The sequence below is a fragment of the Citrobacter sp. Cf136 genome (genome assembly GCF_030333815.1).
In the GTDB taxonomy this organism is placed as follows: Bacteria; Pseudomonadota; Gammaproteobacteria; order Enterobacterales; family Enterobacteriaceae; genus Citrobacter; species Citrobacter freundii.
The window spans coordinates 113,082-170,752 of the sequence record NZ_JAOWFE010000032.1 but is presented as its reverse complement, the minus strand read 5'-3'; the positions used below and the strand labels follow the sequence as shown (position 1 = coordinate 170,752).

Annotated in this window: 55 protein-coding genes (2 of these 55 cut by a window edge); 14 read left to right on the top strand and 41 right to left on the bottom strand. The window is 53.0% G+C overall.

All coding sequences use genetic code 11. The features are described 5' to 3' along the window. On the top strand, positions 1-678 hold the 3' portion of the coding sequence (rbn, locus tag OGV98_RS05130; protein WP_202581140.1) for a ribonuclease BN. 240 nt of this gene lie to the left of the window's left edge; 678 of the gene's 918 nt are visible here — the last part of the coding sequence; the start codon falls outside the window, past its left edge; it ends in the stop codon at positions 676-678. Between the two features lie 64 nt (positions 679-742). Continuing rightward, entirely contained in the window at positions 743-1,747 is a 1,005-nt protein-coding gene (locus OGV98_RS05125; protein WP_202581139.1) for a chemotaxis protein, read from the top strand. A gap of 59 nt (positions 1,748-1,806) precedes the next feature. On the opposite strand, the gene nuoN is transcribed toward OGV98_RS05125, so the two are convergent. From nuoN to lrhA, 14 genes are all read right to left on the bottom strand, one after another. After that, positions 1,807-3,264 carry an NADH-quinone oxidoreductase subunit NuoN gene (gene nuoN, locus OGV98_RS05120; RefSeq protein WP_003027689.1) on the bottom strand — a complete coding sequence of 486 codons (1,458 nt, stop codon included), beginning with the start codon at positions 3,262-3,264 and terminating at the stop codon, positions 1,807-1,809. A 6-nt stretch (positions 3,265-3,270) separates the two neighbouring features. Then, on the bottom strand, positions 3,271-4,800 hold the full coding sequence (gene nuoM, locus OGV98_RS05115) for an NADH-quinone oxidoreductase subunit M (RefSeq protein WP_003027692.1): 1,530 nt from the start codon (positions 4,798-4,800) through the stop codon (positions 3,271-3,273). Between the two features lie 183 nt (positions 4,801-4,983). After that, positions 4,984-6,825, bottom strand: a complete 1,842-nt coding sequence (gene nuoL / locus OGV98_RS05110) for an NADH-quinone oxidoreductase subunit L (protein WP_003027695.1) — start codon at positions 6,823-6,825, stop codon at positions 4,984-4,986. Continuing rightward, entirely contained in the window at positions 6,822-7,124 is a 303-nt protein-coding gene (gene nuoK / locus OGV98_RS05105; protein WP_000612644.1) for an NADH-quinone oxidoreductase subunit NuoK, read from the bottom strand. The genes nuoL and nuoK overlap by 4 nt, the downstream gene beginning before the upstream one ends. Beyond that, positions 7,121-7,675 carry an NADH-quinone oxidoreductase subunit J gene (gene nuoJ, locus OGV98_RS05100; protein WP_003028059.1) on the bottom strand — a complete coding sequence of 185 codons (555 nt, stop codon included), beginning with the start codon at positions 7,673-7,675 and terminating at the stop codon, positions 7,121-7,123. The genes nuoK and nuoJ overlap by 4 nt, the downstream gene beginning before the upstream one ends. 11 nt (positions 7,676-7,686) lie before the next feature. Continuing rightward, the gene (nuoI, locus tag OGV98_RS05095) at positions 7,687-8,229 is read right to left on the bottom strand and encodes an NADH-quinone oxidoreductase subunit NuoI (protein WP_003028062.1); all 543 of its coding nucleotides are present in this window, start codon (positions 8,227-8,229) and stop codon (positions 7,687-7,689) included. 14 nt (positions 8,230-8,243) lie between these two features. Then, the gene (gene nuoH / locus OGV98_RS05090) at positions 8,244-9,221 is read right to left on the bottom strand and encodes an NADH-quinone oxidoreductase subunit NuoH (RefSeq protein ID WP_003028063.1); all 978 of its coding nucleotides are present in this window, start codon (positions 9,219-9,221) and stop codon (positions 8,244-8,246) included. Next, positions 9,218-11,944 carry an NADH-quinone oxidoreductase subunit NuoG gene (gene nuoG / locus OGV98_RS05085; protein WP_057101417.1) on the bottom strand — a complete coding sequence of 909 codons (2,727 nt, stop codon included), beginning with the start codon at positions 11,942-11,944 and terminating at the stop codon, positions 9,218-9,220. The genes nuoH and nuoG overlap by 4 nt, the downstream gene beginning before the upstream one ends. An 80-nt stretch (positions 11,945-12,024) precedes the next feature. Then, a complete protein-coding gene (gene nuoF, locus OGV98_RS05080; RefSeq protein WP_003839356.1) occupies positions 12,025-13,362 on the bottom strand; it encodes an NADH-quinone oxidoreductase subunit NuoF in 1,338 nt (445 codons plus the stop codon). Further along, positions 13,359-13,859 (bottom strand): NADH-quinone oxidoreductase subunit NuoE, encoded by a 501-nt coding sequence (gene nuoE / locus OGV98_RS05075; protein WP_003028069.1) that lies wholly within the window; start codon positions 13,857-13,859, stop codon positions 13,359-13,361. The genes nuoF and nuoE overlap by 4 nt, the downstream gene beginning before the upstream one ends. 2 nt (positions 13,860-13,861) lie before the next feature. Further along, positions 13,862-15,664, bottom strand: coding sequence for an NADH-quinone oxidoreductase subunit C/D (gene nuoC, locus OGV98_RS05070; protein ID WP_003028072.1), 1,803 nt, complete (start codon positions 15,662-15,664; stop codon positions 13,862-13,864). Positions 15,665-15,749: 85 nt separating this feature from the next. Beyond that, positions 15,750-16,412: an NADH-quinone oxidoreductase subunit NuoB gene (gene nuoB / locus OGV98_RS05065; RefSeq protein WP_003028075.1), complete on the bottom strand. Its 663-nt coding sequence runs from the start codon at positions 16,410-16,412 to the stop codon at positions 15,750-15,752. A 15-nt stretch (positions 16,413-16,427) separates the two neighbouring features. Then, the gene (gene nuoA, locus OGV98_RS05060) at positions 16,428-16,871 is read right to left on the bottom strand and encodes an NADH-quinone oxidoreductase subunit NuoA (RefSeq protein WP_003028077.1); all 444 of its coding nucleotides are present in this window, start codon (positions 16,869-16,871) and stop codon (positions 16,428-16,430) included. Positions 16,872-17,498: 627 nt separating this feature from the next. Further along, positions 17,499-18,437 (bottom strand): transcriptional regulator LrhA, encoded by a 939-nt coding sequence (gene lrhA / locus OGV98_RS05055; RefSeq protein WP_044701192.1) that lies wholly within the window; start codon positions 18,435-18,437, stop codon positions 17,499-17,501. A 927-nt stretch (positions 18,438-19,364) separates the two neighbouring features. On the opposite strand from lrhA, the gene alaA reads away from it, so the two are divergent. Both alaA and yfbR read left to right on the top strand, forming a co-directional pair. After that, complete coding sequence (alaA, locus tag OGV98_RS05050) at positions 19,365-20,582, top strand: alanine transaminase AlaA (RefSeq protein ID WP_286551065.1); 1,218 nt, start codon at positions 19,365-19,367, stop codon at positions 20,580-20,582. A gap of 83 nt (positions 20,583-20,665) precedes the next feature. Further along, a complete protein-coding gene (gene yfbR, locus OGV98_RS05045) occupies positions 20,666-21,265 on the top strand; it encodes a 5'-deoxynucleotidase (protein WP_003028083.1) in 600 nt (199 codons plus the stop codon). A 101-nt stretch (positions 21,266-21,366) separates the two neighbouring features. On the opposite strand, the gene OGV98_RS05040 is transcribed toward yfbR, so the two are convergent. From OGV98_RS05040 to yfbV, 4 genes are all read right to left on the bottom strand, one after another. Continuing rightward, positions 21,367-23,199, bottom strand: coding sequence for an SLC13 family permease (locus OGV98_RS05040; protein ID WP_003845084.1), 1,833 nt, complete (start codon positions 23,197-23,199; stop codon positions 21,367-21,369). Between the two features lie 77 nt (positions 23,200-23,276). Next, the gene (locus tag OGV98_RS05035) at positions 23,277-23,954 is read right to left on the bottom strand and encodes a sugar phosphatase (protein ID WP_085951580.1); all 678 of its coding nucleotides are present in this window, start codon (positions 23,952-23,954) and stop codon (positions 23,277-23,279) included. Beyond that, positions 23,947-24,441 (bottom strand): YfbU family protein, encoded by a 495-nt coding sequence (locus OGV98_RS05030; protein ID WP_003028086.1) that lies wholly within the window; start codon positions 24,439-24,441, stop codon positions 23,947-23,949. The genes OGV98_RS05035 and OGV98_RS05030 overlap by 8 nt, the downstream gene beginning before the upstream one ends. Positions 24,442-24,524: 83 nt before the next feature. After that, a complete protein-coding gene (gene yfbV / locus OGV98_RS05025; protein ID WP_003028087.1) occupies positions 24,525-24,980 on the bottom strand; it encodes a terminus macrodomain insulation protein YfbV in 456 nt (151 codons plus the stop codon). Positions 24,981-25,319: 339 nt separating this feature from the next. Between yfbV and ackA the strand changes: the two genes are divergently transcribed. The 4 genes from ackA to OGV98_RS05005 all read left to right on the top strand — a co-directional run bounded on the left by ackA (position 25,320) and on the right by OGV98_RS05005 (position 31,785). Continuing rightward, the gene (ackA, locus tag OGV98_RS05020; RefSeq protein ID WP_003839347.1) at positions 25,320-26,522 is read left to right on the top strand and encodes an acetate kinase; all 1,203 of its coding nucleotides are present in this window, start codon (positions 25,320-25,322) and stop codon (positions 26,520-26,522) included. A gap of 76 nt (positions 26,523-26,598) precedes the next feature. Beyond that, entirely contained in the window at positions 26,599-28,743 is a 2,145-nt protein-coding gene (pta, locus tag OGV98_RS05015) for a phosphate acetyltransferase (protein WP_003028094.1), read from the top strand. 199 nt (positions 28,744-28,942) lie between these two features. Continuing rightward, a complete protein-coding gene (yfcC, locus tag OGV98_RS05010; protein ID WP_102190553.1) occupies positions 28,943-30,463 on the top strand; it encodes a putative basic amino acid antiporter YfcC in 1,521 nt (506 codons plus the stop codon). 209 nt (positions 30,464-30,672) lie between these two features. Further along, positions 30,673-31,785: a fimbrial protein gene (locus OGV98_RS05005; RefSeq protein WP_080953308.1), complete on the top strand. Its 1,113-nt coding sequence runs from the start codon at positions 30,673-30,675 to the stop codon at positions 31,783-31,785. 55 nt (positions 31,786-31,840) lie between these two features. On the opposite strand, the gene yfcD is transcribed toward OGV98_RS05005, so the two are convergent. Genes yfcD through yfcF form a run of 3 tightly spaced genes read right to left on the bottom strand, consistent with a single transcriptional unit; the run spans position 31,841 to position 33,694 of the window. Continuing rightward, entirely contained in the window at positions 31,841-32,386 is a 546-nt protein-coding gene (gene yfcD / locus OGV98_RS05000) for an NUDIX hydrolase YfcD (RefSeq protein WP_044714048.1), read from the bottom strand. Between the two features lie 56 nt (positions 32,387-32,442). Continuing rightward, positions 32,443-32,994, bottom strand: coding sequence for a phosphodiesterase (yfcE, locus tag OGV98_RS04995; RefSeq protein WP_202581137.1), 552 nt, complete (start codon positions 32,992-32,994; stop codon positions 32,443-32,445). A gap of 55 nt (positions 32,995-33,049) precedes the next feature. Then, on the bottom strand, positions 33,050-33,694 hold the full coding sequence (gene yfcF / locus OGV98_RS04990) for a glutathione transferase (protein ID WP_003839339.1): 645 nt from the start codon (positions 33,692-33,694) through the stop codon (positions 33,050-33,052). Between the two features lie 134 nt (positions 33,695-33,828). Here yfcF and yfcG point away from each other — a divergent pair, with 134 nt between their 5' ends. The 4 genes from yfcG (at position 33,829) to OGV98_RS04970 (ending at position 36,382) form a co-directional block, all read left to right on the top strand. After that, positions 33,829-34,464 (top strand): GSH-dependent disulfide bond oxidoreductase, encoded by a 636-nt coding sequence (yfcG, locus tag OGV98_RS04985; protein ID WP_003845076.1) that lies wholly within the window; start codon positions 33,829-33,831, stop codon positions 34,462-34,464. Positions 34,465-34,518: 54 nt separating this feature from the next. Further along, the gene (gene folX, locus OGV98_RS04980) at positions 34,519-34,881 is read left to right on the top strand and encodes a dihydroneopterin triphosphate 2'-epimerase (protein WP_003028107.1); all 363 of its coding nucleotides are present in this window, start codon (positions 34,519-34,521) and stop codon (positions 34,879-34,881) included. Between the two features lie 20 nt (positions 34,882-34,901). Continuing rightward, positions 34,902-35,795, top strand: coding sequence for a TIGR01777 family oxidoreductase (locus tag OGV98_RS04975; protein WP_016150707.1), 894 nt, complete (start codon positions 34,902-34,904; stop codon positions 35,793-35,795). A 71-nt stretch (positions 35,796-35,866) separates the two neighbouring features. Beyond that, the gene (locus OGV98_RS04970; protein WP_071524309.1) at positions 35,867-36,382 is read left to right on the top strand and encodes a GNAT family N-acetyltransferase; all 516 of its coding nucleotides are present in this window, start codon (positions 35,867-35,869) and stop codon (positions 36,380-36,382) included. A gap of 33 nt (positions 36,383-36,415) precedes the next feature. Here the strand turns inward: OGV98_RS04970 and hisP are convergent, their stop codons facing one another. From hisP to pdxB, 15 genes are all read right to left on the bottom strand, one after another. After that, positions 36,416-37,189, bottom strand: coding sequence for a histidine ABC transporter ATP-binding protein HisP (hisP, locus tag OGV98_RS04965; protein WP_003839331.1), 774 nt, complete (start codon positions 37,187-37,189; stop codon positions 36,416-36,418). Between the two features lie 13 nt (positions 37,190-37,202). Beyond that, on the bottom strand, positions 37,203-37,910 hold the full coding sequence (hisM, locus tag OGV98_RS04960) for a histidine ABC transporter permease HisM (protein WP_003839329.1): 708 nt from the start codon (positions 37,908-37,910) through the stop codon (positions 37,203-37,205). Continuing rightward, a complete protein-coding gene (locus OGV98_RS04955) occupies positions 37,907-38,593 on the bottom strand; it encodes a histidine ABC transporter permease HisQ (protein WP_003028118.1) in 687 nt (228 codons plus the stop codon). The genes hisM and OGV98_RS04955 overlap by 4 nt, the downstream gene beginning before the upstream one ends. 186 nt (positions 38,594-38,779) lie before the next feature. Further along, positions 38,780-39,562, bottom strand: coding sequence for a histidine ABC transporter substrate-binding protein HisJ (gene hisJ / locus OGV98_RS04950; protein ID WP_003028120.1), 783 nt, complete (start codon positions 39,560-39,562; stop codon positions 38,780-38,782). Between the two features lie 247 nt (positions 39,563-39,809). Further along, positions 39,810-40,592, bottom strand: coding sequence for a lysine/arginine/ornithine ABC transporter substrate-binding protein ArgT (gene argT, locus OGV98_RS04945; RefSeq protein ID WP_003839327.1), 783 nt, complete (start codon positions 40,590-40,592; stop codon positions 39,810-39,812). A gap of 287 nt (positions 40,593-40,879) precedes the next feature. Further along, a complete protein-coding gene (locus OGV98_RS04940; protein ID WP_003028125.1) occupies positions 40,880-41,449 on the bottom strand; it encodes a UbiX family flavin prenyltransferase in 570 nt (189 codons plus the stop codon). A gap of 96 nt (positions 41,450-41,545) precedes the next feature. Continuing rightward, positions 41,546-43,063 carry an amidophosphoribosyltransferase gene (gene purF / locus OGV98_RS04935; RefSeq protein WP_003028127.1) on the bottom strand — a complete coding sequence of 506 codons (1,518 nt, stop codon included), beginning with the start codon at positions 43,061-43,063 and terminating at the stop codon, positions 41,546-41,548. A 33-nt stretch (positions 43,064-43,096) separates the two neighbouring features. Continuing rightward, positions 43,097-43,585: a colicin V production protein gene (gene cvpA, locus OGV98_RS04930; protein ID WP_003028129.1), complete on the bottom strand. Its 489-nt coding sequence runs from the start codon at positions 43,583-43,585 to the stop codon at positions 43,097-43,099. Between the two features lie 220 nt (positions 43,586-43,805). Next, positions 43,806-44,468, bottom strand: a complete 663-nt coding sequence (dedD, locus tag OGV98_RS04925; protein WP_003028133.1) for a cell division protein DedD — start codon at positions 44,466-44,468, stop codon at positions 43,806-43,808. Beyond that, positions 44,458-45,726, bottom strand: coding sequence for a bifunctional tetrahydrofolate synthase/dihydrofolate synthase (folC, locus tag OGV98_RS04920; RefSeq protein ID WP_160179995.1), 1,269 nt, complete (start codon positions 45,724-45,726; stop codon positions 44,458-44,460). Before folC ends, dedD begins: the two co-directional genes overlap by 11 nt. Positions 45,727-45,918: 192 nt before the next feature. Further along, positions 45,919-46,833 carry an acetyl-CoA carboxylase, carboxyltransferase subunit beta gene (gene accD / locus OGV98_RS04915; protein WP_003839317.1) on the bottom strand — a complete coding sequence of 305 codons (915 nt, stop codon included), beginning with the start codon at positions 46,831-46,833 and terminating at the stop codon, positions 45,919-45,921. Between the two features lie 149 nt (positions 46,834-46,982). Further along, entirely contained in the window at positions 46,983-47,642 is a 660-nt protein-coding gene (locus OGV98_RS04910; RefSeq protein WP_003028140.1) for a DedA family protein, read from the bottom strand. 24 nt (positions 47,643-47,666) lie between these two features. Further along, the gene (gene truA, locus OGV98_RS04905; protein WP_003028142.1) at positions 47,667-48,479 is read right to left on the bottom strand and encodes a tRNA pseudouridine(38-40) synthase TruA; all 813 of its coding nucleotides are present in this window, start codon (positions 48,477-48,479) and stop codon (positions 47,667-47,669) included. Beyond that, positions 48,479-49,492 (bottom strand): aspartate-semialdehyde dehydrogenase, encoded by a 1,014-nt coding sequence (locus OGV98_RS04900; protein WP_003839313.1) that lies wholly within the window; start codon positions 49,490-49,492, stop codon positions 48,479-48,481. The genes truA and OGV98_RS04900 overlap by 1 nt, the downstream gene beginning before the upstream one ends. 68 nt (positions 49,493-49,560) lie before the next feature. Next, the gene (gene pdxB, locus OGV98_RS04895; protein WP_048217302.1) at positions 49,561-50,697 is read right to left on the bottom strand and encodes a 4-phosphoerythronate dehydrogenase PdxB; all 1,137 of its coding nucleotides are present in this window, start codon (positions 50,695-50,697) and stop codon (positions 49,561-49,563) included. Positions 50,698-50,805: 108 nt separating this feature from the next. Here pdxB and flk point away from each other — a divergent pair, with 108 nt between their 5' ends. Further along, positions 50,806-51,807, top strand: a complete 1,002-nt coding sequence (flk, locus tag OGV98_RS04890) for a flagella biosynthesis regulator Flk (RefSeq protein WP_003845068.1) — start codon at positions 50,806-50,808, stop codon at positions 51,805-51,807. On the opposite strand, the gene OGV98_RS04885 is transcribed toward flk, so the two are convergent. Further along, positions 51,804-52,982: an MFS transporter gene (locus tag OGV98_RS04885; protein WP_003028149.1), complete on the bottom strand. Its 1,179-nt coding sequence runs from the start codon at positions 52,980-52,982 to the stop codon at positions 51,804-51,806. The genes flk and OGV98_RS04885 overlap by 4 nt on opposite strands. A 213-nt stretch (positions 52,983-53,195) precedes the next feature. After that, positions 53,196-54,410: a beta-ketoacyl-ACP synthase I gene (gene fabB, locus OGV98_RS04880; protein WP_003834815.1), complete on the bottom strand. Its 1,215-nt coding sequence runs from the start codon at positions 54,408-54,410 to the stop codon at positions 53,196-53,198. Between the two features lie 159 nt (positions 54,411-54,569). On the opposite strand from fabB, the gene mnmC reads away from it, so the two are divergent. Beyond that, the gene (mnmC, locus tag OGV98_RS04875; RefSeq protein ID WP_202581136.1) at positions 54,570-56,570 is read left to right on the top strand and encodes a bifunctional tRNA (5-methylaminomethyl-2-thiouridine)(34)-methyltransferase MnmC2/FAD-dependent 5-carboxymethylaminomethyl-2-thiouridine(34) oxidoreductase MnmC1; all 2,001 of its coding nucleotides are present in this window, start codon (positions 54,570-54,572) and stop codon (positions 56,568-56,570) included. A gap of 114 nt (positions 56,571-56,684) precedes the next feature. Here mnmC and OGV98_RS04870 read toward each other — a convergent pair whose 3' ends face one another. The 3 genes in view from OGV98_RS04870 to OGV98_RS04860 are tightly spaced (at most 32 nt apart) and all read right to left on the bottom strand, a layout consistent with a single transcriptional unit that may run on beyond the window. Further along, positions 56,685-56,960, bottom strand: coding sequence for a YfcL family protein (locus tag OGV98_RS04870; RefSeq protein WP_003028163.1), 276 nt, complete (start codon positions 56,958-56,960; stop codon positions 56,685-56,687). 32 nt (positions 56,961-56,992) lie between these two features. Beyond that, positions 56,993-57,541 (bottom strand): elongation factor P hydroxylase, encoded by a 549-nt coding sequence (locus OGV98_RS04865; protein ID WP_003834819.1) that lies wholly within the window; start codon positions 57,539-57,541, stop codon positions 56,993-56,995. After that, a protein-coding gene (locus OGV98_RS04860) for a sulfite exporter TauE/SafE family protein (RefSeq protein WP_003028167.1) crosses the window boundary here: on the bottom strand, positions 57,541-57,671 show its 3' portion. The gene runs 679 nt beyond the window's last position; the window shows 131 of its 810 coding nt (coding positions 680-810); its start codon lies off the right edge, out of view; its stop codon occupies positions 57,541-57,543. The genes OGV98_RS04865 and OGV98_RS04860 overlap by 1 nt, the downstream gene beginning before the upstream one ends.

The window sequence follows — 57,671 nt, the reverse complement described above, 5'->3', positions numbered from 1 at the left end:
TCAATGGCCGGCAATGTCCAGCCTCTGACGCTTTACGGGCCAAAAGGGTTGCGAGAGTTTACCGAAACCACATTACGTCTGAGCGGCTCCTGGACCGATTATCCGATGGAAATTGTGGAAATCACCGCAGGTGAGATTGTCGATGACGGCCTGCGTAAAGTCACGGCGTACCCGCTGGCGCATCCGCTGGAGTGCTACGGTTTTCGCATTCAAGAGCATGACAAACCCGGTGCGCTTGACGCTAACGCCCTGAAGGCGGCAGGTGTTAAAGCGGGCCCGTGGTTTCAGGATTTGAAAGCCGGGAAAACTATCGTGCTGGAGGATGGACGTACGATCCACGGCGCCGACTTCCTCGCCCCGGCCACCAGGGGAAAATCAGTCGCTATTTTCGGTGACACAGGACCCTGCGCGTCCGCCATTGAACTGGCTCGAGGTGTAGATGTCATGGTACACGAAACCACGCTGGATGCCTCAATGGAGGAGAAAGCGAACAGTCGCGGGCACAGCTCAACCCGACAAGCCGCACAGCTGGCGCTGGATGCCGGAGTGGGACGCCTGATCATGACCCACGTTAGCTCACGCTATGATGAAAAAGGCTGTCAGCGTTTGCTTGAAGAGTGCAAAGCGATTTTTCCAGACACGGAACTGGCTCACGATTTCGCCATTTTCAGCGTTTAACGCTTTATTTTTCCGCCTCAGTGCCGATAACAGTGGAAAGGCTGGCTTTCACACTGAGGACAGGATGAACAATTTCCAGAAAGATATTGATGACAGGACAAACCTAACCCTGTCTAACCGTTTTGAACTGCTGCTATTTCGCCTCGGCAAATCTGTTGAGGAGCAGAAATCAGAGCTATTTGGCATCAACGTATTCAAGCTGCGTGAAATCGTGCCGATGCCGACCTTTACGCGTCCGGCTGGTATGAAGGCCCCGCTGCTGGGTATGGTTAATATTCGCGATCAGGTGATCCCGGTGATTGACCTGCCCGCCGTCGCGGGCTGTAAACCAGAGACCGGACTCAACATCCTGTTGATCACAGAATATGCCCGCAGCGTCCAGGCATTTGCGGTGGAGTCAGTGGAAAACATTATGCGCCTGGACTGGCAACAGGTGCATACCGCCGAGAAAGCCATCAATGGTCGCTATATCACCAGTATCGCTTGCCTGGACGACAACAAAGAGACCAACAACCTGGCGCTGGTGCTCGACGTTGAGCAGATCTTGTACGACATCGTACCGGCGAACCACGACCTGCGCGCAACCGATCTGAAAACCAATAAATTCAACATCACGCCGGGTGCGGTGGCGATTGTGGCAGATGATTCAAAAGTGGCCCGCGCAATGCTGGAAAAAGGGCTTAACGCCATGGAAATCCCGCATCTGATGCATGTAACGGGCCAGGATGCGTGGGAAAAAATACAGCAGCTTTCCGCAGAAGCGCTGGCGGAGGGCAAGCCTATTAGCGAGAAGATCGCCCTTGTACTCACCGATCTCGAAATGCCGGAGATGGACGGTTTTACGCTTACCCGCAAAATAAAAACCGACGAACGCCTGAAGAAGATCCCGGTCGTTATCCACTCTTCGCTTTCCGGTAGTGCGAACGAAGATCACGTTCGCCGAGTAAAAGCGGATGGCTACGTGGCCAAATTCGAAGTCAATGAGCTTTCTTCAGTGATCCAGGAAGTGATGGATCGCACAGCAAAAGGCATCAGCGGTCCGCTGGTGAGCCGTCAGCTATTGAACTGACCGTATTTCACGCATAAAAAAACCCGCCGAGGCGGGTTTTTTCGTTACTGCATTTAGCCTTACATCAGCGGAGTCGCTAACTGCACAATGCTGATCAGCGGTTGCGGGTAAATACCCAGCACCAGTACCAGCAGGGCAGAAATCAGCACTACGATACCGCCCGCGCTGTACTGCCAGTTAGACGGCGCATCGCGGTTCAGCTGTTGTGGTGCGCTCAGGTACAGGCTCACGGCAACACGTAGGTAGTAGTACAAACCAATCGCCGAACCGACCACCACAGCGGCAACCAGCCACCACAGGTTAGCCTGCACACCGACTGCCAGTACGTAGAACTTACCGATAAAGCCCAGCGTCATCGGGATACCGGCCAGAGACAGCATCATTACCGTCATCACTGCCGCGAGGATCGGACGATGCCAGAACAGACCACGGTAGGAGAACAGGGAGTCCGCATCCGGGCCACGGTACGGGCTGGACATCAGGCTGACCACACCGAACGCGCCGAGGCTGCTGAACAGGTAACCGGCCAGGTAAACGCCAACCGCTTCCATCGACATCTCACCGCTCTGCAGAGCAATCAGCGCCACCAGCAGGTAGCCGAGATGAGAGATAGAAGAGTAACCGAGCAGGCGTTTAATATTGGTCTGGCTCAGCGCCATCAGGTTACCGAAGATGATGGAAGCAAAGGCAATCACGCCCAGTACGATACGTACCGCTTCGCTATCCCCTACCGGTGCGTACAGGAACAGACGCATCACCACGCCGAAGATAGCGATTTTGCTCGCCGTCGCCAGGAAGGTGGAAACCGGAGCCGGAGCGCCCTGGTAAACGTCTGGCGTCCACAGGTGGAACGGAACCAGCGAAAGTTTAAAGCCGAGGCCAACAATCATCAGACCGAAGCCCGCCAGCAGCAGCGGTTCGTGCAGCATGCCGTCGCCGAGGCTCTTACCGAGCGCAACAAACGACAGATTGCCAGACTGCGCGTACACCAGCGCCATACCGAACAGCAGGAAGGAAGACGCTGCGGCAGACAGAATGGTGTATTTGATACTGGCTTCCAGCGAACGTTTCTGACGGAACGCATAGCCAACCAGACCAAACAGCGGCAGAGAGATCAGCTCAATACCAAGGAACAGCGCCGCCAGATGGTTAGCGTTAGCCAGCAGAATACCGCCGAGTGCGGCAATCAGCACCAACAGGTAGAACTCTTCCCGGTTGTCGTCGTAGCCTTCCAGCCACGGGTAAGCAAAGGTACAGGTGGCAAGACTGGCCAGCAGCACCAGTCCGGTGTAGAGCATGGCGAAACCGTCAACCCGCATCAGCGGGGTAACGTCCATGGCGCCCGCCTGGCCAACAAACCAGAGCGAAACCAGCGCGGCGTTAAGCCCAATGACCGATAACGTGGCATTGAGGAAGTGATTGCGTCGCCACGCAATGGAGAGCATCACAACCACCACCGTCAAGCCGACGATCAGCAGCGGTAGCAGCGCAATCAGGTGTTGTGGAGTTATTGTCATGGCGATTTACGGCCTTGTAGTAGTAACGGAATTAACAAACCACTGCTGGATGTTGCTCATCGCAGAATGCGAGGTATCCAGAATCGGCTGCGGATAGAAGCCAAGCAGTACCAGAAGCACGACCAGCAACAGGATGATAAACAGCTCACGCAGCGACATCCCTGGCAGTTCAACACTGGCAATCTGGCTCTTCGCTTTACCGAAGTAAGCGCGATGCAACATCGCCAGCGAGTAAACAGAGGCAAACACCAGACCAAAGGTCGAGATCACGGTAATGACTGGAACCACCTGGTAGCTGCCGAACAGAATCATAAATTCGCCAACGAAGTTACCTGTACCCGGCATACCCAGCGTACACACGGCGAAGAACATTGACAGCGCAGGCAACCATTTCATTTTGCCCCACAGGCCGCCCATCATACGCATATCACGCGTGTGCAGACGTTCGTACAGCTGACCACACAGAATGAACAGACCGGCTGCGGACAGACCGTGCGCAATCATCTGGATAACCGCACCCTGGTAAGCCAGCTGGCTGCCGGTGTAGATAGCAATCAGTACGAAGCCCATGTGCGATACGGAGGTGTAAGCGATCAGGCGTTTGATATCGTACTGATTAAAGGCCATCCACGCGCCGTAGAAGATACCGATAACACCCAGCCACATTGCGATAGGTGCAAACTCCGCCGACGCGTTCGGGAACAGCGGCAGAGAGAAGCGCAGCAGACCGTAAGCCGCGGTTTTCAGCAAGATCCCCGCCAGGTCAACGGAACCTGCCGTCGGCGCCTGGGAGTGTGCATCCGGCAACCAGCCGTGCAGCGGAACCACCGGCATTTTCACCGCGAAGGCGATGAAGAAGCCCAGCATCAGCAGATATTCCACACCGTGGGACATCGGGGTATTCAGCAACTCTTCATAGTTGAAGGTCCACACACCGGTCGCTTTATAGTGCACAAACACCAGCGCCAGGATGGCAATCAACATCACCAGACCACTCGCCTGGGTATAAATGAAGAACTTGGTCGCCGCCGTGATACGCGTTTTACCGTCAGAGGCTTTATGCCCCCACAACGCGATCAGGAAGTACATCGGCACCAGCATCATTTCCCAGAAGAAGAAGAACAGGAACATGTCGATGGCAAGGAACACGCCGATCACGCCGCCTAAGATCCACATCAGGTTCAGATGGAAGAAGCCCTGGTATTTTTCGATTTCATTCCAGGAGCAAAGTACCGCCAGAACACCGAGCAGACCGGTCAGCACTACCATCAGCAGCGACAGACCATCGATAGCCAGATGAATAGAGATGCCAAAACGTGGGATCCACGGCAGGACAAACTCAGACTGCCACTGCGGAATGCCAGCGGATTGCGTCAGTGAATAGCCGCCCTGCAACCACAGTTGCAGGCCAAGCGCCAGCGTCAATCCCATGGTAATCAGCGCGATCCAGCGCGGCACCTTCACGCCAAAGCGTTCGGTCTGCCAGCACAGGAAGCCACCGATAAAGGGAATTAATATTAGCCAGGGTAGTAACATGGCGATCTTTATTCCTTGTTAAAGTCCCATCAGGACCTGATTTTCAACGAATTCTCAAACAGAAAATTCACTTCGGATTGCGGCTTTTTTTGCCCGGTGGCGCGAACGCTTACCGGGCCTACAGATTCCCGTAGGTCGGATAAGCGCGAGCGCCATCCGACATCAACCCCACAATCCTCAAACTCAACGCAGTACCATCAACAGTGCCAGCACAACGACGGCGCCGATGCTCATTGATGCGACATACCAGCGCAGATAACCGTTCTCGCTCAACAGCAGGCCTTTACCTGCAAAGCGGGAAAGGATCGCCGGAATGTTCATCATTGAGTTGAGCGGATCGCGTTTCAGCAACCAGGCAACACCCAGGAACGGCTTGACGAACACTTTGTCGTACAGCCAGTCGAAGCCCCAGGCGTTATACCACCAGGTACCCAGCAGGCGGCCCGGCGCACTGTTGGCAATCGATGTCACAAGCTGGCGTTTACCCAGCCACAGCCATGCTGCGATCAGGATGCCCGCAATCGCTACGATACCGGAGGTAATTTCCAGCGTCATGACGCGACCATGCTCAAGCTCGGTCGTCGCAGGCAGTACACCCTGCAGCGGCGGCACAATCAGCGCGCCAACGAAGGTGGACAGGATCATCAGCACAATCAGCGGCAGATGATGGGTAATCCCCTTCCCTGCATGAGCGTGAATTTGTTCTTTACCGTGGAACACGATGAAAATCATACGGAAGGTGTACAGAGAGGTCATGAACGCACCGACCAGACCTGCAACCATCAGATTAATATGACCATTCGCCATTGCACCGGCCAGAATCTCATCCTTACTGAAGAAGCCAGCGGTAATCAGCGGCAGAGCCGACAGCGCCGCGCCACCGATCAGGAAGCAGAGATACACCAGCGGAATTGACTTACGCAGTCCGCCCATCTTGAAGATGTTCTGTTCGTGGTGGCAAGCCAGGATAACCGAGCCGGATGCCAGGAACAGCAGCGCTTTAAAGAAGGCGTGCGTCATCAGGTGGAAAATCGCCGCATCCCACGCCTGTACACCGAGAGCCAGGAACATATAACCAATCTGGCTCATGGTGGAGTACGCAAGAACGCGTTTGATGTCGGTCTGTACCAGCGCAGCAAAACCCGCCAGCACCAGAGTGATGGCACCGATAATCCCCACCAGGTGCAGGATTTCTGGGGTCATCAGGAACAGGCCGTGCGTACGTGCAATCAGGTAGACACCGGCGGTAACCATCGTCGCAGCGTGGATAAGCGCAGAGACAGGCGTCGGGCCGGCCATCGCATCAGCAAGCCATGTTTGCAACGGCAACTGCGCAGATTTACCGACCGCACCGCCCAGCAGCATCAGGGTTGCCCACATCAGCATGTTGTTACCATCTGCAAAGTGCGCAGGCGCCAGTTCCACCATTTCGCGGAAGTTCAGCGTGCCCAGCTCGTTGTAGAGGATGAACAGCGCGAACGCCAGGAATACGTCACCAACACGGGTTACCACGAAGGCTTTCATTGCCGCAGCGCCATTCTTCGGATCGGTATAGTAGAAACCAATCAGCAGATAGGAGCACAGGCCCACGCCTTCCCAGCCGAGGTACATCAGCAGCAGGTTATCCGCCAGCACCAGAACCACCATGCTGGCGATAAACAGGTTGGTGTAGGCGAAGAAACGAGAATAGCCCTCTTCTCCGCGCATATACCAGGAGGCGAACATGTGGATCAGGAAACCGACGCCGGTCACCACGGAGAGCATGGTCAGCGACAGGCCGTCCAGCACCAGGTTAAAACCGATGTTGAAGTCGCCGACTGACATCCAGGTCCACAGCGGCTGGCTGTAAGCCTGCTGGCCATTGGCAAAGAAATCAACGCCAACAAACGCAGTCACCAGCGCGGCCAGACCAATCGACCCGACACCCACGGTAGCGGACAGATTTTCTGACCAACGACCACGAGAAAACGCCAGTAATACAAAGCCAATAAATGGCAGAATAATGGTTAAGGCAAGCATGTTCATCCACGCATCTCACTTACTGAATCGATGTTCAGGTTCTGGCGACGGCGATGAAGTTGCAGCAACAGCGCAAGTCCAATGCTCGCTTCCGCAGCCGCAAGGCTGATGGCGAGAATGTACATCACCTGACCATCGGTCTGGCCCCAGTAGCTTCCGGCGACCACAAAGGCCAGCGCGGAGGCGTTAATCATGATTTCCAGCCCGATCAGCATAAACAGCAGATTGCGGCGGATAACCAGACCGGTCAAACCCAGGACGAATAAAATCGCAGCGAGGATCAGTCCATGTTGTAAGGGGATCATGCGTGCTCCTCCGTTTTTCTTTTCGCGCGGTCATCAGTGCGATTGCTCAGCACTTCACCTGAACGCTCTTCGCGCCCCACGTGGAAGGCCACAACCAGGCCCGCCAGCAGCAGCATCGAAGCCAGTTCGACCGCCAGTACATACGGTCCGAACAGGGAAATACCGACTGCTTTCGCGCTAATTGGCGTCCCGTCGATGCCCTGATCGTTTACGCCCAGAATGGCGTAAACAATGACCACCAGCATGATGGCCGACAGAATCGCCGGACCAATCCACACCTGAGGTTTCAGCCACTGGCGTTCCTGTTCAATTTCAGAACCACCGAGGTTGAGCATCATTACCACGAATACGAACAGCACCATGATAGCGCCCGCGTAGACGATAATTTCCAGCGCACCGGCGAAGTAAGCGCCTAACGAGAAGAACACCCCGGAAATCGCCAGCAGCGAAATAATCAGATACAGCAGTGCGTGTACCGGATTGGTGTGGGTGATCACCCGCAAGGTTGCGAGAATGGCTATCAGGCCACAGATATAAAAAGCGAACTCCATTGCCCCTCTCCTTACGGTAACAGGCTCTTGACGTCGATAGGCTTGGCTTCGTTCTCTGCTTCGCCCTTATCTTTGCCGTCGATTGCCATACCTGCCATCCGGTAGAAGTTATATTCCGGGTATTTGCCCGGACCGGAGATCAGCAGATCCTCTTTCTCGTAAACCAGGTCCTGGCGCTTGTACTCACCCAGCTCGAAATCTGGAGTCAGCTGAATAGCCGTTGTCGGACAGGCTTCTTCGCACAGGCCGCAGAAAATGCAGCGTGAGAAGTTAATGCGGAAAAACTCCGGATACCAGCGGCCATCTTTAGTCTCTGCTTTTTGCAAAGAGATACAGCCTACCGGACACGCTACCGCACACAGGTTACAGGCAACGCAGCGCTCTTCACCGTCTGGATCACGAGTCAGAACGATACGACCACGAAAACGGGGCGGTAGATAGACCGGCTCTTCCGGGTACATCTGCGTTTCGCGTTTCGCGAACGCATGCAGGCCGATCATCCAGATACTGCGTACCTGGGTGCCGAAACCTACGAACAATTCTTTTAAGGTCATGGTCTTTGTGTCCCTTATTGCGCCTGCCAGAGAATGACAGCCGCAGTTACCAGCAAGTTGACGAGCGTCAGCGGCAGACAGACTTTCCAGCCGAAGGACATTACCTGGTCATAACGAGGACGCGGTAACGACGCACGAATCAAAATGAACATCATCATGAAGAACGCGGTTTTCAGCGCGAACCAGACGAATGGCGGTAAGAACGGGCCATGCCAGCCACCGAAGAACAGGGTAACCATCAGTGCAGAAATGGTGACGATACCGATGTATTCACCCACGAAGAACAGACCGAATTTCATACCGGAATATTCAATGTGGTAACCGTCGGCCAGTTCCTGCTCGGCTTCTGGCTGGTCAAACGGGTGACGGTGACACACCGCCACGCCCGCGATGGCAAAGGTGACAAAACCAAAGAACTGCGGAATAACGTTCCAGATATCAGCCTGGTTGTTGACGATGTCGGTCATGTTAAATGAACCGGCCTGCGCCACCACGCCCATCAGGGAAAGTCCGAGGAACACTTCGTAGCTCAGGGTCTGCGCAGACGCACGCATCGCACCGAGCAGGGAGTATTTGTTGTTACTGGACCAGCCGGCGAACAGCACTGCGTATACCGCGAGGCCCGCCATCATCAGGAAGAACAGGATCCCGATGTTCAGGTCAGCAACCACCCAGTTCGGACTCACCGGCACGATGGCGAAAGCCAGCAGCAGCGAGGTGAAGGCGATCATCGGTGCCAGGGTAAAGATGACGCGATCCGAGAATTTCGGGATCCAGTCTTCTTTAAAGAACATCTTGATCATGTCCGCAACCAGCTGGAGCGAACCGCCCCAGCCAACACGATTCGGTCCGTAACGGTTCTGGAACAGACCCAGCAGACGACGTTCGCCAAAGCTCATGAATGCCCCGCAGGTGACCACCACCAGCAGGATCACCACCGCTTTGAGAATGCTCAGCAGGATCTCAATCAGATCGGGTGTAATCCAACTCATTGTTGTGCCTCCTGCAGATCCTCAAGACGCGCACCTGCCAGAACCGGCGCGATGCCAGGCATGCCCATCGGTAAACCAACCTGCCCTGCCGTTAATCCTTCAGCGATTTCAACCGGCAGCGTAACCGTGTTGCCATCGTAGCTGAAAGAAACGCGCGTACCGGCATTAACACCCAACTTCGCGGCATCAGCCGGGTTGAGTTTGATGTACGGCTGCGGCATGCGGGTCTGGAAGACCGGCGCACGCTGGGACATTTCGTCACTACCAAACAGATGGTAGTACGGCGCGACACGCCACTGACCATCCTGAGCCTGGAAGCTCGCCGGAACGGTAGTGAAGTAATCCATACCATCCGCAGAAGCTTCGATCAGGCGCACGCCCGGGTCGCCATGACGCAGTTTACCGCCCACTTCATCCTGGAACTTGTTCCATGCCTGTGGGGAGTTCCAGCCCGGAGCCCAGGCAAACGGAATTTGTGAACGCGGTGCAGACGGCTGGTTGTTCCCTTCCATAGAGAAAGCGAACATGGTGTCTTTGTCCTGCGGTTGACGCGGTTCGTGTACGCTGATGTTGGCGCGCATTGCGGTACGCCCACTGTAGCGGTGCGGTTCACGCGCCAGCTTCTGTCCACGGATACGGAAGCTTGCGTCCGGCGCGGCATCTTTAATGCCCGCCAGCTGCGGCAACTTCTCAACAACCGCGTCGATAACGTGGTCGAGCTGCGTCCAGTCCACTTCACGGCTCTGCACGGTGCTGTGCAGCGAGTGCAGCCAGCGCCAGCTTTCCAGCATTACGGTGTTGCTGTCGTAGTAGGATGGGTCATAAACCTGGAAGAAACGCTGGGCGCGGCCTTCGTTGTTAATCACCGTACCATCGCTTTCGGCGAAGCTTGCAGCGGAAAGCACCAGATGGGCGTTTTCCATAATTGCCGTACGCTGATGGTCAACGACCAGTACCAGCGGCGCTTTCGCCAGCGCGGCATCAACGCGAGCGGCTGAAGCATGGCGATGCAGGTCATTTTCCAGCACCACAACAGCGTCAGCGCGGCCTGTTTCCAGCTCGGTCAGCGCATCGTCAAGGGAACCACCGCCAATCATGCCGAGGCCCATGCTGTTAACCGAGCGAGCAATCATGGTGATGCCAACGTCTGCGCCACGGCCTTTCAGCGCCTTCGCCACGTTGGCAGCCGCCTGAATCACTTCGGCGCTACCGGCGTTGGTGCCGGAAATAATCAGTGGTTTCTTCGCCCCGGCTAGTGCCTGAACGATAACGTCAATTTTGTTCTGCAGGTCACGGTCAATACCGTCAACCGCCGGCGCGTTGTTATCCAGCGCGTGGGCGATAGCGAAACCTAAACGCGCCTGATCTTCAACCGGTGCGCGATAGGTCCAAGCGGCGATATCGTCCAGACGGGTGTTATCGACGTTGGTAACGAATAGCGGATGCTTAGCACGCTGGCCGATATTAAGGATTGCTGCGATCTGCCAGTCAGCCACTTTCTGTGCCGCCGCCATTTCACGCGCTTTACCTTTCACCGCCTGACGCACCGCCAGCGCAACGCGTGCGCCGGTCTGGGTGACATCTTCGCCCAGCACCAGAACCGCATCATAAGATTCGATTTCGCGCAGTGCCGGAGTATGAATCCCGCCGTCACGCAGTACGCTCAACGCCAGTTGCAGACGATCCAGTTCGCCCTGAGCGATACCGGTATAGAAGTTATCCGCACCGACCAGTTCACGCAGCGCGAAGTTACTTTCAACGCTGGCGCGCGGGGAGCCGATACCAATCACTTTCTTCGACTGACGCAGAATATCTGCCGCGCCCTGCATCGCCTGCTCGGCGTTCAGCGTGATCAGGTCATCGCCACGACGCTGTACCGGCTGACGCGGACGGTCTTTCAGATTCACGTAACCATAGCCGAAACGACCACGGTCGCAGAGGAAGTAGTGGTTAACGGTACCGTTATAACGGTTTTCGATACGACGCAGTTCACCGTAGCGCTCGCCCGGGCTGGTGTTACAGCCGATGGAACACTGCTGGCAGATGCTCGGCGCAAACTGCATGTCCCATTTACGGTTATAACGCTCGGAGTGCGTTTTATCGGTGAAGACGCCGGTTGGACAAATTTCGACCAGGTTGCCAGAGAATTCGCTTTCGAGCGTACCGTCTTCCGGACGACCGAAGTAGACGTTGTCATGTGCGCCATACACGCCCAGATCCGCACCATCGGCGTAATCTTTGTAGTAACGTACACAGCGATAGCAGGCGATGCAGCGGTTCATTTCGTGAGAGATGAACGGCCCCAGGTCCTGGTTACGGTGAGTACGCTTCGTGAAGCGGTAGCGACGGAAGCTGTGACCGGTCATGACGGTCATATCCTGCAGGTGGCAGTTGCCGCCCTCTTCACAGACCGGACAGTCGTGCGGGTGGTTAGTCATCAACCACTCCACGACGCTTTCGCGGAACTGCTTCGCTTCTTCGTCATCAATAGAAATAAAGGTGCCTTCGGTGGCCGGTGTCATACAAGACATCACCAGGCGACCACGCGTGTCTTCCGCGTTCTGATATTGCTTCACCGCACACTGGCGGCAAGCACCGACGCTTCCCAGCGCCGGGTGCCAGCAAAAGTACGGAATATCAAGGCCAAGAGACAGACAAGCTTCCAGCAGGTTGTCCGCTCCGTTGACCTCATATTCTTTGCCGTCTACATGAATCGTAGCCATAGTCAGCATGCTTCCAGTTGGCTCGGTCGTAACCGAGCGTTAATCGAATTTCTTATCGCGACACAGGGCTAACCCTGTGATCACCAGCGCTCTTTCAGCAGGTTCGGCTGAATACCACCAATAGCGTGGGTATTGCTGAAGGTCTGCTTGATGCCAGCTTCGAATTCTTCGCGGAAATATTTAATGGCGCTCTGCAGCGGTTCCACTGCACCCGGTGCGTGTGCGCAGAAGGTTTTACCCGGGCCGAGGAAACGACACAGTTGCTCAAGTGTCTCGATATCCCCAGGCTGGCCTTCGCCACGCTCAAGCGCGCGCAGAATTTTCACACTCCACGGCAGACCATCACGGCACGGCGTACACCAGCCACAGGACTCGCGGGCAAAGAACTCTTCGAGGTTACGCACCAGAGGAACCATGCCAATCTCGTGATCGACAGCCATTGCCAGCGCGGTGCCCAGACGGCTACCTGCTTTACCAATGCTTTCGAATTCCATCGGCAGATCGAGGTGTGCTTCGGTCAGGAAGTCAGTCCCCGCGCCGCCAGGTTGCCAGGCTTTGAACTTCAGGCCATCGCGCATGCCGCCCGCGTAATCTTCGAGGATCTCACGCGCGGTAGTACCGAAAGGCAGTTCCCACAGGCCAGGGTTCTTCACACGACCGGAGAAGCCCATCAGCTTGGTGCCCGCGTCTTTGCTCTTCGAAATGTTCTGGTACCACTCCACGCCGTTCGCGAGGATAGCCGGTACGTTACACAGGGTTTCGACGTTGTTTACGCAGGTCGGCTTACCCCATGCGCCAGAGCTTGCCGGGAACGGCGGCTTGGAGCGTGGGTTAGCACGGCGACCTTCGAGGGAGTTGATCAGCGCGGTTTCTTCACCGCAGATGTAACGCCCTGCCCCAGTGTGGACAAACAGTTCGAAGTCGAAACCGGTGCCCATAATGTTTTTGCCTAGCAGACCGGCTTCGGTCGCTTCGGCGATCGCGCGACGCAGATGCACGGCTGCTTCGATATATTCACCGCGCAGGAAGATGTAACCACGGTACGCTTTCAGCGCAAACGCGGAAATCAGCATGCCTTCCACCAGCAGGTGCGGCAGCTGTTCCATCAGCAGACGGTCTTTATAAGTGCCCGGCTCCATTTCATCGGCGTTACACAGCAGGTAACGGATGTTCATGGATTCGTCTTTCGGCATCAGGCTCCACTTCAGACCGGTGGAAAAGCCCGCGCCGCCGCGCCCTTTCAGGCCAGCGTCTTTTACCTGATTAACGATTTCGTCCGGTGACAGCCCGGTCAGGGCCTTACGCGCACCTTCGTAGCCGTTCTTGCTACGGTATTCGTCCAGCCAGACTGGCTGTTTGTCATCACGCAGACGCCAGGTCAGCGGATGGGTTTCGGGAGTACGGATAATGTCTTTCATTTATACCGCTCCAGCAGTTCAGGAATGCCTTCCGGGGTCAGATGAGCATGAGTATCCTCATCGATCATCATGTTTGGCCCTTTGTCGCAGTTCCCCAGGCAACAGGTCGGCAGCAGCGTAAAGCGACCATCAAAAGTCGTCTGCCCCGGCTTGATGTTGAGTTTTTTCTCAAGCGCGGCCTGGATCCCCTGGTAGCCGTTGATATGGCACACCACGCTGTCGCAATAGCGGATCACGTGGCGACCTACCGGCTGGCGGAAGATCTGGCTATAAAACGTAGCAACACCTTCTACGTCGCTTGCCGGAATACCCAGCACATCAGCGATCGCATAGATCGCCCCATCCGGCACCCAGCCACGCTGTTTCTGAACGATTTTCAGCGCTTCAATGGACGCCGCACGCGGGTCTTCGTAGTGGTGCTTCTCGTGCTCAATCGCTTCACGCTCAGCCGCACTCAGCTCAAAAGCCTCGGTTTGTGGTTGTTGATTCTCGTGCATAATTAGCGGTCCACATCTGACATAACAAAATCGATACTACCCAGATGGACGATCAGGTCGGACACCAGGCTGCCACGTACCGCTACCGGGATCTGCTGCAGGTGCGCATAGCTCGGGGTACGGATACGGGTACGGTAACTCATGGTGCTGCCATCGCTGGTCAGGTAGTAACTGTTGATACCCTTGGTCGCTTCCACCATCTGGAAGGACTCGTTTGCCGGCATAACCGGACCCCACGAAACCTGCAGGAAGTGGGTGATAAGGGTTTCGATATGTTGCAGCGTGCGCTCTTTCGGTGGCGGCGTCGTCAGCGGGTGATCCGCTTTGAACGGGCCTTCCGGCATGTTATTGAGGCACTGCTCAAGGATGCGCAGACTCTGGCGCAGCTCTTCAACTTTCAGCATCACGCGGGTATAGCAGTCGGACACACCGCCGCCAACCGGGACCTCAAAGTCAAAGTTTTCATAGCCAGAGTACGGACGCGCTTTACGCACGTCGAAATCAATACCGGTCGCACGCAGCGCAGCACCGGTACAACCCCAGTCCAGCGCTTCTTTCTTACCGTAAGCGGCAACACCCTGCGAACGGCCTTTCAGGATAGTGTTACGCAGCGCGGCTTTCTCGTAAGAATCCAGACGTTTTGGCATCCAGTCGAGGAAATCACGCAGCAGTTTGTCCCAACCGCGCGGCAGATCGTGTGCCACACCGCCGATACGGAACCAGGCCGGGTGCATACGGAAACCGGTGATCGCTTCCACGACGTCGTAGATTTTCTGACGGTCAGTAAAGGCGAAGAATACCGGGGTCATCGCGCCGACGTCCTGAATGAACGTGGAGATGTACAGCAGATGACTGTTGATACGGAATAGTTCAGACAGCATGACGCGAATCACGTTGACGCGATCCGGCGTGGTGATGCCTGCCAGTTTCTCAACCGCCAGTACGTAAGGCATTTCGTTAACGCAGCCGCCGAGGTACTCGATACGGTCGGTGTACGGAATGTAGCTGTGCCAGGACTGACGTTCGCCCATCTTTTCAGCGCCACGGTGGTGGTAGCCGATGTCAGGTACGCAGTCGACGATTTCTTCGCCATCAAGCTGCAGCACAATACGGAATGCACCGTGGGAAGACGGGTGGTTAGGACCGAGGTTGAGGAACATGAAGTCCTCATTTTCGGTGCTACGCTTCATGCCCCAATCTTCAGGTTTGAAGGTCAGCGCTTCCATTTCCAGATCCTGTTTGGCTTTAGTCAGCTCAAACGGGTCGAATTCGGTTGCACGCGCCGGGTAGTCTTTACGCAGCGGATGGCCTTCCCAGGTATGCGGCATCAGCAGACGCGTCAGGTGCGGGTGACCTTCGATATCGATGCCAAACATTTCCCAGGTTTCACGCTCATACCAGTTGGCGTTCGGGAACAGTTTGGTGAAAGTCGGTACGCGCAGATCGTTTTCAGACAAAGCCACCTTGAGCATGATATCGCGATTGCGTTCAATGGAGATCAGGTGATAGAAAACGGAAAAATCCGCGGCGGGTAACCCTTCGCGGTGCGTACGCAGACGTTCGTCCATGCCGTGTAAGTCAAACAGCATGACGTAAGGTTTCGGCAGTCTCTTTAAGAAATCGCCAACTTCCAGTAATTGTTCACGCTTGACCCAAACAACGGGTACCCCGGTGCGAGTCGCCTGAACGGTAAAGGCATCCGGCCCAAAACGGTTGCGCAGTTCGCCAATGACCGGGTCATCAAGGTGATCCCGTGTTTGCCATGCGGCGTCTTGCGCGGTTAAGTCGGTCATATTGTTCACCATTGCAAATGGTCCGTGGTGGTCGGCAGTGCTTCGCGCTATTTATGTAGTGATAAGCGAAGGAAGTGCTGCTGCCGACAGGCGCAAATTAAATCTCGTCTGGTGTACGAAGATTCGTTACAGCAATACGTTCGCCGCGTTTACGCTCGCGTTCTGACTGCATATTGGCGCGATAAACGCCCTGATCGCCAACCACCCAGGAGAGCGGACGGCGTTCTTTGCCAATGGAATCTTGCAGCAGCATCAGAGCCTGCATATACGCTTCTGGGCGCGGCGGACATCCCGGGATGTACACATCGACCGGAATAAATTTATCAACGCCCTGCACCACAGAATAGATGTCGTACATCCCGCCGGAGTTGGCGCATGCGCCCATGGAAATAACCCATTTCGGTTCCAGCATCTGATCGTAGAGGCGCTGAATAACTGGCGCCATTTTGGTAAAGCAGGTTCCGGCTACGACCATCAGGTCAGCCTGACGCGGCGATGCACGCAGTACTTCCGCACCAAAACGGGCCACATCGTGCACGGCGGTAAACGAGGTCACCATCTCAACGTAGCAGCAGGAAAGGCCAAAGTTATATGGCCAAATTGAGTTTTTACGGCCCCAGTTAACCATGTCATGCAGTTTGCCCATGAACACGTTTTTGTTAACTTCTTGTTCCAGGGGGTCGGTTACGATCTCCTGTTTTTGCAGGGGGTAACGGTCGTTCTCACCGTTAGGATCTATGCGGGTGAGCGTATAATCCATCTTAATGCCTCGCGGTTAGCGTTGACGATTAGCGATACTGTTCGTTTCCGGGTTCATACGCTCGCGGCGTGAACGCGCGGGCGTCCAGTCCAGCGCGCCAATACGCACCAGATAAACCAGACCTGCCAGTAACACAAAAATAAAAATTGCAGCTTCCACAAAGCCAATCCAACCGCTTTCACGGATAGAAGTTGACCATGCGAACAGATACAGCGCTTCAACGTCGAAGATAACGAAGAACATGGCTACCAGATAAAACTTGGCAGACAGGCGCAGGCGGGCGGTGCCGACCGAGTCGATACCTGATTCAAACGGCACGTTTTTAGATCTCGCGCGTGCGCGACCCCCTAAAAACCAGCCGCCGACGAGCATCAGGCAGCACAGGCCAATGGCAACGATAAGAAAGATAGCGAATGCCCAGTGATGAGCGATGATTTCAGTGGATGTTGACATACTCATTGCTTACTCATCAAAAGTAGCGCCAAATTCTCTGCTCTTTTCGGCAGATGAACGCCACATCGATTCATGGGGAGGAATAAAAAAAACCTTACAATCACTGTGAAAAATCATTTTATACAGCTAATTGATGGGGTTTTTTACTCCTTTCTATAACCTTTTGTCAACTTTAACAAAAGTTTCCTCACATTATTTTACACTACTCCAACTCCATTAACATAAAGTGCTCTTTAGACCCATTTCGATTGCATCATCGGTCATTTTTAATGTTGTTGAATCGTGTCCGTAGTGAAGTAAAAAAGATAATACACGTCTATTTTGACAGGAATTCACCCAGATGCCTCCCCCTAAATGGGAGTATTTTCTTGATCTGTGACACGCTTTTGTTAATTCACCATAAAAAACAGCAACAATTTCTCTAGTTTTTTAACATGGAAACATTTAGCAACGCGGCTGATTATTTTTCACCCTATTGTCAGTCTGTTTTTTTACCTGCTGATTTTGTTAAGTTTTAGTATATGAATGAACAGAAAGCAGTAATATTTGCATAAAAAAAGAGCCGCTGGATGTTTTTTCATCATCAGTGGCCCTTTTTTACACTTACATTTTTAAACGTTTTTTTGTGACGCTTTACTCAAAGTCGCCTTCAACAATCAGCGAATCATCTCCCCCTTCAGGGGTAAACTGATTGTATTGCCAAGGATTTTGATATGTCTGCATCGACTTAAAGATAGCCTGAGCTAATTCATTTTGCGTGCCCGGATCGCTGCACAACAGATACTCGGTATCAGGCAGAGGTGGCAATCCGTCCGCCGCACCCAGTACGCGTAAATCCGGGCTCATCATTTCTACAGGACGCGCAGTAACGCCAAGCCCTGCTTTTACCGCCGCGCGGACCGCAGGCAATGTTGAAGCGACATAAGCCAGACGCCACGGGATCTGTGCGGCATTCAACGTCGCCAGCACGATATCGCGAAACGGGCTGGGATCGTCCAGCAGAACTAACGGCACCGGTTCGCCTTTTTGCAGGATATATTCGGCTGCGCAATACCAGTGCGTCGGTGAAGTCCGCAAATTCAGGCATTCAAAATCGTCAGGGCGATTGGTGGTGACCACTAAATCCACTTCTTGCGACTTAAGCATCTCCACCATGTAAGCATTGCGTTTCACTCTTACATCAAGCGCAAGTTTCGGATAAACCGAACTAATGCGGTTAAGCAGAAATGGGAGTATGGTGTCGGCGGATTCATCAGAAGCACCGATAGTTAACACCCCCTGAAGATTGTTAAACATCAATGATGAGCATGCCTCATCATTAAATCGCAGTATTTTCCTGGCGTAACCCAACAGCTGGATACCATGTTCGGTCAGCAGTTTGTTGCGTCCATGACGCGCGAACAACTCTTTCCCCACAAGTTGCTCAAGGCGCTGCATTTGCTGACTTACCGCAGACTGAGTTCGACATACCGCAGCTGCCGCAGCCGCGAAGGTATTTAGGTCGGCAACAGCAACAAAGGTTCTCAGCAGATCGAGGTCGAGGTTAATTATCGGACGATTTGCATTTATCATAGTTTTTCACTTACTCGCGGGTCATACCGGGTTAATGCTGTGCATTCAGAATCAAACAACTCCATTTGTAATGTGCCTCCCTTCAGTTTCGCTTAGTGTAACCAAGTGAAAATAAGGATGTATTTGGTTTAACAAACGAAACAATTCTCTTTCTGAGCTATTTTAAAACCCGTGATATTCATCGGAATATAGCAACGAGAAAGAGCCGTATTTTTAGCTGCCGTATGATTCTGACTAATGGAAAACATGTAAATTTTGTAAATTTAAAAAATAGTTAACGAACAATAATTTACACATTAAAAACTAACTTTTCAGTATGTTATGAACAACCAACAAACATTTGAATTATCGTAAAACTCGTACTACAAACCATTTCATAGGAGTTATCTTAACCTAAAACCACTATATTTATAAGTGTTATTGCGAATAATTCCGGGCGAATTGGTGTTATGTCAGTGCAACGGTTTTCGTATTATTAGCCCACTCAATTTGATGTCGTTTAAATAATAAATAATAATTAATTAAGAATCTCTCAATTCATTAATTATGCTTAACAATGGATTCACACCGTATCACGTAGGGATCAGACCGATAACAGAATTCGTGGATGAAACCTCAGTATTTTCGAATCGCGCCGTATCACACAGATATCGGCTGCATTTTGTTTTATAGGGCTAACTTTTTTCGACCAGACAAATCACCATACCAAAGCCAATAAAGCAAAACATAAACCATAAAAAATACAACAATCCAGATTATTACACTGTAATAATTGCATAATTTAGTTATTAAAAGTTAATTATCGTCCTCCTGCTTTCCAAAATCTTCTACTAAAGACCCTTCAAAACTCACCGTCGTGGGAGTACATTGTGCTGGGCTGACTTCCACGGCAGGGAGTGGCATTCACAGCTAAAAAGGTCAACGTTCATGTCCCCCATTGAAAAATCCAGCAAATTAGAAAACGTCTGTTATGACATTCGCGGCCCGGTTCTGAAGGAAGCAAAGCGCCTGGAAGAAGAAGGCAACAAAGTTCTGAAACTGAACATCGGCAACCCTGCGCCTTTCGGGTTTGAAGCACCAGATGAAATTTTAGTGGATGTGATCCGCAATTTGCCAACAGCGCAAGGATATTGCGATTCCAAAGGCCTTTATTCAGCCCGCAAAGCAATCATGCAGCATTACCAGGCCCGCGGGATGCGCGATGTAACCGTAGAAGATATCTATATCGGTAACGGCGTATCCGAATTGATTGTGCAGGCCATGCAGGCATTGCTGAACAGTGGGGACGAAATGCTGGTTCCTGCACCTGATTATCCACTGTGGACGGCGGCGGTTTCGCTCTCTGGTGGTAATGCCGTGCACTACCTGTGTGATGAATCGTCAGACTGGTTCCCGGACCTGGATGATATCCGCGCCAAAATTACGCCGCGTACGCGTGGGATCGTCATCATCAACCCCAACAACCCAACCGGCGCTGTTTATTCTAAAGAGCTGCTGATGGAGATTGTTAAGATTGCTCGCCAGAACAACCTCATCATCTTTGCAGATGAGATTTACGACAAAATTCTCTACGATGACGCCGAGCACCACTCGATTGCGGCAATGGCCCCGGATCTGCTGACTATTACCTTTAACGGCCTGTCAAAAACCTATCGTGTTGCCGGTTTCCGTCAGGGCTGGATGGTACTGAACGGACCGAAGAAACATGCCAAAGGGTATATCGAAGGCCTTGAGATGCTGGCTTCTATGCGCCTGTGTGCGAACGTCCCTGCACAACATGCCATTCAGACCGCGCTGGGTGGATATCAGAGCATCAGCGAATTCATTATGCCTGGCGGACGTCTGTATGAGCAACGTAACCGCGCCTGGGAACTGCTCAATGATATTCCTGGCGTCTCTTGCGTAAAACCGCGCGGTGCACTGTATATGTTCCCGAAAATTGACGCCAAGCGCTTCAATATTCATGACGACCAGAAGATGGTGCTCGACTTCCTGTTGCAGGAAAAAGTACTGCTGGTCCAGGGGACAGCATTCAACTGGCCGTGGCCGGATCATTTCCGCATCGTTACGCTGCCGCGAATTGATGATATCGAAATGTCGTTGAGTAAATTTGAGCGTTTCCTGTCAGGGTATCGCCAGCTGTAACCACGCAAAGTGCTACCGGGTTTGCATCCGGTAGCACTCTCTGCGCAAAATACCGTTACTGAAGTCACTGAGTAAGGGTCGTTATGAAGCAGAGCCACTTTTTTGCCCACCTCTCCCGTCTGAAACTCATTAACCGCTGGCCGCTGATGCGCAACGTGCGCACTGAAAACGTGTCCGAACACAGTCTGCAGGTTGCCATGGTTGCTCATGCGCTGGCCGCGATCAAAAACCGTAAATTTGGTGGTCAGGTAAATGCTGAGCGTATTGCCCTGCTGGCGATGTACCACGATGCGTCAGAGGTGTTAACCGGCGATCTCCCTACCCCAGTGAAATATTTCAACTCGCAGATTGCTCAGGAATATAAAGCGATAGAGAAAATTGCCCAGCAAAAACTGGTCGATATGGTTCCCGATGAGTTGCGCGATATTTTTGCACCGCTCATTGATGAACATGCCTTAAGTGAAGAAGAAAGATCGATTGTTAAACAGGCCGATGCCCTGTGCGCGTATCTGAAGTGCCTGGAAGAACTCTCCGCCGGTAACAACGAATTTCTGCTGGCGAAAACACGTCTGGAAAAAACGCTGGAGTCACGACGCAGCGAAGAGATGGACTACTTTATGGACGTGTTTGTTCCAAGCTTTCACCTTTCATTAGATGAAATCAGCCAGGATTCACCGCTTTAAACGATTTTGCCGGATGGCGGCTAACGCCTTATCCGGCCTACAGGTAACGTGATATCCGTAGGCCTGATAAGCGCAGCGCCATCAGGCGTTTACTGCGGCGGTCAAAACGGGAACAGCATCGGGATCATCACCACGCACACTGCCATGACAATCACCGTAAACGGTACGCCAATCTTCACGAAGTCGCTAAAGGTGTAGTTACCCGGCCCGAGCACCAGTGTGTTTACCGGGGAAGACACTGGCGTCATAAAGGCTGCGGAAGCCGCCATCGCAATCACCATCGCAAACGGATACGGCGAAACGCCCATCGACTTTGCCGCCGCCAGCGCAATCGGCGCCATCAGTACCGCCGTCGCGGTGTTAGAGATAAATAACCCAATGGTCGCGCACAGCACGAACAGGCAGCCCAGCATCATATACGGGCCGTACCCACCACCAACGTCCATTAGCCCTTTCACCACCAGATCGACGCCGCCCGTTTTCTGTAATGCCAGCGCAAAAGGCATCATCCCGACAATCAAAATAATGCTTGGCCAGTGAATGGCTTTGTAGGCGCTTTCGGCATCGATGCAGCGGAATTTTCCCATCAGCAAACAAGCGATAATCGCGGCAACCGTATTAGGGATTTCATCGGTGAGCATTAACGCGACCATCAGTACCAGACAGAAAATCGCATGCGGCGCCTGGCTGTGCGCCGGAGAAGCTTCACTGACTTCCACAGGCATATTTAGCACCACAAAATCGCGCCCTTTTTGTCCAAGCAGTGTGATCAGCTTCCAGTTGCCCACCACTAAAATGATATCGCCCATCAACAGCGGCTCATCAACCACCGCCCCGGCCAGCGCCGTACCATCGCGCTTCAGCCCAACGACATTCAGCCCGTAACGCGTACGAAAAGCGATTTCCCGTACCGTTTTGCCGATCAATTCCGACTCAGGGATCAGAGAGATTTCGGCCATGCCCACATCAAGCGCCTGCTCGGAGAAGTATTCTCCACGCAGCACCATCGGTTCCAACAGTTGCTCAGCGCAAAATTCACGCAGGTCGACATCGGCCGCAGACATATCAATCAGCAATACGTCACGAGCACGAAACTCAGAAACCCCGTTTACGTCAACGATCACGCGACGAAAGCGACGCCAGCGCTCCACGCCAATCACGTTTGCCCCGTAGCGCTCACGCAGTTTCAGGTCGTCCAGACGCTGGCCTATCATAGGAGAACCCGGGCGAATCGCCAGGCGACGCGCGCGCCCGGTCAGGCGATATTCTTTAATCAGATCGCGAAAAGTCCGGCGCTTCCAGCCGTCGCCCGGCTGCCCGGAGTCTTCACCCTTCAGCATAAAACGCATCACCAGCATATAAATTATGCCAAGTACCAACACCACCAGTCCCAGTGGGGTTACGCTAAAAAAGCTAAAACCATTAAGTCCTTCACGTAACAGTTCACTGTTGACGACCAGGTTTGGCGGCGTTGCCACCAGCGTCATCATGCCGCTTATCAAGCCGGCAAAACTTAGCGGCATCATCAGGCGTGAAGGGGAAATTTCCATGCGCATGGAAACACTTAAGACAACCGGAATAAAGATGGCGACCACACCGGTCGAACTCATGAATGCACCGAGTCCAGCTACGGTTATCATCAGCAACACCAGCATTTTGACTTCACTGCTACCGGCGACCTTCACCAGCCAGGCGCCCATTACTGTCGCCACACCGGTACGCACGAGACCGTCACCGATAATGAATAAAGCCGCTATCAAAATAACGTTAGGATCGCTGAACCCGGAAAAAGCCTCTGTGATGCTCAATGTTCCACTCAGAACAAAGGCAATAATGACCAGCAAAGCGATCGCGTCCATACGCACTCTGCCAGTTGCAAACAAGACGACGGCAATCGCCAGCAATGAGAGAACCCATATCAATTCACCGTTCACAACATATCCTTGTTAAATGAGAGGGATGGACTGATTCTGCCATAAAAAAGCCCCAACAATCTGGGGCTAAATCATGATCAGGTATTTCTTATAACGACCACATTTCCGTTGGGTTGTTTGGTCACAGAAATATGTTCCAGACTGGTCAGCGAAAAATCAACCTCGTTCAGACGCGGCGTATCCGCTGGCGCGTTGACCGCGATGACATGACACCCAGCAGCCAGTCCTGAAAGCACCCCGGCGGGGGCATCTTCCACCACGGCACATTCCTGCGGTGCCAGGCCCAGAAGCTGAGCGCCTAACAGATACGCGTCTGGCTCTGGTTTCCCTCTTTTTACCCGCTCGGCGGTGACAAACACTTCAGGAGCAGGAAGCCCAGCAACACGATGGCGCGCCCGTGCGACCGGCATAGAGCCGGAGGTCACAATCGCCCATGGAATACCCGCTTTATTGAGATGGTTGAGTAAATCAACAGCCCCAGGCAGCGCAGTGATCCCGGCGGTTTCCGTCGCTTCGATCTGCTCCAGACGGGTAAACTCCGCGGCGATCTCTGCCTCAGATTTGCCCACCATAAAGTGTCGCAGGGAGGTAATGGCCTGCTTGCCATGAATAAAGCCGAGCACCTCGGCGTGATCGAGGCCAAAACGATCGGCCCAGTTGCACCACGCACGTTCTACTGCGGGTAAGGAATCGACCAGCGTTCCATCCAGATCAAACAGAAAACCTTTGCACTGCACGCTCGCCCCCTCAGGCATTAATGATTTGGTTAATTTCATTCGCGCTCAGGTGATACTGGCGCGGGCAAGAGTGCCAGACGTTCAACATACGCTGATATTTTTCCCACATCGGGGTCTGGGCGTTGAAGCCATGCGTACCCGCATCAAAGTGGGTATAGCGACCTTCCACATTCACCATAAAGCGAACGTATCCGAGGAAACGGGCTTCCGTTGCGGCGTCAAAACCGAGGAAAGTCACGCGGCGCTCATCAATAGCCTGTGCATCCTTAAGATTAGTCCAGGACACATGTAATGCGTGATACATCTCCATAATATCGATAATCGTACGACAGGTTTCTTCCGTCAGTTCACCAAACTCACGATCCAGCTCACGCATCTGCAAGCCGTAACCGCGTTCAATAATCGTCTGCAAACGACGATAACGCTCGGCGTTAGTTGGGTCGAGCATAGTCATCATTTTGTACTGATTCGACAAAATCAGACGTTGAGCGTTGGTCATTTCCATTTGGGACTCCTGTATCACTACTACTGCGATGAAAAAAAAGAAGGCATCTTGTGCCTTCTTTTATATGCGTAATCAGGGGTCAATTACAAATCATCAAGGAAAGTTTTATCCAGTTGTTTGAAGGCGCGCTTAAGCGTGTCAGCCAGCGCCTGGTAATCCGGCTTTCCTTCTACCGGAGAGAGCGCCTGCCCGGCTTCTTGCAATTTACCCCGAACTTCGTAGAACCAGTTGAGTATTGAAGGCGGCAGCGGCGTTACGGAACGTTTACCCAGCCACCACATGCCTTGCATCGGCAGGCTGAGCGCAAACAGCGCGGTCGCCACGGCCGGTCCCAACTGTCCCCCTAGCGCAATTTGCCAGCATAAGGTGAAGACGGCGATAGGCGGCATAAAACGGATTGCGTAACGTGTCATACGGATCACGCGGTTCTCTACAAACACGGGCGCGAGGCGCTTTTCCATTGGCCACGTCTTCGCGTAGTGCTGCCCCCGGCGAAACAAGCTAAAAAAATTGACGGAACGATTATCCGGTGTCGACATGGCGGTTACCTCAACTTCACATATAAAAATTAAAAAATTTGTGCAAAACAACAACTACAAGGGACATCGTTCAAAACATTTTGTCTTTGATACCCACATTCAGGTATCCTGTGCCGGCCTGTAAGGCCTTTAGTCCAAAATCATTGAGTCGTCAAATTGACACATAGTATGCCATTGGCTGAAAAATACGCAAAATGACATAGACTCAAAGGTATTTATTCCATCGTGCCCAAAAAGACCATGGCGCATGATGTTAATCATAAACGTCGGTGTCATCATGCGCTACGCTCTATGACTCCCTGACGTTTTTTTAGCCACGTATCATAAATAGGTACTTCCATGTCGAGTAAGTTAGTACTGGTTCTGAACTGCGGTAGCTCCTCACTGAAATTTGCCATCATCGATGCAGTAAACGGTGAAGAATACCTTTCTGGTTTAGCCGAATGTTTCCATCTCCCAGAAGCACGTATCAAATGGAAAATGGATGGCGGTAAACAAGAAGCGGCTTTAGGTGCAGGCGCCGCTCACAGTGAAGCGCTGAATTTTATCGTTAATACTATTCTGGCACAAAAACCAGAACTGTCTGCTCAGCTGACTGCGATTGGTCACCGTGTTGTTCACGGCGGCGAAAAATACACCGGCTCTGTAGTTATCGACGATTCCGTTATTCAGGGTATCAAAGATGCAGCCTCTTTTGCACCGCTGCACAACCCTGCACACCTGATCGGTATCGCTGAAGCGCTGAAATCCTTCCCGAATCTGAAAGACAAAAACGTGGCCGTATTCGACACCGCGTTCCATCAGACTATGCCGGAAGAATCTTACCTCTACGCCCTGCCGTACAGCCTGTACAAAGAACATGGCGTTCGTCGTTACGGCGCGCACGGTACCAGCCACTTCTTCGTTACTCAGGAAGCGGCTAAAGTGCTGAACAAACCGGTTGATGAGCTGAACATCATCACTTGCCACCTGGGCAACGGCGGTTCTGTATCTGCTATCCGTAACGGTAAATGTGTTGATACCTCCATGGGTCTGACCCCACTGGAAGGTCTGGTGATGGGTACGCGTTCCGGTGACATCGACCCGGCGATCATCTTCCACCTGCACGACACCCTGGGCATGAGCGTTGACCAGATCAACAAAATGCTGACCAAAGAGTCCGGCCTGCTGGGTCTGACCGAAGTCACCAGCGACTGCCGCTATGTTGAAGATAACTACGCGACTAAAGAAGACGCTAAACGTGCAATGGACGTTTACTGCCACCGTCTGGCGAAATACATCGGTTCTTACACTGCGCTGATGGATGGTCGTCTGGATGCCGTTGTCTTCACCGGTGGTATCGGTGAAAACGCCGCGATGGTTCGTGAACTGTCTCTGGGCAAACTGGGCGTTCTGGGCTTTGAAGTAGACCACGAACGTAACCTGGCCGCACGTTTCGGCAAATCTGGTTTCATCAACAAAGAAGGTACCCGTCCTGCGTTGGTTATCCCAACCAACGAAGAACTGGTTATCGCGCAAGACGCGAGCCGTCTGACCGCCTGATTTCACACCGCCAGCCTAGCTGGCGGTGCTGTTTTGTAACCCGCCTGAAACGGGCGGTAACGAAAGAGGATAAACCGTGTCCCGTATTATTATGCTGATCCCTACCGGAACCAGCGTCGGTCTGACCAGCGTCAGCCTTGGCGTGATCCGCGCAATGGAACGCAAAGGCGTTCGTCTGAGCGTCTTCAAGCCGATCGCTCAACCGCGTGCCGGTGGCGATGCGCCAGACCAGACTACCAGCATCGTCCGTGCTAACTCTTCTCTGCCAGCCGCTGAGCCGCTGAAGATGAGCCACGTTGAATCTCTGCTGTCCAGCAATCAGAAAGATGTGCTGATGGAAGAGATCATCGCGAACTACCACGCGAACACTAAAGACGCTGAAGTTGTCCTGGTTGAAGGCCTGGTCCCAACCCGTAAACATCAGTTCGCGCAGTCTCTGAACTACGAAATCGCGAAAACGCTGAATGCAGAAATCGTCTTCGTTATGTCTCAGGGCACCGATACCCCGGAACAACTGAACGAGCGTATTGAACTGACTCGCAGCAGCTTCGGTGGCGCGAAAAACACCAACATCACCGGCGTAATCGTTAACAAACTGAACGCACCGGTTGATGAGCAGGGCCGTACTCGCCCGGATCTGTCCGAGATTTTCGACGACTCTTCCAAAGCGAAAGTGATCAAAGTTGATCCGGCTAAACTGCAAGAATCCAGCCCGCTGCCGGTTCTGGGCGCGGTGCCATGGAGCTTCGATCTGATCGCTACCCGTGCAATCGATATGGCGCGTCACCTGAACGCCACCATCGTAAACGAAGGCGATATCAATACCCGTCGCGTGAAGTCTGTGACTTTCTGCGCACGCAGCATTCCGCACATGCTGGAGCACTTCCGTGCAGGTTCTCTGCTGGTGACCTCTGCCGACCGTCCTGACGTGTTGGTTGCAGCATGTCTGGCAGCGATGAACGGCGTAGAAATTGGCGCCCTGCTGCTGACCGGTGGCTACGAAATGGACGCGCGCATTACCAAACTGTGCGAACGCGCATTCGAAACCGGCCTGCCGGTATTCATGGTAAACACCAACACCTGGCAGACCTCTCTGAGCCTGCAGAGCTTCAACCTGGAAGTTCCGGTTGACGATCACGAGCGTATCGAAAAAGTTCAGGAATACGTTGCTAACTTCATCAACGCTGACTGGATTGAATCTCTGACCGCAACGTCTGAGCGCAGCCGTCGTCTGTCTCCACCAGCGTTCCGTTATCAGTTGACCGAGCTGGCACGTAAAGCGGGCAAACGCGTTGTTCTGCCGGAAGGCGACGAACCGCGTACCGTTAAAGCGGCAGCCATCTGTGCTGAACGTGGTATCGCAACCTGCGTACTGCTGGGTAACCCGGATGAGATCACCCGCGTTGCGGCCTCTCAGGGCGTTGAACTTGGCGCTGGCGTAGAAATCGTTGATCCAGATGTGGTTCGCGAAAGCTACGTTGCTCGTCTGGTCGAACTGCGTAAGAACAAAGGCATGACCGAAACCGTTGCCCGCGAACAGCTAGAAGACAACGTCGTTCTCGGTACCCTGATGCTGGAACAGGACGACGTTGACGGTCTGGTTTCCGGTGCCGTTCACACTACTGCGAACACCATTCGTCCACCGCTGCAGCTGATCAAAACTGCACCGGGTAGTTCCCTGGTGTCTTCTGTGTTCTTCATGCTGCTGCCGGATCAGGTTTACGTTTACGGCGACTGCGCGATCAACCCGGATCCAACCGCAGAACAGCTGGCAGAAATCGCTATTCAGTCCGCTGAATCCGCGATTGCCTTCGGTATCGAACCGCGCGTTGCGATGCTCTCCTACTCCACCGGTACCTCTGGTGCAGGTAGCGACGTAGAGAAAGTTCGTGAAGCGACTCGTCTGGCGCAGGAAAAACGTCCTGACCTGATGATCGACGGACCGCTGCAGTACGACGCCGCCGTTATGGCTGACGTTGCGAAATCCAAAGCGCCGAACTCTCCGGTTGCAGGTCGCGCTACCGTGTTCATCTTCCCTGATCTGAACACCGGTAACACCACCTACAAAGCGGTACAGCGTTCTGCCGACCTGATCTCCATTGGGCCGATGCTGCAGGGTATGCGCAAGCCGGTGAACGACCTGTCTCGTGGCGCGCTGGTAGACGATATCGTCTATACCATCGCACTGACCGCGATCCAGTCTTCCCAGCAGCAGCAGTAATCTGCCGAGTGTGCCGGATCTCTTATCCGGCAACATATCTACTTATCAAACCGGAAATAGCTGATATTTCCGGTTTTTTTATGTCTGTTTCCCCTTTGGCATAATCTGAAATATTTGCCTGAATGCGCTGCATCAATGAATAACTATTCTTCTGTTCGCATACTTACCCTCTTTTGCATTGCAACAGGGATAGTCTTTCATGTCAGCAGTAACAGAATCACAGCCAGCCAAAAAATGGGCGATGCCCGACACGCTGGTGATTATTTTTTTCGTCGCCATTTTAACCAGTCTGGCGACATGGGTTGTTCCCGTCGGGATGTTCGACAGCCAGGAAGTGCAATATCAGGTTGATGGACAAACCAAAACCCGTAAGGTGGTTGACCCCCATTCCTTTCGTATTCTGACCAATGAAGCTGGTGAAGAGCAGTATCACCCGGTTAAGTTCTTTACCACCGGAGATGAGCGCCCAGGCCTGATGAATTTTCCGTTCGAAGGCTTAACCTCCGGCTCGAAATTCGGCACTGCGGTCGGCATCATTATGTTTATGCTGGTCATTGGCGGCGCATTTGGCATCGTTATGCGTACCGGCACCATTGATAACGGCATCCTGGCGCTCATCCGCCATACGCGGGGCAACGAGGTCCTCTTTATCCCAGTGCTGTTTATTCTCTTCTCCTTAGGCGGCGCGGTGTTTGGCATGGGGGAAGAGGCGGTTGCCTTTGCCATTATCATCGCGCCGCTGATGGTCCGGCTAGGTTACGACAGTATCACCACCGTTCTGGTTACCTATATCGCGACTCAGATTGGTTTCGCCAGCTCATGGATGAACCCATTTTGCGTGGTGGTCGCGCAAGGTATTGCGGGGGTGCCAGTGCTCTCTGGTTCCGGTCTGCGCATCGTGGTCTGGGTGGTCGCTACGCTAATAGGACTAACCTTCACGCTGGCCTATGCGGCACGCATCAAAAAGAATCCGCTTTTGTCCCGGGTACATGAATCCGACCGCTTCTTTCGCGAGCAGCAGGACGAGGTCGTGGAACGACGCTTCACGCTCGGTGACTGGCTGGTACTGATGGTGCTGACGAGCGTGATCGTGTGGGTCATTTGGGGCGTTATCGTCCACGCATGGTTTATTCCTGAGATCGCCAGTCAGTTCTTCACGATGGGCCTGGTGATTGGCATTATCGGCGTCGTGTTTCGGCTCAACGGCATGACGGTCAACATCATGGCCTCCTCATTCACTGAGGGAGCACGAATGATGATTGCCCCTGCCCTGCTGGTTGGTTTTGCCAAGGGCATTTTACTGCTGGTCGGTAATGGAGAGGCGGGTGAAGCCAGCGTGTTAAACACTCTGCTGCACAGTATTGCCAACGGCATTAGCGGGCTGGATAACGCCATAGCGGCGTGGTTTATGCTGTTGTTCCAGGCGGTGTTTAATTTCTTCGTCACCTCCGGCTCCGGTCAGGCAGCATTGACCATGCCGCTGTTAGCGCCGCTGGGCGATCTGGTTGGCGTCAACCGTCAGGTTACCGTGCTGGCCTTCCAGTTTGGCGACGGATTCAGCCATATTATCTATCCGACATCGGCATCTCTGATGGCTACGTTAGGTGTTTGTCGGGTGGATTTTCGTAACTGGCTGAAGGTAGGTGCTACGCTGTTGGGGCTGCTGTTTATTATGTCCAGCGTGGTGGTGATTGGTGCGCAGATAATGGGTTACCATTGAGAGTAACGTGCTGAAATAAAAGCCGCAGGCTAATCATCTGCGGTTTTTTATTTTCGGCAGAAAACACATTCATTAAATGAATTAAAATTTAAAATAAATTATATATATAAATATATTTATATATTCTTAAAGCGCGTCCCGTCATTATATCCAGACAATTAACCTGTGTTATTCTTTGCAATTATTTACTCATATTCGAAATAAATTTTATGATACAACAAAATTTGTTACTACTGTCATTACTGTTAGCAACAACCCAATCTGTATGGGCTGCTTGCTATGTTGAATTAGGTAATAGTAGCAGTTCCAGCGGAGTCACAGCCGCCGATCTCAATTTAACAACAACCCCTCAAAAGCCTCTCCCAAATGAATCCGACCTTATGGCAACTGTGAGAAACAGCACAATTACTTACTGGGTAGATGCGGACGGTAAAGGCAATGCTGGTGATTCCGGATCGCTTACGTTTACCCCGGCAGGAACGACGTTCACCGCCGACAGTGGCAATAAAAAAGGTTGGCTGGCTGATGCCTCAATCCCTGGGCTCTATTTTACGCTAGAGGCAGCCCTACCCAAGCCGCCACAAGGCCCTTTTACCGCATGGAACACAACAACAATTTATTTGTCTAACGATGCCGACGTTAACAAAGCTACCGCCTCCGGCTGGGGATGCTCAAGCTTTGATGAGAAGAAGATGGAGAACGCCACGGTAACATTCAATCTCAGCTTCTACACAACCTCAGCATTTGATCCAGCAAAAGCGTCCGGCAAAAAACTTTTTACAAGCCGGCAGCAAGTCGGGGTTCTTCAAAATAAAACCGGCATGGGGGGGGAAATTGACGTATATATTAATGGTCCACTGACAATAGCGACCGCAGGCTGTGCCGCATTTGTCGTTGATACTCAAACAGTAAACCTGGGTGACATCAATTACAGTATCCTGAAAAGAGTGCCCTATCCGCCTTATAACGATACGCCATTTAATATCAAACTGGAAAATTGCTATGCCACATCCGATCTGGTGCTCAATTTTTCCAATAATCAGACAAAAGCAATTAACAGCTATACCTCAACCCTCGTTAATACCCAGGGTACCTCCAGAGGCGTGGGTGTTGCCTTACAATATCTTACGGACCAGGGTGGCTCGGACGTAGCATTTAACATTGATGTGACACAGCCCAGTACTGTACCTGCTAAATATTTAAATTACTATAATGGCAACGGCCTGCTTAGACTTAAAGCTCAACTGTATGTGAACGATGTGGATGCCTTAGCTCCCGGGACACTTTACATCCCTACGATAATAACAATATCCCTTCCATAACTCTGTCGATGCCCGCTATCGTAACGTTCAGAGTGCTGCGATAGCGGTTCAGGTTTTATTCCGTCTCTTCTTCCTTCAGTGATTCATTTTTGGCGTTGCGGGTCATCCACAGCGACAGGGCTTTCAGCGAATCCGGAGTGAACTCGTCGCAACGCGCGGTAATTTCTTCCGGCGTCAGCCAGCAAACTTCGCTAATTTCTTCTTCCTGCAGCGCGAACGGTCCGTGGGAAACACAGCTAAACAGCCCGCCCCATACGCGACAGTTCTGGTCTTCAAAGTAAAACTGACCATGCTCGGCAAACGGCACGCCCGCAATCCCCAGTTCCTCTTCTGCTTCACGGCGCGCTGATTCCAGCATCTGCTCGTCAGCCTGAACAACACCGCCTGCGGTGGCATCCAGCATACCGGGCAAAAAATCTTTTGTCTCAGTGCGACGTTGAACCAGAATTTTGCCCATACCATCATGCACAACGATATACGTTGCACGATGGCGTAAGCGTTGCGCTCGCATTTGTTCCCGGCTGGACTGTGCAATGACTTCGTTGTCTTCATTCACAATATCCACCCATTCAGTACTTGCCAAACGACGCTGTTCCACCATCAGGAAACCTTCTTTTTTCTGGCGCTCTTACGGCGCGTTTATGTTTGTGGGGTAAATTACGGATTAATCTCGACCTGTGCAATAACACTTTGATCATTGAGTGCCATTACGCTGAGAACATTATCATCCAGGATCCCGTAACTTGCCGAAAAGCCCCCTTTAGGGATGCTTACCGAGCCGGGATTGAAATGATAGATATCCTCGCGCCGCTCAGCAACCGGCAGATGAGTATGCCCATAAACCAGAACATCGCCCGCATTGAGCGCCGGCATATTTTGCGGGCCAAAAAGATGTCCGTGCGTCAAAAAGAGTCGCTGGTTTTCTGTCAGAATTTGCTGCCACGGCGCAGTCATCGGAAAATGCAGGAGCATCTGATCCACTTCGCTGTCGCAATTACCACGCACCGCAATAATTCGCGATGCCTGTTCATTCAGCCATTCTGCAACCTGCGAAGGTGCATAGCCTTCTGGAAGCGCATTACGCGGCCCGTGGTTTAAAACATCACCCAATATCACCAGCCATTGCGCACCGCTTGCAGCAAACCGTTCGAGTACGCGTTCCGTGGCTGGCAACGAACCATGAATGTCCGATGCGAACATCAGTTTCATCACTCACTCCTCGCTGAAAAGTACCTTGTAATGATACTGGATTACGGCCCGTTTTTCAGCAGGAACGCTTCGCGGAAAGCGCGATAAAACGCTGTACTGAAGCGCGCTGCCACTGGAAGGTGGCGTATTCCGCAAGCGCTTCCGGAACCTCATCGCCATTCAGGACCAGGCGATTAAGCATTAGCGCTAAATCACAGTCAGCGATACACCATTCGCCAAATAAGTTCTGCTTACCGTGGCTCAGTAAACTTCCGGCAGTAGCGAACAATTTTTCCGCACTGGCTTTTCCCGCTTCGCTTAACGGTCCTTTCTTCACGCCAGCAAAAACCACATCCGTTGAGCGTTCTTCACGGATAGGCATTAAATCGCTGCGGATCCACGCCTGAACCTGGCGCGCCCGCGCGCGTTTTTGCACATCGTGCGGATAGATACGCTCCCACTGTGGCGGCGCAAAGCTCTCTTCCAGGAATTCCGTAATCGCTGATGATTCGCTCAGTTCAAAACCATCGATCTCAAGAACCGGTACGCGGCGCGTCAAGGCGTAACCTTGCCATGAAGGTTGCAAATGTTCGCCACTGTTGAGATCAACAGTTTTCAGCGTAAAGGGCAGCCCTTTCTCTTGCAGAGCGACATAAACAGACAGCACGTAAGGGGAGAAAAAATTGGCATCTGACCACAGCGTAATTGCAGGTTTGCTCATAATGTCCTCTGAAGTGTATTAGCTTGCCTTCAAAATATAGAGTCTTTCTCTCGCTGTCACTTGATGAAAACTCAAGCACGCCAACAGGCTCTATACTTGTTATGACCCGGTTCATGACAAAACGGATGCTGAAAATGATCGATCTCTATTACACGCCATCGCCAAACGGTCACAAAATCACGTTGTTTCTTGAAGAGGCGCAGCTGCAATACCGTCTGATTCATGTCGATATCAGCAAAGGTAGCCAGTTTCACCCCGATTTTCTGCAGATCTCACCGAACAATAAAATCCCGGCCATTATCGATCATGCCCCGGTGGACGGCGGAAGGCCCATCAGCTTGTTTGAGTCCGGAGAAATTTTACTCTATCTGGCGGAAAAGAGCGGTAAGCTGCTCAGCGGTGAATTACGCGAACGCCACACCACGCTGCAGTGGCTGTTCTGGCAGGTCAGCGGTCTGGGTCCTATGCTGGGGCAGAATCATCATTTCAGTCATTACGCTCCGCAAACGATCCCTTACGCCATTGAAAGATACCAGGTTGAAACCCAGCGCCTGTACAACGTGATGAATAAACGTCTGGAATCGTCACCCTGGCTGGGAGGCGATCACTACAGCATTGCCGACATTGCCAGCTGGCCGTGGATCCACGCCCATCAGCGTCAGCGCATCGACCTCGACAACTATCCGGCGGTCAATAACTGGCACGAACGCATCCGTACGCGTCCCGCGACTGAACGCGCCATGCAGCACGCACAAAGCGAGAAGCGATGACGCAATTCGGTTCTCGTGTATCATGCAAAGGTTCATACATGGAGGAAACCTGCAATGTCACAACCTGACGCTATTATTCGTATAAAAAACCTTCGTCTGCGCACTTTTATCGGCATCAAAGAAGAGGAGATCCTTAACCGCCAGGATATCGTCATCAACATTGCCATTCACTATCCGGCAGACAAAGCCCGTACCAGCGAAGATATCAACGACGCGCTGAATTATCGCACAATCACCAAAAGCATCATTGCCCACGTGGAGGGTAACCGCTTCTCATTATTAGAAAAATTAACTCAAGATGTGCTCGATATCGCACGCGAACATCACTGGGTCACTTATGCTGAAGTGGAGATAGATAAACTTCACGCATTGCGTTACGCCGACTCAGTTTCTATGACGCTGAGCTGGCAGCGCTAAAACGTAACCCGGGAGGCGACATGCAGATTCTGATTACCGGCGGTACTGGCCTGATTGGACGTCATCTGATCCCCTGCCTGCTGGAACTGGGGCATCAGATAATTGTAGTGACACGTACCCCTGATAAGGCTCGTCAGATTCTCGACTCTCGGGTCACGTTATGGAAAGGACTGGAAGAGCGGCAGCATCTCAATGACATTGATGCCGTGATTAACCTTGCCGGAGAACCTATTGCAGATAAGCGCTGGAGCGCACAACAAAAGGAACGCCTGTGCCAGAGCCGTTGGGGCATTACGCAGAAACTGGTCGATTTAATCAATGCCAGCGAGACGCCGCCCTCAGTGTTAATCTCCGGTTCCGCTATCGGTTACTACGGCGATTTGGGCGAAGTTGTGGTTACGGAAGAAGAGCCACCGCATAACGAATTTACCCATAAGCTCTGCGCCCGCTGGGAGCAAATTGCCAGCACCGCGCAAAGCGACAAAACCCGCGTGTGTATGCTGCGTACCGGCGTGGTACTAGCCTCTGCTGGCGGTATTCTGGCGAAAATGGTCCCGCCATTTCGTCTTGGCTTAGGCGGCCCAATCGGTAACGGACGACAGTATATGGCCTGGATCCATGTTGATGATATGGTCAACGGAATTATCTGGCTGCTGAATAATGATCTACGCGGTCCCTTCAATATGGTTTCGCCATACCCGGTGCACAATGAGCAGTTTGCCCACGCGCTAGGACACGCTCTAAACCGCCCTGCCATTCTGCGCATTCCCGCCACCGCTATGCGGCTGCTGATGGGGGAATCTTCAGTACTGGTCCTTGGTGGTCAACGCGCATTACCCAAACGCCTGGAAGCGTCCGGTTTTGCATTTCGCTGGTACGATTTAGAAGAAGCGCTGGCGGATGTGATCCGATAATCCAGTAGCTCTATTCACGGTCGCTGTTGTGGTGGTAAGGTTATAGGCCAGATTTCCGCAATGGCGACGTTATGGCGATAATTTCGACTCCCCGACTTACCCTCTCCTTATTTAAATTTTCTGACTGGTCATTTTTCCAGAGATTACGTGAATCCCCGGAAGTCATGCGCTATATGGGTGATATTGCCCCAGCGAAAGACACGCGTCTGTTATTCGCCAGACGTCTGGCTGCACAGCATACTTTTGTCATCCGCGAGCATAACAAATCAACGCCTCTCGGTGATATTGGTTTGCAAATCAGCCATTTATACCCACACGAGGCCGACCTCGGCTACGCCATTTTGCCAGAAGCTCAGGGGAAAGGGATTGCCAGCGAAGCCGTGACGGCAGTGTGCCAGTACGCTTTCGAGCGCACGGACGTCACGGCGATAAACGCTTACGCACTCGCGGAGAATAAGGGTTCTGTTCGTATTCTGGAAAAAACGGGGTTTGTGCGTACCCAGGTACTGGAAAAGGCGTATGAGATTGATGGCATCGCCTACGACGACTGGGTGTTTCGGCTGGAGCGCGACGCGCTAAAATTGTAAGCCCGGAAAACGTAACGCCTCCGGGCAGGTGATTTACTTCAACGAACCTTTGAGGAACTGCTGCAAACGTGGACTTTGCGGATTACCGAATACCTGCTCCGGGTCGCCCTCTTCCTCAATTTTCCCCTGATGCAGGAAAATCACGTGCGTGGAAACATGACGGGCAAACCCCATTTCGTGAGTCACCACCACCATGGTTTTCCCCTCTTCGGCCAGCTGTTGCATAATGCGCAGCACTTCACCCACCAGTTCAGGATCTAGTGCCGACGTGGGTTCATCAAACAGCAACACTTCCGGCTCCATCGCCAGCGCACGGGCAATGGAAACACGCTGCTGCTGACCACCGGACAGATGCACCGGATATTTGCCCTGCGCGCGCTCATCAATGCCCACTTTAGCCAGATACTTCACCGCGCGGTCGCGGGCTTCCTGTTTGCTCAGCCCCAACACCTGGATCGGCGCTTCCATGACGTTTTCCAGCACCGTCATGTGGCTCCACAGATTAAAGTGCTGAAAGACCATTGTTAGACGCGTGCGCAGCAGGCGCAGCTGATTTTTGTCCGCAACCTTGAGCTGACCGTCTTTGTCGCGCACCAGACCAATGTTCTGACCACTGACTATAATCGACCCGGCGCTTGGTTTCTCAAGAAAGTTAATGCAGCGCAGGAAGGTACTTTTACCGGAACCTGACGAGCCAATAATACTGATAACATCACCCGCGTTGGCCTGCAGCGACACCCCTTTCAGCACTTCATGTTCGCCGTAGTGCTTATGTAAATCGATAACGTTTAATTTATTTTCAGACATCGTGTTACTCGAATCATTTAGAGGATACATGCTGCAACCAGCGTTTTTCCGCTTTACGGAACAGACTGATCAGGAAATACGAAATAATCAAATACAGTACAGCGGCAATACCGAAGGCGGTAAACGGCTGATACGTTGCCGAGTTGATATCGCGGGCGATTTTCAACAGGTCAGGTACCGTTGCGGTAAACGCCAGCGCCGTGGAGTGCAGCATTAAAATGACTTCATTGCTGTAAGCCGGCAGCGCAATACGCAGCGCGGAAGGTAAAATAATGCATCGATACAGTTTGAATGACGAGAAACCGTATGCGCGAGCAGCCTCAATCTCACCGTGAGGCACGGAACGGATAGCCCCGGCGAAAATCTCAGTGGTATAGGCGCAGGTATTCAGCGTCAGCGCCAGCACGGTGCAATTCAGCCCGCTGCGGAAAAACGCGTTGAGGAAGTCCGTGCCTTTGACTATCTCCAGCGTATACATCCCGGAATAAAACACCAGTAGCTGAACGTACAGCGGCGTGCCACGAAAAATATAGGTGAACAGCCAGATAGGGAACTGAATAAATTTATTACTGGAAACGCGGCCAATAGCCAAAAAGAGCGCAAGTATTCCGCCCATCACTACTGAAGAAATCAAAAGCCACAGGGTGATAGCGACGCCAGTGTAGCGATATCCGTCGGTCCACAGCAGGGACTTCCAGTATTCCTGAATAATCTCGATCACAGGTCAGCCCTCTTCACACCCACGGAATAGCGGCGCTCAAGGTACAGCAGCACACCATTAGAAACAGTGGTAAACACCAGATAGATGACCCCGCACACGACGGCAAAATAGAACGGCTCCCAGGTACTCTTCCCGGCAAGCTGGGTCGCTTTCACCACGTCTTCCAGGCCGAGCAGCGACACCAGTGCCGTGGCCTTAAGAATAACCTGCCAGTTATTACCGATTCCCGGTAAGGCATAACGCATCATCGCCGGGAACATAATGCGACGAAATATTTGTGAGCTGGTAAAGCCAAACGCCGTCGCGGCTTCAATATGGCCTTTTGGTACAGCCATAAACGCACCGCGAAAAGTTTCGGTAAAGTAGGCGCCGTAGATAAATCCAAGGGTGATAATGCCCGCAACCATCGGATCGATATCAATCTGGCCGATACCGATGGCATCGGTAATGGTATTCAGCGCGATTTGTAATCCGTAGAAGATGAGCAGCATTAAGACCAGATCGGGCACACCGCGGATTAGCGTTGTGTACCCTTCGAAAATAAGCCCCATTGCCCGGCTTTGCGACAGCTTTGCTGCTGCGCCGACAAGACCTATCAGAACCGCCAGTACCACCGAGCTGAGTGCCAGCTCCAGCGTAACAATTGCGCCCTGTAAAATTACACCTGAAAAGCCATACAACATGCTGCCTGTCCTGTCGTGTGTGGTGGAGTAGTAAGCCTCTTTTGATTTCAGACTAACCGTTAAATGCCGGATGGCGGCTTTGCCTTATCCGGCCTACAAAATCACCGTAGGCCTGATAAGCGCAGCGCCATCAGGCATAAATTCAACGCGTCAAAAATCTACGGGCTTTATCAGCACCTGCGGTAATTAACCGCCGTAAACATCAAAATCGAAGTACTTTTTCGCCAGCTTCTCGTAAGTACCGTCAGCTCGCATTTCGGCAAAGGCTTTGTTCAGCGCTTCGCGCAGCTCGTTATCGTCTTTGCGCAGCCCCATACCGGTACCCACGCCGAACAACTTCTCGTCTTTCACAGACGGACCGCCAAATTTGTAATCTTTACCGACTGGCTGTTTCAGGAAGCCTTCGCTGGCCGCGACTTCATCCTGGAACGCGGCGTCAATACGCCCGGCAGTCAGGTCAGAATAGATATTGTCCTGCCCCTGATAAGAGACAATCTCAATACCTTTTGGCGCCCAGTGTTCGTTGCCGAACGTTTCCTGGGTGGTGCCCTGCAGCACACCAACACGTTTACCTTTCAGCGACTCAATGGTCGGCTGAATAGCTGAATCTTTAGCGACAACCAGACGCGAGTCGGCTGCATAAAGCTTGTCAGTAAAAGCGATTTCCTGCTGACGTTTTTCAGTAATGGAAAGCGAGGACATGATGGCATCGATTTTCTTCGCTTTTAGCGAAGGGATCAGCGCGTCCAGCGGGTTTTCCACGAAAGTACATTGCGTATTAATACGTTTGCACAGCTCTTTAGCCAGATCGATATCAAAACCGACTAATTCACCCTGTGCATTTTTCGATTCGAACGGCGCATAAGTAGGATCAGTACCGATACGAATTTTTTGCGGAATGGCTGCAAATGCTGCGGTAGCACTGGAGAAAGCCAGAACCAGAGAAAGAGACAACACCAGTTTTTTCATAACTATCCTCAACAGACTGTCTTTTATAGGGGATCTTTACAGGACCAGGTGCAGTTATCGTGCCATTAATCAGGCCGACAAGGCAAAGTATTCTACCCTGCCGGCGGTATTTATTTGCATGAAAAGCGCTTAAGTATGCACTCATGCTTATTAAGTCAGCGATAAAAGCACCAAAACAGTGCACTGAATGTATTATGCACCGTAATGGTTACCCGCAATGGTGCAGTCAATTCCCCTCGCCGCTGTATTAATCGCCGTAGACATTAAAATTAAAATATTTGCTCGCCATTTTGTCGTAGGTACCGTCTTTACGCAGTTCACCCAGCGCTTTGTCGAAAGCGGCTTTCAGCTCTGCATCATCTTTGCGCAAGCCAATCCCGGTTCCGTCGCCAAAGTATTTTTTATCTTTCACCGAAGGACCTGCAAAGTCGTAGTCCTTACCGGCAGGTTGCTTCAGGAAGCCTTCGCTGGCCGCGACTTCATCCTGCAGTGCTGCGTCGAGACGACCCGCCGTCAGGTCAGAATAGATAAGATCCTGGTTCGCATAGGCCACCACATCCACGCCTTTGCTACGCCAGTTGTCATTGGCATAGGCTTCCTGAGTAGAGCCTTGCAGCACGCCAACGTGTTTACCCTTGAGGGAGTCCAGAGTCGGTTTAATTGGGGAACCTTTCGCGGCGATCAGCCGTGAGTCTGCTGCGTAAAGTTTGTCTGAGAATGCAATCTCTTGCTGACGCTTCTCGGTGATAGAAAGCGAGGAGATAATGGCATCAATTTTTTTCGCTTTCAGCGACGGGATCAGCGCATCAAAGTCGCTGGCAACCCAGGTACATTTGATCTGCATGCGCTTACACATCTCATTTCCCAAATCGATATCAAAGCCGACAAAGTCGCCTTTGGCATCTTTAGAGGAAAAAGGTGCGTACGTTGTATCTGTACCAATACGAACCGTCTGCGGAAGTGCTGCGTAGCTGGCCGCGGTGGCGGAGAGTCCTACCAGCAAAGACAAAGCAAGAACCGTCTTCTTCATACATAACCCTCAAGTGGCGTAATTTTATTATGTTTTACGTTGTGTTGTGTGTTTGCAGACTTTTTCATGCAGGTCTTATGCCATTTTCGCGTCGATGAGGATATTCGACGTTAAATATGTTAATAAAACGTTGCAATAATGTCCTGATTTTGAAGATAGCAGGTCTGACGGTCGAACCGCAGCGTTTCGTTGAGTTTTAACGAATTAAATGTTGAGGATATGATCGCGGTTACAAAATTGCCCTGAAACAGGGCAACGGATATTTCTTTGCACGCTGATGGAACGGCTTACGCCCCTTGCCAGCGGGTGAACAGGTCCTGCGGAAGGGTAATATCAAACTGGTCAAGCACGCGATTAACCGTTTGATTAATCACATCATCGAGCGTTTGTGGACGATGATAGAACGCCGGGACTGGTGGCATAATCACTGCGCCAATTTCTGCCGCCTGGGTCATGAGGCGCAGATGCCCCAGATGCAGCGGCGTTTCGCGTACACACAGCACCAGCGGACGACGTTCTTTCAACACCACATCTGCCGCACGGGTAAGCAACCCATCGGTGTAACTGTGGACAATGCCGGAAAGGGTTTTGATTGAACACGGCAGGATAACCATGCCGGCGGTCTGAAAAGAGCCGGAGGAGATACTGGCGGCGATATCGCGCGTATCATGATTCACATTTGCCAGCGCCTGCACGTCGCGCACAGAGAGGTCCGTTTCCAGTGCCAGCGTCTGCCGGGCAGCGGCACTCATCACCAGATGGGTTTCCACATCGGTAACGTCACGCAAAACCTGCAGCAGGCGCACGCCGTAAATTGCCCCGCTTGCGCCAGAAATACCAATGATGAGTCGTTTCATGTGTAATAGCCCTTACTTGCTCAGGGCCGACTTTGCAGGAAATTACGGTGAGTTGCAAGCAAGGGTGCAGGTTGCGCCCTTGCTTGCGAGCAAACATTAACCTTCGTTGTGCATTTCAAGGTTTTCCGCTTCGTTCTGACGCAATACCGCTTTAGCATCATCATTACGCAGGGAGTCGAGGAAATCGAGATATTGCTGGTCGACGTCTTTGGTGACGTACACACCGTTAAACACTGAACATTCAAACTGCTGAATATCCGGATTCTCAGCACGGACAGCTTCAATCAGATCGTTCAGGTCCTGGAAGATCAGACCATCTGCGCCGATTATCTGGCGAATCTCGTCCACTTCACGACCATGCGCAATCAGCTCCGTCGCCGTAGGCATATCGATGCCATAAACGTTCGGGAAGCGAATTTCCGGGGCGGCAGAGGCCAGATACACCTTCTTCGCTCCGGCTTCACGCGCCATCTCGATAATCTGTTCTGAAGTGGTGCCGCGCACGATGGAGTCATCCACCAGCAGCACGTTTTTATCACGGAATTCCGCACGGTTAGCGTTCAGCTTACGGCGCACTGATTTACGGCGCAGCTGCTGGCCCGGCATGATAAAGGTGCGTCCCACATAGCGGTTTTTCACAAACCCCTGACGGTACGGCTTACCGAGAATGCGGGCAATTTCCAGCGCGATATCGCAGGAGGTTTCCGGGATTGGGATTACTACGTCGATGTCCAGATCTTCCCACTCACGGGCAATTTTTTCGCCAAGCTTAGTCCCCATATTCACACGGGCGCTGTAGACGGAAATCTTGTCGATAAAGGAGTCAGGACGAGCGAAGTAAACGTATTCAAACAGACACGGATTGCTCACCGGGTTATCAGCACACTGACGGGTAAACAGCTGGCCTTTTTCGGTGATATACACCGCTTCGCCAGGGGCTACGTCGCGCAGGAATTCAAAGCCCAACGTGTCCAGCGCTACGCTCTCAGACGCCACCATATACTCGGTACGGCCATCGCCAATATCGCGTTTGCCCATTACCAGCGGACGGATACCGTTAGGGTCGCGGAAGGCAACCATACCGTGACCGATAATCATCGCCACGCAAGCATAGGCGCCGCGAATCTGGCGGTTGGTTGCCGCAATGGCAGCAAAAATATTGTCGGCCTCCAGCGGGTAATGGCGGAAGTTATCCAGCTCGCTGGCGAAAATATTCAGCAGAATTTCAGAATCTGAAGTGGTATTGATGTGGCGGCGCTTTTCTTCAAACAGCTTTTTACGCAACTCATGCGCGTTGGTCAGGTTGCCATTATGGGCAAGAGTGATGCCATACGGTGAGTTGACGTAAAAAGGTTGAGCTTCGGAGGCGCTGGAGCTGCCAGCCGTTGGGTAACGCACATGACCGATGCCCATATTGCCCTGCAAACGCTGCATATGGCGCGCTTCAAAAATATCGCTCACCATTCCGTTTGCTTTACGCAAGCGGAAGCAGTTGTTGGCATCAATGGTGATGATGCCCGCAGCATCCTGACCACGATGCTGGAGCACCGTTAACGCGTCATAAATCGACTGGTTTACCGGCATAACACCGGCGATACCGACAATACCGCACATACGTCTTTTCCTCGTTCAGCAACGACCCAAAGTTTATACTTTGGGCAAGAAACTTGACGAGCTTTGCAGATAGTCAAAGAACCATCTGATGATGAAACTGAACTGCGGAATCAGCTGCGACTTACCCCAGTCTTCACTTTTCGACAGACCGGTAAAGGTATCGAGAAAGAACAGTATGGCGGCAACGATCAACGCTCCACGCAAAGCACCGAAGCAGATCCCCAACACCCTGTCGGTACCCGACAGTCCTGTTTTCTCTACCAGTTGGCCTATCACAAAGTTAACGATAGCGCCGACGATAAGTGTCGCGATGAACAGTATCGCGATAGCAATCCCATTTCGAACCAGTTCGTCTTCAAAGCCCGTAAACCAGACAGACAGGTAAGTGTAGTAATGGCTGGCGACAAAGAAAGCACAACCCCAAGTCACCAACGATAATGCTTCACGAACAAAGCCACGGATCAGGCTAACCAGACAGGAAAAACCAATCACCGCGATAATGGCGTAATCAATCCAGACCATATGTGTCCCACGATTTTACGCCCTGTCGTCCTGTTCGGGGCGCATTCTAACAGAAAAAGAAAACGTTTGCGTAGGGATTTCCTTTCCACGCGTAAATAAAAATGGCGCTGAAAAAATCTTCAACGCCATACCGTTTTATGCCTCTTCGGGCACTACCGGATAGCGGTGAAAACACCGTATCCGGCCTGAATCAGGGCTGCGCCGTAAACAGCGCAATCCCTTAATTAGGGGTGTACCCCATCACGACGCCACTCAGACCAGAGATCTTCTGCAGCTCGCCCAGCGAGTTCTTTAGCTTATCTTTGGAGGCGTCCGGCCCGACGAGAATGCGGGTTATTTTACCCTGCACCGGCGTTGACGGGGAAGTATATACCCGGAAGCCCGCGCCACGAAGTTTACCCACGATCTCATTGACCTTATCCGCATTTTTCAGCGCACCGAGCTGTACAACGTACGCTTTGCCGGTTGGGGCTGGCGGTTCCTCAACAGCCGGTTTCGGCGCTGGGGCCGGCGCAGGCGTCGGAGCGACGGCAACAGGCTGCGGTTTCGGTTTAGGTTTCGGTGGTTCCACAGGCGCAGGGACAGGATCTAATTCCGCGCTGTTTGCCGTCGTCAAACGTGATGGATCCAACGATGGCGCGGCAGCATCACCCGCACGCACCTCTTCTGCCGCCCCTTCCGGCGGCTGAGTCGGCAGCGCCTGCGTTGCTGCAGGCATCATGTCTGGTTCATCGCGATCACCGGGTTTAGGCACCAGTGGGATCGCTGCAAATTCATCCTGATAATGCTTTTTCTGCCCGTCAAGCAGCCCGGGAAGCACAATTACCCCGAGCGCGACTAGCACAATTGTGCCGACTAATCGATTCTGAAACTTACTCGCCACCGCTTCTCCCCACGTCTATTACTTCCATGACATGTGCGACAGTGTGAAAGGATCCACACACCAACACGGTATCTTCTGGCTTCGCCTCAGCAAGTGCTGCAGACCATGCCTGCGCCACGCTGTCATAAGCGTTGCCTTTGCCCAGGTGCTCCAGCAGTTGTTCTGCCGTTGCGCCACGCGGCCCTTCCAGGGGCGCACAGTACCAGACGTCAACCACGCTTTTTAACCAGGCTAACGTACCGGCAATATCTTTATCATGTAGCATACCGATAACCGCAAGTACACGCCCGCTTTTCACTAACTTTTTCAGACGTCCGGTCAGATACTCTGCCGCATGCGGGTTATGGGCAACATCGAAAATCACTCGCGGCGACTCGCTCACAATCTGGAAGCGCCCAGGTAAAATCGCGCGTTCGATGCCGTCACGAATCGCCTGCTCGCTAACGTTCAGCCCGCTTGCGCGCAGCGCAGCCAGTGCGGTAGCAGCATTAGGTTGTGGCACCTGAGGCAACGGCAAATGCGCCAACGTTCCATAAGCATCCGTAAACGACCAGTCGTTCTCAGTGACCGCATAGCGCCAGTCCACTCCGCAGCGTTGCAAAATCGCCCCGCACTCTTGCGCGACATCCGCGATGGTGTAAGGCATTTCAGGCTCGCCGACGATAGCCGGTTTCTCTGCACGGAAAATACCTGCCTTCTCACGACCAATACTTTCACGATCCGGGCCCAGCCAGTCAGTATGGTCAAGCGCAATACTGGTGACTACAGCGACATCGGCATCGACGATATTGGTGGCGTCAAGGCGGCCGCCTAATCCCACTTCCAGAATAACGACATCCAGTTGGGCCTGTTTAAACAGCCAGAGTGCCGATAACGTACCGTATTCAAAGTAAGTCAGGGAAATATCACCACGAGCGTCTTCAATCTCAGCAAACGAGGCGGTATGGGCTGATTCCGGCAGTTCACTCCCCTGCACGCGTACGCGTTCCGTGTAACGCACCAGATGAGGCGAACTGTACACCCCAACTTTATAGCCTGCCGCAGTCAGCACAGATTCCAGCGTCCGACAGGTCGTGCCTTTTCCGTTGGTTCCTGCCACCGTAAACACAAATGGCGCGGGTTTCAATACACCCAGTTTGCGCGCTACCTGGCTTACGCGTTCAAGGCCAAGATCGATGGTTTTACTGTGCAGGTTTTCCAGATAAGAAAGCCACGACGCCAGGGGCGACGCGGCTTGAGGAATACGTTTATTGTCCATGATGCCTGTAATTTTATTACGTAGATTAAAGCAAAAGGCAGCGCCAGTTGGCCCTGCCCTTTTTTACTCGTCGTCTTTCAAGCTGCAGGTGTGTTGGCTGCTCTCGCTCACCCGAATCACTTGCCCGTGCAAGCTCATCGGGGTTCACTCTCTTGCCGTCTTCCTGCAACTCGAAATCCATAGAGTAAGTTATCAGGCTTCTGATTCCTGATCGGGTACCGGAGATACCACCTCGCCTTCACGCGGCTCATCCGGATTCGGCGCAGGAAGATTCATCAGCTTCGCCAGGATGCTTGCCAGTTTCAGGCGCATTTCCGGACGGCGGACGATCATATCGATAGCGCCTTTTTCAATCAGGAACTCGCTGCGCTGGAATCCCGGCGGCAGTTTCTCACGTACGGTTTGCTCGATAACACGCGGACCCGCGAAGCCGATCAGTGCTTTCGGTTCTGCAATGTTGAGATCGCCCAGCATCGCGAAGCTTGCGGAAACACCACCCATTGTTGGGTCGGTCAGTACAGAAATATACGGTAAACCGCGTTCCTGCATTTTCGCCAGCGCAGCAGAGGTTTTTGCCATCTGCATCAGAGACATCAGCGCTTCCTGCATACGCGCCCCGCCAGAAGCGGAGAAGCAGATCAGCGGACAGTTGTCTTCCAGTGCCTGCTCAACGGCACGGACAAAACGCGCACCGACCACAGAGCCCATGGAGCCGCCCATAAACGCGAACTCGAATGCCGCAGCAACGACCGGCATACCATGCAGCGTGCCTTTCATCACCACCAGCGCATCTTTCTCGCCGGTTTCTTTCTGCGCAGAAGCCAGTCTGTCTTTGTATTTTTTGGAGTCACGAAACTTCAGCACGTCTTTCGGCTCAAGCTCGCTACCCAGTTCCACAAGAGAACCTTCATCTAACAGGCTATGCAGGCGATTGCGCGCCGACATGCGCATATGATGGTCACACTTCGGACAGACCTCAAGATTACGTTCCAGCTCAGCACGGTATAAAACCTGACCGCAGCTATCACACTTGGTCCACACCCCTTCAGGAATGCTTGCCTTGCGGGTGGGAGTAATGTTGCTTTTAATTCGTTCAATCCAGCTCATTGGTGACCTTTCTGCCTGAACCCTAGTCAGCTTTGTTATAAGGGGCGCATAATGCCATTTTTGCCCCTAACAGACCATGAATGTTGCACATTAAAACATAACAGCCCGAAACTTTGGATAAAAAAGTGGTCGAACCGCTGAGTTACTTTCTATTTTGCAGCCCGTGACGCAGCACGTTTATGGCGAATTACTTCAATCACCCCCGGCAATACGGAAAGGACGATAATCGCCACAATCAGTAATTTCAGGTTTTCCTGGACAATCGGCAGATCGCCGAACAGGTAGCCTGCGTAGGTGAACAACAATACCCACAGCAATGCACCTACGACGTTATACATCGCAAAGTGACGGTAGGACATATGTCCCATACCGGCAACAAACGGCGCAAATGTGCGCACGATAGGCACGAAACGCGCCAGGATAATCGTCTTACCGCCATGACGCTCGTAGAACGCATGGGTTTTATCCAGGTAGCTGCGACGGAAAATTTTGGAGTTCGGGTTACTGAAAAGTTTTTCCCCGAACAATCGGCCAATCGTGTAGTTCACTGCATCGCCCACAATCGCCGCCACAATCATCAGCGCCACCATCAGATGAACATTGAGATCATTGGTCGGCAGCGCAGAAAGCGCACCAGCAACAAACAGCAGCGAGTCTCCCGGCAGGAATGGTGTCACCACCAGCCCGGTTTCGCAGAACAGGATCAGAAACAGAATCGCGTATACCCAGATACCGTATTCCGCGACCAGCTCCGCCAGGTGCACATCAATGTGCAGGATAAAATCAATAAGAAAGTAAATCAGGTCCATAGTTATGCCTTTATACGACTCAAATTAGTCCGCCAGAAATAGCGGGCCCATAGGCGGTTTTGGCAGGTCGAACCGATCCGGGTAATCTACTGCAACCAGATACAGTCCTTCCGCTTTCGCCGTTGCCGCTGCCAGCGTTCTGTCCTTTGCCGCTAACAGTTCTGCTATCCAGCTCTCCGGCTGGTTGTTGGCGCCAACTTCCATCAGGCTGCCGACAATATTCCTGACCATATGATGTACAAAGGCATTCGCTTTAATATCCACCACCACATATGCACCGAAACGTTCAACGTTAATGTGCATCACGTTACGCCACGGTGTGCGCGACTGGCACTGTACCGCACGGAACGAGGTAAAATCATTTTCGCCAATCAGACACTGGGCTGCACGATGCATACGCTCAGCGTCCAGCGGTTCATAATAATGGGTTACCCCTTTACCCAAAACCGCAGGGCGCAACCGATGATTGTAGATGATGTAGCGATAACGGCGAGCCGTAGCGCTAAATCTGGCATGAAAATCATCAGGTACAGCTTTCACCCAGCGCACGGCGATGTCACCAGGTAAATTCGCATTTACCCCCAGTGTCCAGGCCGCATCTTTACGCTGGGCAGTGGTTTCAAAATGCACGACCTGCCCAGTGCCATGAACGCCCGCATCCGTGCGACCTGCACAAAAAACATTAATGCGTTCGTTCGCCACCTGAGAAAGCGCTTTTTCCAGTTTTTCCTGAACGCTACGCACTTCGTTCTGGCGCTGCCAGCCATAATATTTGCTGCCGTCATACTCAATGCCCAGCGCAATTTTATGGGTTGACGGCTGTTGCTGGTCAGACATTAGTACAGGTACTCCTGCACCAGTTTTTCCGCAATTTTCACCGCCATTAACGCGCCGCCAAAGCGTACGTTGTCTGCCACAGACCAGAACTGAACTTGCTCCGGCATACCGTAATCGTTATGCACGCAGCCAATAGAAAGGTGCGGAGTACCTGACGCGTCGCCAACCTGAGTCGGGAAGTCGGTCTCTTCCGACAACACCACATCTTCGCCGCGTGAAAACGCATCACGTGCTTCTTCCGCCGCCAACGGGCGCAGGGCTTCAAAATTCACCATCTGCGCATGGCCATAAAACACCGGGGACTGCACGATGCTGGCGGAGATCAGCAGGCCGTCATCCTGCATAATTTTGCGCACTTCATCAACAATACGACGCTCTTCACGCACGCTGCCTTCGCGATCGGGCAGCAGCGGCAGCATATTGAACGCCAGCTGACGACCAAAGAAATCATCTTCGTCAATCGGGATGCCGTTAAGCAATTTCGCGCTTTGTCCGGCCAGTGCGTCTACGGCTTTTTTGCCGTGAGCGGAAGCCGAAATAATATTGGTCACCGTAATCCGTGACAGCCCGCCGTCATCAATCAATGGTTTCAGCGCAGACAGCAACTGGCTTGTCAGGCTGTTTGGTACCGCAATCACATTGCGGTTACGGTAATCCGCCAGCACGAACGGGTTAACGTCCGGAACCACCAGCGGAACGTCTGGCTCAAGCGCGAACAGACCGCTGCTGTCAATCACCAGGCAACCCGCATTTGTTGCTTCTTCTACCCATGCGGCGGTGGCTTCAGTGCCCGCAACAAAAAATGCCAACTGTGCCTGCGTCCAGTCAAATTCTGCAACGTCCTGCACTATGACCGATTTACCGTTAAAACGCAGATGCTCACCGGCGCTTTCATTACGCGCCAGCGCATAAATTTCACCGACCGGGAACTGGCGTTCAGCCAGCGTATCGAGCAGGGCTTCGCCTACGGCGCCCGTTGCGCCCAGAATGGCAATATTCCAGCCTTCAGACATGGTGATTTACTCCAAGAAATACGTAAGCGTCCCTGTCGCATTATTCGACAGGGAGCATTAAGAAGACATTAATGTGCCGGATGATGAACAGCGTTAAAACCCAGCTTACACAATAAGGCAGCAGCCGTTGCGTCGTCACACATCACATATAAAGACGACCACTCACGACGCTCAAGGTAATTTTTACGCAGTTTATCAAACTCACCCGGAATTCCAGCGACTTTACGCAGCGGCGCATCATCGCGGCGCACATCATACACTAAATGCACCAGCCTTTTCAGCGTTGGCTGATCTAACGGGCCATGCAGGGTGATACGACCAAATTCCGGCGCGGGTAACAGGGTACTGAGCGCAACGTGCTGCTCGTGACCAATAAACTTACTATAGGCCTCAAAGACCTGCGTGGTGCCACGCGCTTTTCCTTCGAGGGTATACCCGGCAATGTGCGCCGTGCCGATATCGGCTTTCTCCAGCAACGCCACATTGAGATCCGGCTCTCCTTCCCAGACATCCAGCACAACGCTCAGCGACTGACCGGCATTCAACCGGTTCAGCAATGCTGTATTGTCGATGACCGGCCCACGGCAGGCATTGATCAGAATAGTGCCCGGCTTCAGTCGGCTAATCAGCGCATCATCCGCCATGTGCAGCGTTTTGTAGGGTCCGTCTTTAAACAGTGGCGTATGGAAAGTCAGCACATCGGCTTGCTCTACCAGTTCGTCCAGCGAGCGGAAATCGCCCTCGTCACCGCGATCGGCTCGCGGTGGATCGCACAGCAGCGTGCGGATCCCCAGCGCTTCCAGACGCGCCTGCAAACGCCCACCCACGTTGCCCACACCCACAATGCCTACGGTACGATCGCGTAACGAAAACCCGTCACGCTCCGCCAGCATCAGCAACGCTGAAAAAACATATTCTACGACCGCTATCGCGTTACAACCGGGCGCGGCGGAAAAACCGATCCCAGCCTGCGCAAGCCAGGCGTCATCCACATGGTCTGTGCCAGCGGTTGCCGTACCGACAAATTTAACCGGTTTTCCTCCAAGCAGTGATTCATTTACTTTCGTCACCGAGCGCACCATTAAAGCATCCGCATCATCCAGTTCAGCTACGGGAATCGGACGACCGGGAACCGCTTTGACCTCCCCCAAACGACTGAACAGTTCGCGGGCATAGGGCATATTTTCATCAACGAGGATTTTCACGTCTTTCGCACCTGTTTGAGAACGAGAGTTAACCGGGCAAGTGTGCCATAATCTCGCCGCCAGGCATACTGCGAGACCTGGTCAGCACAGATTTAAGGAACAGAGATGATGCAGCCCATTTCAGGTACGCCCGCACGCCCTCCCGGCGAAGGCCAAAATGCCCCTTCCGCTGCGGGTGAACAACCGTTATCCACGCAACAACGTACTGTGTTGGAACGACTAATTACCCGTTTGATTTCACTCACCCAGCAGCAAAGTGCTGAGGTGTGGGCCGGAATGAAGCACGATCTGGGCGTCAAAAGTGACACTCCGCTGCAGTCACGTCACTTTCCAGCCGCAGAGCAAAACCTTAACCAACGGCTGGGAGTTGCTCAGCAAAATCATGTTAATCGTCAGGTGCTTTCGCAGCTCACTGAATTACTGAGCCAGGGAAATAATCGCCAGGCGGTGAGTGATTTTATCCGTCAGCAGTATGGGCAAACGGCGCTCAGCCAGCTCACGCCTGAGCAGTTGAAAAACGTGCTCACGCTGCTGCAACAAGGGCAGCTGTCGATACCACAGCCGCAGCAGCGCCCGGCAACCGATCGCCCGTTGCTCCCCGCAGAGCACAATACGCTGAACCAGTTAGTTACCAAACTGGCGGCGGCCACGGGAGAATCCGGGAAGATGATCTGGCAGTCGATGCTGGAGTTGTCTGGCGTAAAAAGCGGTGAGCTGATCCCTGCCAAACAGTTTACGCACCTGGTCACCTGGCTGCAGGCGCGCCAGACGCTCAGCCTGCAAAGCGCCCCGACGCTACAAACGCTCCAGGCTGCGCTGAAGTTGCCATTAGAGCCGAATGAGCTGACAGCAATAAAAGAGTACGCGCAGCAGACGTATCAGATCCAACCACAATCGATTCTGACCACGGTGCAGGTGCAGGACTTGCTCAATCAAATTTTCCTGCGTCGCGTGGAACGAGAACGCGAGCTCAGCGATCCGCGTCATCTGCAGCCCATTTACAGCCCGTTCGCGCCGATGATTGAAACGGTTAAATCTCTGTCGGCACGACCGGGACTGTTGTTTGTTGCATTGATGATTGCGTTAGCCATTTTCTGGCTGGTCGCTTAACCTTTACGCAGCGTAAGCAACGTTACAATAATCCCCACCACGGCGGATATCGCCCCGGCAAGGAACACTGAGGGATAACCGTACGCGGTGGCCAGCACCCCGGCGACCGGCCCGCTTATGCCGTAGGAGATATCCTGAAATGCGGCGTAACCGCCAAGCGCCGTACCGCGAACCTGCGCGGGTACTCGCTTCACCACCTCGACGCCCAAGGCCGGGAAGATAAGCGAACACCCGGCCCCGGTTAATGCCGCTCCAAGCAGTGCAACCCAGGCTGTTGGGGCCTGCCACAGCAGAATCAGTCCTGCGGTTTCCACCAGCAAAGAGACAACGGCAACCTTCACGCCGCCGAACCGGTCCGGCATCCAGCCAAACAGAATGCGCATCAGCACAAACGCCCCGCCAAACGCGGTCAGGGTGAACCCCGCCATCGTCCAGCCATTGCTGACAAAATAGAGTGAAATAAATGTACCGATCACCGCAAAGCCAACGCCCTGCAGCGCCAGGCCCAGGCCCGGTTTCCAGATAAGCCCTACCACGCTCCATAACGAAGGGCGTTCTCCTGCATGTGCAGGCACTTTACGCACGGTGCCGTTGAATACCCATGCCAGCAGCGGTAATACCATCGTGGTTCCCGCCAGCGCCGCGAAGCCAAAGTGGCTGTGGATCAACAGACCCAACGGTGCACCGGCGGCCAGCGCGCCGTAAATCGCCATTCCGTTCCATGACATCACCTTACCGGAGCGTGTTGGGCCGACCAGCCCCAGCCCCCAGGTCAGCGTTCCGGTGAGCAGTTGGCTTTCGCCAAAACCGAGGATCAAACGACCGACGATTAGCAACGCAAATTTTACGGGAACAGAAACGGGCAATAGCGCGGCTAACAGCCACGCCGCACCCGCCAGCCCACAGGCAAACATCCCCTGCAGCGCCGAGCGTTTGGCACCATATTGATCGGCTAACCGCCCGGCGTAGCCGCGTGTTAATACCGTCGCCAGAAACTGTACGCCGACGGCGATGCCGACCATGGTATTGCCATAGCCCAGTTCCTGGTGCACAAACAGAGGAATGACGGGCAAAGGTAAACCGACCGTCATATAGGTCAGGAAAACCGCAAAAGCGATGCGAAACAGCGAAAAGTTCGCCGAAGGTGTTTTTTCTTGTTGGGTTACAGCTGTCATGCGTTACTCCAAAATGCAGAGTAAGGCGAGGAATGCCCACGCCCCCTCTACCTGACTATCAGGATTAAGGTGCGTTGGATAACGTTAAACGCTTACGCATTATCAAGAGGATAATGTTGAAGCTGGAGTCTGCCTGTAAACCAGAGCGGTTGTCAACGATATAAAAAAGGGAGCCATCAGGCTCCCCTCTTGCATAATATTTCAGTCTTACGCTTACAGCTTACGCATAACCAGCGTGGCGTTGGTGCCGCCAAAACCGAAGCTGTTGGACATTACAGTCGTCAGCGCCTGCTCGGTCGGTTTGGTCACGATGTTCAGACCTGCCGCCTGCTCGTCCAGCTCTTCAATGTTGATGCTTGGCGCGATAAAACCGTGTTCCAGCATCAGCAGAGAGTAGATAGCTTCCTGAACGCCAGCCGCGCCCAGTGAGTGACCGGTCATCGCTTTGGTTGCGGAGATTGCCGGGCTGTTGTCGCCAAACACTTCACGAATCGCACCCAGCTCTTTCACGTCGCCTACCGGAGTAGAGGTACCGTGGGAGTTCAGGTAGTCGATCGGCGTGTCTACGCCGTGCATCGCCATCTGCATGCAACGTACTGCGCCTTCGCCAGACGGAGCAACCATGTCTGCGCCATCGGACGTTGCGCCGTAACCGACGATTTCCGCATAGATGTGCGCGCCACGTGCCAGAGCGTGTTCCAGCTCTTCGACCACAACCATACCACCGCCGCCAGCAATAACGAAACCGTCACGGTGTGCGTCATAGGTACGGGAAGCTTTGGATGGATCGTCGTTATATTTGGTAGACAGCGCGCCCATGGCGTCGAATTCACACGCCATTTCCCAGCACAGCTCTTCGCCGCCGCCAGCGAAAACGATGTCTTGCTTGCCCAGCTGAATTTGTTCTACTGCGTTGCCGATACAGTGCGCAGATGTCGCACAGGCAGAGCTGATAGAGTAGTTTACGCCGTGGATTTTGAACGGCGTTGCGAGGCAGGCAGAAACGCCGGACGCCATCGCTTTGGTGACCACATACGGGCCAACCGCTTTCAGGCCACGCGGGCTACGCATTGCGTCAGCACCGAACACCTGAAAACGCGGGGAGCCGCCGCCGGAACCTGCAATCAGGCCAACGCGCGGGTTATTCTGGTAATCTTCTGCTGCAAGGCCGGCATCAGCCACTGCCTGTTCCATAGAAAGGAATGCATAGATGGATGCGTCGCTCATGAAGCGCACTACTTTGCGGTCAATGAGGCCAGTGGTATCCAGTTTTACGTTGCCCCATACGTGGCTACGCATGCCGGAGTCCTTCAGCTCCTGAGAGAAAGTGATCCCTGAACGTCCTTCACGCAGAGATGCCAGGACTTCCTGCTGGTTATTACCGATGCTGGAAACGATGCCCAAGCCAGTAATCACTGCACGTTTCATTCAATACCTCTGTAAGTCGCACTATTTTAAAGTTTCGAGTGGCACAATAGCGTACACTTGTACGCCGAACAAGTCCGATCAGCCATTTAATGTGGAAATTTGCGCAGCCAGGCACTCATCGCTAAGATCGGGGCACAGCCTGCCAGACGAGTAACTTACGTGAAACAATACGCTATACAACCTGCCAACCTTGAATTCAACGCTGAGGGTACACCTGTTTCCCGAGATTTTGACGATGTCTATTTTTCTAATGATAACGGGCTGGAAGAGACACGTTACGTCTTTCTCGGCGGGAATCATCTCGCCCAGCGATTCCCTGCGCATTCACGTCCCCTCTTCGTGGTGGCCGAAAGCGGGTTTGGCACCGGACTTAACTTCCTGACACTCTGGCAGGCGTTTGCCGAATTCCTCGATACCCACCCTGACGCTACCCTGGAAAGATTACATTTCATCAGTTTTGAAAAATTTCCGCTGACGCGTGAAGATCTGACCTTAGCCCATCAGCACTGGCCAGAACTTGCCCCGTGGGCCACGGCGCTGCAAGAGCAATGGCCGCTGCCGCTGGCGGGATGCCATCGCCTGCTCCTTGATGAAGGACGCGTCACGCTGGATCTGTGGTTTGGCGATATTAACGAACTGACCAGCAAGCTGGATGACTCCCTGAATCAAAAAGTGGATGCCTGGTTTCTGGACGGTTTCGCGCCGGCAAAAAATCCGGATATGTGGACGCCAACGCTGTTTAACGCAATGGCCCGTCTGGCTCGCCCCGGCGGCACGCTGGCTACCTTCACCTCAGCAGGCTTTGTGCGACGGGGGTTGCAGGAAGCCGGATTTACGATGCAAAAGTGCAAAGGCTTTGGTCGCAAACGCGAAATGCTTTGTGGCGTCATGGAACAGACTCTGGCGCGCCCTTCATCGGCTCCGTGGTTCATGCGCACGGGCACAGATAAGCGCGAAGCCGCTATAATTGGCGGAGGCATCGCCAGCGCATTGCTGTCGCTGGCACTCCTGCGCCGTGGCTGGCAGGTCACGCTCTATTGCGCAGACGCGAAACCAGCCGAAGGCGCATCAGGTAATCGCCAGGGCGCTCTTTATCCGCTACTGAGCAAGCATGACGCGGCCATTAATCTATTTTTTCCCACCGCGTTTACCTTCGCCCGCCGGCTGTATGACGCCCTCCAAGTTGAGTTCGCGCATGACTGGTGCGGCGTGACGCAACTGGCGTGGGATGAGAAAAGCCAGCAAAAAATCGACCAAATGTTGTCCCTTGAATTGCCCGATGCGCTCGCCGTCGGGGTTGACGCAGAGCAGGTTTTACAAACGACCGGCGTAAAAACCGGATGCGGCGGGATTCAGTACCCCGCCGGAGGATGGCTGTGTCCGGCACAGTTAACCGCCGCCGTATTCGACTATGCCGCAACGCTGGGATTACGCACCCGGTATCAACATACGCTGGCCTCACTGTCTCGACAGACAGAAAACTGGAAATTGGCGTTTGCCAATGGAGCAACCGCCACTCACGCTGCGGTAGTGCTGGCTAACGGGCATCGCATTAACAGCGTTGAACAGACGCAGTCGCTACCGGTGTACTCCGTAGGCGGTCAGGTGAGTCACATTCCTACTACGCCTTCGCTTTCAGCGCTGCGTCAGGTGCTGTGCTATGACGGCTACCTCACGCCGCACAACCCGCAAAATCAGCAGCACTGCATTGGCGCCAGTTATCATCGCGGAAGTGAAGAAACGGTGTATCGTGCTGACGATCAGCAGCAAAACCGTCAGCGCTTAATAGATTGTTTCCCGAATGCCGCGTGGGCAAAAGAAGTAGACGTTAGTGGCAATGCCGCCCGTTGTGGAGTGCGCTGCGCCACGCGCGATCACATGCCGATGGTCGGCAACGTCGCGGATTATGACGCCACGCTCAGCCAGTATGCCACTCTTGCCGAAGACAGAGAGCACGCCGTAAACGCCCCGGTTTATTCCGATTTATTTATGTTGGGTGCGCTGGGCTCGCGCGGGCTGTGTACTGCCCCGCTGTGTGCAGAAATTCTGGCATCGCAAATGAGCGATGAACCTATCCCTATGGATGCCAGCACGCTGGCTGCGCTGAATCCGAATCGTCTGTGGGTAAGGAAGTTATTGAAGGGTAAAGCGGTGAAATAAGATACCATCTCATCATTGCCTGATGGCGCTACGCTTATCAGGCCAACAACCCCCGTCCACGTAGGCCGGATAAGACGCCTTCGCGTCGCCATCCGGCACAATCCACTGCAATTATTATTGCGTTGCCTTTTGAAATAAAGTGTCCCACATCTCTTTCACTAACGCCTGGTCACGCGGCGAGAGTTCGCCTGCGCTGATGGCTTTTTCCAGGCTGCTGGTCACATTGGCGTACAATGCCTCAGCGGAATGGTCCTCGCCAGCATCCAACTCAGCCACAGCCAGCGTCAGGTGCCCACGCAAATAGCCACTGGCAAACAACTCATCATCGCTGGCGTGCTCTACCATATCGTCGATTAATGCCAGAATGCGTGATTCAAACTCCGCGATCATCTTCTTTCCTCATTGTAAACGTGGCAGCGGCTTCAGTTGAGCGCTTCGGGCCACGGGAATTGTTCCGCCGTAAGTTCAGGCGTGTGATAATAATTCTGTAACGCGTTAATAAAACGCGCCGGACGTTCAGGGATCCCCTTTTCCAGGTACTCCATTACCTGAGCATGAACACGGCGCTGGAATACCACGCGGTCTGGTTCAAAGTCCCCTTCGAGGTTGTCGCAACTGACGTTAAACGGGTACCCCGCCGCCATGCAAAACAGCCAGTCAAACGCCTGCGGCTTCACTTCCACATCTTCAAACTGGCATTGTGTCTTCGCGTCGCGTCCGTCCGGGCAGTACCAGTAACCAAAATCGACCAGCTCACGACGAGCTTTACCGGCGATGCACCAGTGTGAAATTTCGTGTAACGCACTGGCGTAATAACCATGCGCAAAAACGATACGGTGATACGGTAATTCCGCATCCGCAGGAAGATAGATCGGTTCGTCGTCGCCTTTAATCAGACGGGTATTAAATTCATCGGCAAAGCAGCCGTTAAAAATCTCAATTAACTGTTCGTAGTGATGCGTATTATTCATTAATTCATCCCCAGCCAGTGGAGAATCTCCTGTCCATGATTATCATAAAGTAGCTTGGCGCTCATCACGGCGGAGACAATAACGATCATTGGCCGAATGAGTTTTTGTCCTTTGCTGAGCACCAGTCGAG

Excerpts from the sequence above, each read along its gene's own strand:
- OGV98_RS05125 (WP_202581139.1), top strand. The coding sequence starts at position 743 with ATGAACAATTTCCAGAAAGATATTGATGACAGGACAAACCTAACCCTG.
- nuoN (WP_003027689.1), bottom strand. The coding sequence starts at position 3,264 with ATGACAATAACTCCACAACACCTGATTGCGCTGCTACCGCTGCTGATC.
- nuoM (WP_003027692.1), bottom strand. The coding sequence starts at position 4,800 with ATGTTACTACCCTGGCTAATATTAATTCCCTTTATCGGTGGCTTCCTG.
- nuoL (WP_003027695.1), bottom strand. The coding sequence starts at position 6,825 with ATGAACATGCTTGCCTTAACCATTATTCTGCCATTTATTGGCTTTGTA.
- nuoK (WP_000612644.1), bottom strand. The coding sequence starts at position 7,124 with ATGATCCCCTTACAACATGGACTGATCCTCGCTGCGATTTTATTCGTC.
- nuoJ (WP_003028059.1), bottom strand. The coding sequence starts at position 7,675 with ATGGAGTTCGCTTTTTATATCTGTGGCCTGATAGCCATTCTCGCAACC.
- nuoI (WP_003028062.1), bottom strand. The coding sequence starts at position 8,229 with ATGACCTTAAAAGAATTGTTCGTAGGTTTCGGCACCCAGGTACGCAGT.
- nuoH (WP_003028063.1), bottom strand. The coding sequence starts at position 9,221 with ATGAGTTGGATTACACCCGATCTGATTGAGATCCTGCTGAGCATTCTC.
- nuoG (WP_057101417.1), bottom strand. The coding sequence starts at position 11,944 with ATGGCTACGATTCATGTAGACGGCAAAGAATATGAGGTCAACGGAGCG.
- nuoF (WP_003839356.1), bottom strand. The coding sequence starts at position 13,362 with ATGAAAGACATTATCCGTACTCCCGAAACCCATCCGCTGACCTGGCGT.
- nuoE (WP_003028069.1), bottom strand. The coding sequence starts at position 13,859 with ATGCACGAGAATCAACAACCACAAACCGAGGCTTTTGAGCTGAGTGCG.
- nuoC (WP_003028072.1), bottom strand. The coding sequence starts at position 15,664 with ATGGTGAACAATATGACCGACTTAACCGCGCAAGACGCCGCATGGCAA.
- nuoB (WP_003028075.1), bottom strand. The coding sequence starts at position 16,412 with ATGGATTATACGCTCACCCGCATAGATCCTAACGGTGAGAACGACCGT.
- nuoA (WP_003028077.1), bottom strand. The coding sequence starts at position 16,871 with ATGAGTATGTCAACATCCACTGAAATCATCGCTCATCACTGGGCATTC.
- lrhA (WP_044701192.1), bottom strand. The coding sequence starts at position 18,437 with ATGATAAATGCAAATCGTCCGATAATTAACCTCGACCTCGATCTGCTG.
- alaA (WP_286551065.1), top strand. The coding sequence starts at position 19,365 with ATGTCCCCCATTGAAAAATCCAGCAAATTAGAAAACGTCTGTTATGAC.
- yfbR (WP_003028083.1), top strand. The coding sequence starts at position 20,666 with ATGAAGCAGAGCCACTTTTTTGCCCACCTCTCCCGTCTGAAACTCATT.
- OGV98_RS05035 (WP_085951580.1), bottom strand. The coding sequence starts at position 23,954 with ATGCCTGAGGGGGCGAGCGTGCAGTGCAAAGGTTTTCTGTTTGATCTG.
- OGV98_RS05030 (WP_003028086.1), bottom strand. The coding sequence starts at position 24,441 with ATGGAAATGACCAACGCTCAACGTCTGATTTTGTCGAATCAGTACAAA.
- yfbV (WP_003028087.1), bottom strand. The coding sequence starts at position 24,980 with ATGTCGACACCGGATAATCGTTCCGTCAATTTTTTTAGCTTGTTTCGC.
- ackA (WP_003839347.1), top strand. The coding sequence starts at position 25,320 with ATGTCGAGTAAGTTAGTACTGGTTCTGAACTGCGGTAGCTCCTCACTG.
- yfcC (WP_102190553.1), top strand. The coding sequence starts at position 28,943 with ATGTCAGCAGTAACAGAATCACAGCCAGCCAAAAAATGGGCGATGCCC.
- OGV98_RS05005 (WP_080953308.1), top strand. The coding sequence starts at position 30,673 with ATGATACAACAAAATTTGTTACTACTGTCATTACTGTTAGCAACAACC.
- yfcD (WP_044714048.1), bottom strand. The coding sequence starts at position 32,386 with ATGGTGGAACAGCGTCGTTTGGCAAGTACTGAATGGGTGGATATTGTG.
- yfcE (WP_202581137.1), bottom strand. The coding sequence starts at position 32,994 with ATGAAACTGATGTTCGCATCGGACATTCATGGTTCGTTGCCAGCCACG.
- yfcF (WP_003839339.1), bottom strand. The coding sequence starts at position 33,694 with ATGAGCAAACCTGCAATTACGCTGTGGTCAGATGCCAATTTTTTCTCC.
- yfcG (WP_003845076.1), top strand. The coding sequence starts at position 33,829 with ATGATCGATCTCTATTACACGCCATCGCCAAACGGTCACAAAATCACG.
- folX (WP_003028107.1), top strand. The coding sequence starts at position 34,519 with ATGTCACAACCTGACGCTATTATTCGTATAAAAAACCTTCGTCTGCGC.
- OGV98_RS04975 (WP_016150707.1), top strand. The coding sequence starts at position 34,902 with ATGCAGATTCTGATTACCGGCGGTACTGGCCTGATTGGACGTCATCTG.
- OGV98_RS04970 (WP_071524309.1), top strand. The coding sequence starts at position 35,867 with ATGGCGATAATTTCGACTCCCCGACTTACCCTCTCCTTATTTAAATTT.
- hisP (WP_003839331.1), bottom strand. The coding sequence starts at position 37,189 with ATGTCTGAAAATAAATTAAACGTTATCGATTTACATAAGCACTACGGC.
- OGV98_RS04955 (WP_003028118.1), bottom strand. The coding sequence starts at position 38,593 with ATGTTGTATGGCTTTTCAGGTGTAATTTTACAGGGCGCAATTGTTACG.
- hisJ (WP_003028120.1), bottom strand. The coding sequence starts at position 39,562 with ATGAAAAAACTGGTGTTGTCTCTTTCTCTGGTTCTGGCTTTCTCCAGT.
- argT (WP_003839327.1), bottom strand. The coding sequence starts at position 40,592 with ATGAAGAAGACGGTTCTTGCTTTGTCTTTGCTGGTAGGACTCTCCGCC.
- OGV98_RS04940 (WP_003028125.1), bottom strand. The coding sequence starts at position 41,449 with ATGAAACGACTCATCATTGGTATTTCTGGCGCAAGCGGGGCAATTTAC.
- purF (WP_003028127.1), bottom strand. The coding sequence starts at position 43,063 with ATGTGCGGTATTGTCGGTATCGCCGGTGTTATGCCGGTAAACCAGTCG.
- cvpA (WP_003028129.1), bottom strand. The coding sequence starts at position 43,585 with ATGGTCTGGATTGATTACGCCATTATCGCGGTGATTGGTTTTTCCTGT.
- folC (WP_160179995.1), bottom strand. The coding sequence starts at position 45,726 with ATGGACAATAAACGTATTCCTCAAGCCGCGTCGCCCCTGGCGTCGTGG.
- accD (WP_003839317.1), bottom strand. The coding sequence starts at position 46,833 with ATGAGCTGGATTGAACGAATTAAAAGCAACATTACTCCCACCCGCAAG.
- OGV98_RS04910 (WP_003028140.1), bottom strand. The coding sequence starts at position 47,642 with ATGGACCTGATTTACTTTCTTATTGATTTTATCCTGCACATTGATGTG.
- truA (WP_003028142.1), bottom strand. The coding sequence starts at position 48,479 with ATGTCTGACCAGCAACAGCCGTCAACCCATAAAATTGCGCTGGGCATT.
- OGV98_RS04900 (WP_003839313.1), bottom strand. The coding sequence starts at position 49,492 with ATGTCTGAAGGCTGGAATATTGCCATTCTGGGCGCAACGGGCGCCGTA.
- flk (WP_003845068.1), top strand. The coding sequence starts at position 50,806 with ATGCAGCCCATTTCAGGTACGCCCGCACGCCCTCCCGGCGAAGGCCAA.
- OGV98_RS04885 (WP_003028149.1), bottom strand. The coding sequence starts at position 52,982 with ATGACAGCTGTAACCCAACAAGAAAAAACACCTTCGGCGAACTTTTCG.
- fabB (WP_003834815.1), bottom strand. The coding sequence starts at position 54,410 with ATGAAACGTGCAGTGATTACTGGCTTGGGCATCGTTTCCAGCATCGGT.
- OGV98_RS04870 (WP_003028163.1), bottom strand. The coding sequence starts at position 56,960 with ATGATCGCGGAGTTTGAATCACGCATTCTGGCATTAATCGACGATATG.
- OGV98_RS04865 (WP_003834819.1), bottom strand. The coding sequence starts at position 57,541 with ATGAATAATACGCATCACTACGAACAGTTAATTGAGATTTTTAACGGC.